At 60.7% G+C, this 53,702-nt stretch carries 62 protein-coding genes, 1 other RNA gene and 1 riboswitch (2 of these 64 cut by a window edge); of the genes, 43 read left to right on the top strand and 20 right to left on the bottom strand.

What is annotated here, in order from left to right; all coding sequences use genetic code 11:
- The 5 genes in view from ACW5W7_RS12640 to npr are tightly spaced (at most 40 nt apart) and all read left to right on the top strand, a layout consistent with a single transcriptional unit that may run on beyond the window.
- Nucleotides 1-1,431, top strand: the 3' portion of a protein-coding gene (locus ACW5W7_RS12640) for an RNA polymerase factor sigma-54 (protein ID WP_349920772.1). It extends 9 nt beyond the left edge of the window; 1,431 of the gene's 1,440 nt are visible here — the last part of the coding sequence; its start codon lies off the left edge, out of view; the stop codon is at nucleotides 1,429-1,431.
- A gap of 20 nt (nucleotides 1,432-1,451) precedes the next feature.
- Nucleotides 1,452-1,739, top strand: a complete 288-nt coding sequence (gene hpf, locus ACW5W7_RS12635) for a ribosome hibernation promoting factor (RefSeq protein ID WP_042001473.1) — start codon at nucleotides 1,452-1,454, stop codon at nucleotides 1,737-1,739.
- Nucleotides 1,740-1,741: 2 nt separating this feature from the next.
- Entirely contained in the window at nucleotides 1,742-2,188 is a 447-nt protein-coding gene (ptsN, locus tag ACW5W7_RS12630) for a PTS IIA-like nitrogen regulatory protein PtsN (RefSeq protein ID WP_349920773.1), read from the top strand.
- A 40-nt stretch (nucleotides 2,189-2,228) separates the two neighbouring features.
- Nucleotides 2,229-3,095: an RNase adapter RapZ gene (gene rapZ / locus ACW5W7_RS12625; RefSeq protein ID WP_456501934.1), complete on the top strand. Its 867-nt coding sequence runs from the start codon at nucleotides 2,229-2,231 to the stop codon at nucleotides 3,093-3,095.
- Nucleotides 3,096-3,115: 20 nt separating this feature from the next.
- A complete protein-coding gene (gene npr, locus ACW5W7_RS12620) occupies nucleotides 3,116-3,388 on the top strand; it encodes a PTS phosphocarrier protein NPr (RefSeq protein WP_349920775.1) in 273 nt (90 codons plus the stop codon).
- An 11-nt stretch (nucleotides 3,389-3,399) separates the two neighbouring features.
- On the opposite strand, the gene ACW5W7_RS12615 is transcribed toward npr, so the two are convergent.
- The 12 genes from ACW5W7_RS12615 to ACW5W7_RS12560 all read right to left on the bottom strand — a co-directional run bounded on the left by ACW5W7_RS12615 (nucleotide 3,400) and on the right by ACW5W7_RS12560 (nucleotide 14,255).
- The gene (locus ACW5W7_RS12615) at nucleotides 3,400-5,304 is read right to left on the bottom strand and encodes a BglG family transcription antiterminator (RefSeq protein ID WP_456501933.1); all 1,905 of its coding nucleotides are present in this window, start codon (nucleotides 5,302-5,304) and stop codon (nucleotides 3,400-3,402) included.
- Between the two features lie 100 nt (nucleotides 5,305-5,404).
- Nucleotides 5,405-6,142 carry a 2-dehydro-3-deoxy-phosphogluconate aldolase gene (gene dagF, locus ACW5W7_RS12610; protein ID WP_456501932.1) on the bottom strand — a complete coding sequence of 246 codons (738 nt, stop codon included), beginning with the start codon at nucleotides 6,140-6,142 and terminating at the stop codon, nucleotides 5,405-5,407.
- Nucleotides 6,142-7,257, bottom strand: a complete 1,116-nt coding sequence (locus ACW5W7_RS12605; RefSeq protein ID WP_456501931.1) for a DgaE family pyridoxal phosphate-dependent ammonia lyase — start codon at nucleotides 7,255-7,257, stop codon at nucleotides 6,142-6,144. Before ACW5W7_RS12605 ends, dagF begins: the two co-directional genes overlap by 1 nt.
- Complete coding sequence (locus tag ACW5W7_RS12600) at nucleotides 7,241-8,380, bottom strand: amidohydrolase/deacetylase family metallohydrolase (RefSeq protein WP_456501930.1); 1,140 nt, start codon at nucleotides 8,378-8,380, stop codon at nucleotides 7,241-7,243. Before ACW5W7_RS12600 ends, ACW5W7_RS12605 begins: the two co-directional genes overlap by 17 nt.
- 42 nt (nucleotides 8,381-8,422) lie before the next feature.
- Nucleotides 8,423-9,073, bottom strand: coding sequence for a DUF4310 family protein (locus ACW5W7_RS12595; RefSeq protein WP_349920780.1), 651 nt, complete (start codon nucleotides 9,071-9,073; stop codon nucleotides 8,423-8,425).
- Between the two features lie 10 nt (nucleotides 9,074-9,083).
- Entirely contained in the window at nucleotides 9,084-9,860 is a 777-nt protein-coding gene (locus ACW5W7_RS12590; protein WP_349920781.1) for a DUF4311 domain-containing protein, read from the bottom strand.
- Between the two features lie 21 nt (nucleotides 9,861-9,881).
- Nucleotides 9,882-10,178, bottom strand: coding sequence for a DUF4312 family protein (locus tag ACW5W7_RS12585; RefSeq protein ID WP_349920782.1), 297 nt, complete (start codon nucleotides 10,176-10,178; stop codon nucleotides 9,882-9,884).
- The gene (locus ACW5W7_RS12580) at nucleotides 10,178-10,543 is read right to left on the bottom strand and encodes an SFCGS family glycine-rich protein (RefSeq protein WP_349920783.1); all 366 of its coding nucleotides are present in this window, start codon (nucleotides 10,541-10,543) and stop codon (nucleotides 10,178-10,180) included. The genes ACW5W7_RS12585 and ACW5W7_RS12580 overlap by 1 nt, the downstream gene beginning before the upstream one ends.
- 16 nt (nucleotides 10,544-10,559) lie before the next feature.
- Nucleotides 10,560-10,916, bottom strand: coding sequence for a transcriptional regulator (locus tag ACW5W7_RS12575; RefSeq protein WP_349920784.1), 357 nt, complete (start codon nucleotides 10,914-10,916; stop codon nucleotides 10,560-10,562).
- 307 nt (nucleotides 10,917-11,223) lie between these two features.
- Entirely contained in the window at nucleotides 11,224-12,345 is a 1,122-nt protein-coding gene (degS, locus tag ACW5W7_RS12570; protein ID WP_349920785.1) for an outer membrane-stress sensor serine endopeptidase DegS, read from the bottom strand.
- A gap of 89 nt (nucleotides 12,346-12,434) precedes the next feature.
- On the bottom strand, nucleotides 12,435-13,793 hold the full coding sequence (locus ACW5W7_RS12565; protein WP_349920786.1) for a Do family serine endopeptidase: 1,359 nt from the start codon (nucleotides 13,791-13,793) through the stop codon (nucleotides 12,435-12,437).
- An 81-nt stretch (nucleotides 13,794-13,874) separates the two neighbouring features.
- Nucleotides 13,875-14,255, bottom strand: a complete 381-nt coding sequence (locus ACW5W7_RS12560; RefSeq protein WP_349920787.1) for a YhcB family protein — start codon at nucleotides 14,253-14,255, stop codon at nucleotides 13,875-13,877.
- A 139-nt stretch (nucleotides 14,256-14,394) separates the two neighbouring features.
- Here ACW5W7_RS12560 and zapE point away from each other — a divergent pair, with 139 nt between their 5' ends.
- The 8 genes from zapE to ACW5W7_RS12520 all read left to right on the top strand — a co-directional run bounded on the left by zapE (nucleotide 14,395) and on the right by ACW5W7_RS12520 (nucleotide 20,571).
- On the top strand, nucleotides 14,395-15,489 hold the full coding sequence (zapE, locus tag ACW5W7_RS12555) for a cell division protein ZapE (RefSeq protein WP_456501929.1): 1,095 nt from the start codon (nucleotides 14,395-14,397) through the stop codon (nucleotides 15,487-15,489).
- Nucleotides 15,490-15,755: 266 nt separating this feature from the next.
- Nucleotides 15,756-16,184, top strand: coding sequence for a 50S ribosomal protein L13 (rplM, locus tag ACW5W7_RS12550; protein ID WP_005336289.1), 429 nt, complete (start codon nucleotides 15,756-15,758; stop codon nucleotides 16,182-16,184).
- Nucleotides 16,185-16,198: 14 nt separating this feature from the next.
- Complete coding sequence (gene rpsI / locus ACW5W7_RS12545) at nucleotides 16,199-16,591, top strand: 30S ribosomal protein S9 (protein ID WP_005336286.1); 393 nt, start codon at nucleotides 16,199-16,201, stop codon at nucleotides 16,589-16,591.
- A 299-nt stretch (nucleotides 16,592-16,890) separates the two neighbouring features.
- The gene (gene petA, locus ACW5W7_RS12540) at nucleotides 16,891-17,481 is read left to right on the top strand and encodes a ubiquinol-cytochrome c reductase iron-sulfur subunit (protein WP_349920789.1); all 591 of its coding nucleotides are present in this window, start codon (nucleotides 16,891-16,893) and stop codon (nucleotides 17,479-17,481) included.
- Between the two features lie 2 nt (nucleotides 17,482-17,483).
- A complete protein-coding gene (locus ACW5W7_RS12535) occupies nucleotides 17,484-18,701 on the top strand; it encodes a cytochrome b (protein WP_456501928.1) in 1,218 nt (405 codons plus the stop codon).
- Nucleotides 18,698-19,432, top strand: a complete 735-nt coding sequence (locus ACW5W7_RS12530) for a cytochrome c1 (RefSeq protein ID WP_349920791.1) — start codon at nucleotides 18,698-18,700, stop codon at nucleotides 19,430-19,432. The genes ACW5W7_RS12535 and ACW5W7_RS12530 overlap by 4 nt, the downstream gene beginning before the upstream one ends.
- Before the next feature lie 87 nt (nucleotides 19,433-19,519).
- On the top strand, nucleotides 19,520-20,149 hold the full coding sequence (gene sspA, locus ACW5W7_RS12525) for a stringent starvation protein SspA (protein ID WP_349920792.1): 630 nt from the start codon (nucleotides 19,520-19,522) through the stop codon (nucleotides 20,147-20,149).
- Nucleotides 20,146-20,571: a ClpXP protease specificity-enhancing factor gene (locus tag ACW5W7_RS12520; protein WP_349920793.1), complete on the top strand. Its 426-nt coding sequence runs from the start codon at nucleotides 20,146-20,148 to the stop codon at nucleotides 20,569-20,571. Before sspA ends, ACW5W7_RS12520 begins: the two co-directional genes overlap by 4 nt.
- A 49-nt stretch (nucleotides 20,572-20,620) precedes the next feature.
- Here ACW5W7_RS12520 and dolP read toward each other — a convergent pair whose 3' ends face one another.
- The 4 genes from dolP to ACW5W7_RS12500 are packed head-to-tail and all read right to left on the bottom strand — an operon-like array spanning nucleotide 20,621 to nucleotide 24,024.
- The gene (gene dolP / locus ACW5W7_RS12515) at nucleotides 20,621-21,199 is read right to left on the bottom strand and encodes a division/outer membrane stress-associated lipid-binding lipoprotein (protein ID WP_456501927.1); all 579 of its coding nucleotides are present in this window, start codon (nucleotides 21,197-21,199) and stop codon (nucleotides 20,621-20,623) included.
- A 4-nt stretch (nucleotides 21,200-21,203) separates the two neighbouring features.
- On the bottom strand, nucleotides 21,204-21,794 hold the full coding sequence (locus ACW5W7_RS12510) for a D-sedoheptulose-7-phosphate isomerase (RefSeq protein ID WP_349920795.1): 591 nt from the start codon (nucleotides 21,792-21,794) through the stop codon (nucleotides 21,204-21,206).
- Between the two features lie 9 nt (nucleotides 21,795-21,803).
- Nucleotides 21,804-22,196, bottom strand: coding sequence for a YraN family protein (locus tag ACW5W7_RS12505; RefSeq protein ID WP_456501926.1), 393 nt, complete (start codon nucleotides 22,194-22,196; stop codon nucleotides 21,804-21,806).
- Complete coding sequence (locus ACW5W7_RS12500; protein ID WP_456501925.1) at nucleotides 22,117-24,024, bottom strand: penicillin-binding protein activator; 1,908 nt, start codon at nucleotides 24,022-24,024, stop codon at nucleotides 22,117-22,119. The genes ACW5W7_RS12505 and ACW5W7_RS12500 overlap by 80 nt, the downstream gene beginning before the upstream one ends.
- Nucleotides 24,025-24,103: 79 nt before the next feature.
- Here ACW5W7_RS12500 and rsmI point away from each other — a divergent pair, with 79 nt between their 5' ends.
- From rsmI to lfiJ, 16 genes are all read left to right on the top strand, one after another.
- Nucleotides 24,104-24,937 carry a 16S rRNA (cytidine(1402)-2'-O)-methyltransferase gene (gene rsmI, locus ACW5W7_RS12495; RefSeq protein WP_456501924.1) on the top strand — a complete coding sequence of 278 codons (834 nt, stop codon included), beginning with the start codon at nucleotides 24,104-24,106 and terminating at the stop codon, nucleotides 24,935-24,937.
- A gap of 165 nt (nucleotides 24,938-25,102) precedes the next feature.
- Nucleotides 25,103-25,488: RNase P RNA component class A (rnpB, locus tag ACW5W7_RS12490), an RNA gene on the top strand.
- A 244-nt stretch (nucleotides 25,489-25,732) separates the two neighbouring features.
- Nucleotides 25,733-26,590 carry a lateral flagellar motor switch protein LfiM gene (gene lfiM / locus ACW5W7_RS12485; RefSeq protein WP_456501923.1) on the top strand — a complete coding sequence of 286 codons (858 nt, stop codon included), beginning with the start codon at nucleotides 25,733-25,735 and terminating at the stop codon, nucleotides 26,588-26,590.
- Between the two features lie 7 nt (nucleotides 26,591-26,597).
- Nucleotides 26,598-26,975 (top strand): lateral flagellar motor switch protein LfiN, encoded by a 378-nt coding sequence (lfiN, locus tag ACW5W7_RS12480; RefSeq protein WP_456501922.1) that lies wholly within the window; start codon nucleotides 26,598-26,600, stop codon nucleotides 26,973-26,975.
- Nucleotides 26,975-27,709, top strand: a complete 735-nt coding sequence (gene fliP, locus ACW5W7_RS12475) for a flagellar type III secretion system pore protein FliP (RefSeq protein WP_456501921.1) — start codon at nucleotides 26,975-26,977, stop codon at nucleotides 27,707-27,709. The genes lfiN and fliP overlap by 1 nt, the downstream gene beginning before the upstream one ends.
- A 1-nt stretch (nucleotide 27,710) precedes the next feature.
- On the top strand, nucleotides 27,711-27,980 hold the full coding sequence (fliQ, locus tag ACW5W7_RS12470) for a flagellar biosynthesis protein FliQ (RefSeq protein WP_438549430.1): 270 nt from the start codon (nucleotides 27,711-27,713) through the stop codon (nucleotides 27,978-27,980).
- Complete coding sequence (gene lfiR, locus ACW5W7_RS12465) at nucleotides 27,977-28,759, top strand: lateral flagellar biosynthetic protein LfiR (protein ID WP_456501920.1); 783 nt, start codon at nucleotides 27,977-27,979, stop codon at nucleotides 28,757-28,759. Before fliQ ends, lfiR begins: the two co-directional genes overlap by 4 nt.
- A complete protein-coding gene (flhB, locus tag ACW5W7_RS12460) occupies nucleotides 28,756-29,892 on the top strand; it encodes a flagellar biosynthesis protein FlhB (protein ID WP_456501919.1) in 1,137 nt (378 codons plus the stop codon). The genes lfiR and flhB overlap by 4 nt, the downstream gene beginning before the upstream one ends.
- Nucleotides 29,893-29,895: 3 nt before the next feature.
- Complete coding sequence (gene lfhA / locus ACW5W7_RS12455; protein WP_456501918.1) at nucleotides 29,896-31,971, top strand: lateral flagellar biosynthesis protein LfhA; 2,076 nt, start codon at nucleotides 29,896-29,898, stop codon at nucleotides 31,969-31,971.
- A gap of 194 nt (nucleotides 31,972-32,165) precedes the next feature.
- Nucleotides 32,166-32,253, top strand: a riboswitch (cyclic di-GMP riboswitch).
- A gap of 253 nt (nucleotides 32,254-32,506) precedes the next feature.
- Nucleotides 32,507-33,769: a lateral flagellar response regulator transcription factor LafK gene (lafK, locus tag ACW5W7_RS12450; protein WP_456501949.1), complete on the top strand. Its 1,263-nt coding sequence runs from the start codon at nucleotides 32,507-32,509 to the stop codon at nucleotides 33,767-33,769.
- 11 nt (nucleotides 33,770-33,780) lie between these two features.
- Nucleotides 33,781-34,107 carry a lateral flagellar hook-basal body complex protein LfiE gene (gene lfiE, locus ACW5W7_RS12445; protein ID WP_438549426.1) on the top strand — a complete coding sequence of 109 codons (327 nt, stop codon included), beginning with the start codon at nucleotides 33,781-33,783 and terminating at the stop codon, nucleotides 34,105-34,107.
- Between the two features lie 17 nt (nucleotides 34,108-34,124).
- Complete coding sequence (gene fliFL / locus ACW5W7_RS12440; protein WP_456501948.1) at nucleotides 34,125-35,864, top strand: lateral flagellar M-ring protein FliFL; 1,740 nt, start codon at nucleotides 34,125-34,127, stop codon at nucleotides 35,862-35,864.
- Nucleotides 35,851-36,879 (top strand): lateral flagellar motor switch protein FliGL, encoded by a 1,029-nt coding sequence (gene fliGL / locus ACW5W7_RS12435; protein WP_456501917.1) that lies wholly within the window; start codon nucleotides 35,851-35,853, stop codon nucleotides 36,877-36,879. The genes fliFL and fliGL overlap by 14 nt, the downstream gene beginning before the upstream one ends.
- A 12-nt stretch (nucleotides 36,880-36,891) precedes the next feature.
- Complete coding sequence (gene lfiH, locus ACW5W7_RS12430; protein WP_456501916.1) at nucleotides 36,892-37,584, top strand: lateral flagellar assembly protein FliH; 693 nt, start codon at nucleotides 36,892-36,894, stop codon at nucleotides 37,582-37,584.
- A complete protein-coding gene (gene lfiI / locus ACW5W7_RS12425; protein ID WP_456501915.1) occupies nucleotides 37,577-38,908 on the top strand; it encodes a lateral flagellar FliI-like assembly ATPase LfiI in 1,332 nt (443 codons plus the stop codon). Before lfiH ends, lfiI begins: the two co-directional genes overlap by 8 nt.
- A gap of 9 nt (nucleotides 38,909-38,917) precedes the next feature.
- A complete protein-coding gene (gene lfiJ, locus ACW5W7_RS12420) occupies nucleotides 38,918-39,334 on the top strand; it encodes a lateral flagellar protein LfiJ (RefSeq protein WP_456501914.1) in 417 nt (138 codons plus the stop codon).
- Between the two features lie 5 nt (nucleotides 39,335-39,339).
- Here the strand turns inward: lfiJ and flgN are convergent, their stop codons facing one another.
- The 3 genes from flgN to flgA form a co-directional block, all read right to left on the bottom strand.
- A complete protein-coding gene (flgN, locus tag ACW5W7_RS12415; protein ID WP_456501913.1) occupies nucleotides 39,340-39,777 on the bottom strand; it encodes a flagellar export chaperone FlgN in 438 nt (145 codons plus the stop codon).
- A 2-nt stretch (nucleotides 39,778-39,779) separates the two neighbouring features.
- The gene (gene flgM / locus ACW5W7_RS12410) at nucleotides 39,780-40,058 is read right to left on the bottom strand and encodes a flagellar biosynthesis anti-sigma factor FlgM (protein WP_456501912.1); all 279 of its coding nucleotides are present in this window, start codon (nucleotides 40,056-40,058) and stop codon (nucleotides 39,780-39,782) included.
- Between the two features lie 76 nt (nucleotides 40,059-40,134).
- Nucleotides 40,135-40,758, bottom strand: a complete 624-nt coding sequence (flgA, locus tag ACW5W7_RS12405; protein ID WP_456501911.1) for a flagellar basal body P-ring formation chaperone FlgA — start codon at nucleotides 40,756-40,758, stop codon at nucleotides 40,135-40,137.
- 229 nt (nucleotides 40,759-40,987) lie between these two features.
- On the opposite strand from flgA, the gene lfgB reads away from it, so the two are divergent.
- The 12 genes from lfgB to ACW5W7_RS12345 all read left to right on the top strand — a co-directional run bounded on the left by lfgB (nucleotide 40,988) and on the right by ACW5W7_RS12345 (nucleotide 50,758).
- Nucleotides 40,988-41,377 (top strand): lateral flagellar basal body rod protein LfgB, encoded by a 390-nt coding sequence (gene lfgB / locus ACW5W7_RS12400; protein WP_456501910.1) that lies wholly within the window; start codon nucleotides 40,988-40,990, stop codon nucleotides 41,375-41,377.
- 2 nt (nucleotides 41,378-41,379) lie between these two features.
- On the top strand, nucleotides 41,380-41,805 hold the full coding sequence (gene flgCL, locus ACW5W7_RS12395; protein WP_438549417.1) for a lateral flagellar basal body rod protein FlgCL: 426 nt from the start codon (nucleotides 41,380-41,382) through the stop codon (nucleotides 41,803-41,805).
- Nucleotides 41,806-42,489: a flagellar hook capping FlgD N-terminal domain-containing protein gene (locus ACW5W7_RS12390; protein ID WP_438549416.1), complete on the top strand. Its 684-nt coding sequence runs from the start codon at nucleotides 41,806-41,808 to the stop codon at nucleotides 42,487-42,489. It abuts the gene before it with no gap.
- A gap of 18 nt (nucleotides 42,490-42,507) precedes the next feature.
- Entirely contained in the window at nucleotides 42,508-43,701 is a 1,194-nt protein-coding gene (flgEL, locus tag ACW5W7_RS12385) for a lateral flagellar hook protein FlgEL (protein ID WP_456501909.1), read from the top strand.
- Between the two features lie 10 nt (nucleotides 43,702-43,711).
- Complete coding sequence (gene lfgF / locus ACW5W7_RS12380) at nucleotides 43,712-44,446, top strand: lateral flagellar basal-body rod protein LfgF (protein WP_456501908.1); 735 nt, start codon at nucleotides 43,712-43,714, stop codon at nucleotides 44,444-44,446.
- Between the two features lie 87 nt (nucleotides 44,447-44,533).
- A complete protein-coding gene (lfgG, locus tag ACW5W7_RS12375; protein ID WP_456501907.1) occupies nucleotides 44,534-45,319 on the top strand; it encodes a lateral flagellar basal-body rod protein LfgG in 786 nt (261 codons plus the stop codon).
- 11 nt (nucleotides 45,320-45,330) lie between these two features.
- On the top strand, nucleotides 45,331-45,990 hold the full coding sequence (gene flgH / locus ACW5W7_RS12370) for a flagellar basal body L-ring protein FlgH (RefSeq protein WP_456501906.1): 660 nt from the start codon (nucleotides 45,331-45,333) through the stop codon (nucleotides 45,988-45,990).
- Between the two features lie 8 nt (nucleotides 45,991-45,998).
- The gene (fgIL, locus tag ACW5W7_RS12365; protein ID WP_456501905.1) at nucleotides 45,999-47,102 is read left to right on the top strand and encodes a lateral flagellar basal body P-ring FlgIL; all 1,104 of its coding nucleotides are present in this window, start codon (nucleotides 45,999-46,001) and stop codon (nucleotides 47,100-47,102) included.
- Nucleotides 47,103-47,110: 8 nt separating this feature from the next.
- Nucleotides 47,111-47,509: a rod-binding protein gene (locus ACW5W7_RS12360; protein WP_456501904.1), complete on the top strand. Its 399-nt coding sequence runs from the start codon at nucleotides 47,111-47,113 to the stop codon at nucleotides 47,507-47,509.
- Nucleotides 47,509-48,828, top strand: coding sequence for a lateral flagellar hook-associated protein LfgK (gene lfgK / locus ACW5W7_RS12355; RefSeq protein ID WP_456501903.1), 1,320 nt, complete (start codon nucleotides 47,509-47,511; stop codon nucleotides 48,826-48,828). Before ACW5W7_RS12360 ends, lfgK begins: the two co-directional genes overlap by 1 nt.
- A gap of 10 nt (nucleotides 48,829-48,838) precedes the next feature.
- The gene (lfgL, locus tag ACW5W7_RS12350; protein ID WP_456501902.1) at nucleotides 48,839-49,738 is read left to right on the top strand and encodes a lateral flagellar hook-associated protein LfgL; all 900 of its coding nucleotides are present in this window, start codon (nucleotides 48,839-48,841) and stop codon (nucleotides 49,736-49,738) included.
- Nucleotides 49,739-49,756: 18 nt separating this feature from the next.
- A complete protein-coding gene (locus ACW5W7_RS12345; protein ID WP_456501901.1) occupies nucleotides 49,757-50,758 on the top strand; it encodes a hypothetical protein in 1,002 nt (333 codons plus the stop codon).
- A gap of 57 nt (nucleotides 50,759-50,815) precedes the next feature.
- Here the strand turns inward: ACW5W7_RS12345 and fliB are convergent, their stop codons facing one another.
- Nucleotides 50,816-51,979, bottom strand: a complete 1,164-nt coding sequence (gene fliB / locus ACW5W7_RS12340; protein WP_456501900.1) for a flagellin lysine-N-methylase — start codon at nucleotides 51,977-51,979, stop codon at nucleotides 50,816-50,818.
- Between the two features lie 207 nt (nucleotides 51,980-52,186).
- On the opposite strand from fliB, the gene lafA (ACW5W7_RS12335) reads away from it, so the two are divergent.
- Entirely contained in the window at nucleotides 52,187-53,050 is an 864-nt protein-coding gene (lafA, locus tag ACW5W7_RS12335; protein WP_456501899.1) for a lateral flagellin LafA, read from the top strand.
- Between the two features lie 171 nt (nucleotides 53,051-53,221).
- Nucleotides 53,222-53,702, top strand: the 5' portion of a protein-coding gene (gene lafA, locus ACW5W7_RS12330) for a lateral flagellin LafA (protein ID WP_438549404.1). 383 nt of this gene lie beyond the right edge of the window; the window shows 481 of its 864 coding nt (coding positions 1-481); it begins with the start codon at nucleotides 53,222-53,224; its stop codon lies beyond the right edge, outside the window.

Here is a 53,702-nt window from a genome sequence, read left to right as displayed (position 1 = left end):
ACATTACAGTTGCGTCTCGGTCAGTCCCTGACCATGACGCCACAATTACAACAAGCGATTCGTCTGCTCCAGCTTTCCACGCTGGAACTCCAGCAGGAAATTCAGCAAGCGCTCGACAACAACCCCTTGCTGGAGCAAGAGGAGAGCGAGGCGCAGGAAACCAGTCCGGTCGAAGTGGCCGATGCCAGTCAGCTGGATTCCAGTGACGCCATGGCGCAGGACAAGATGCCGGACGAGCTGCCCGTCGATACCACCTGGGACGAGGTCTACTCCGCCGGGACGGCCCAGAGCGCTGGCCCCATCCACGATGGAGAGGAGAGCGTCTATCAGGGGGAAACCACCGAGAACCTGCAGGACTATCTGTTGTGGCAGATGCGGCTGACGCCGTTCAGCGATCTGGATGCCGCCATCGCCCTCGCCATCATCGATGCCATCGACGAATCCGGTTATCTGACGGTTTCTCTCGAGGATATTCAGGCTGCAGTCAGCAGTGACGAGGTAGAAGTGGAACTGGATGAGGTCGAGGCCGTGCTCAAGCGGGTGCAGCATTTCGATCCGCTCGGCATCGCCGCCCGCTCCGTGCAGGAGTGCCTGCTGATCCAGCTTGGCCAGTATCCCTCCGATCTGCCCTGGCTCAACGAGGCACGGGAAGTGATCAGCGAGCACATGGATCTGCTTGGCAATCGTGACTATCGCACCCTGGCGCGCAAGACCCGGCTCAAGGAGAGCGACCTCAAGGAGGTGCTGGACCTTATCCAGCAGCTGGAACCCAGACCCGGCAACGGCGTCATCCAGAGCGAATCCCAATACGTGATCCCGGACGTGTCCGTGGTCAAGAAAGGCAGCAAGTGGGTGGTGGAGCTCAACCCGGATTCGGCGCCGCGCATTCGCGTCAACGAGACCTATGCGGCCATGGCCCGCAACGCGCGCAGCAGCACGGATACCCAGTTCATCCGCTCCCACCTGCAGGAAGCGAAGTGGTTCATCAAGAGCCTGGAGAGTCGTAACGACACCCTGCTCAAGGTGGCCAGCTGTATCGTCGAGCAGCAGCAGGGATTCTTCGAATATGGGGAAGAGGCCATGAAACCCATGGTGCTCAACGACATCGCCGAGGCGGTGGAGATGCATGAATCGACCATCTCGCGGGTGACGACCCAGAAGTACATGCATACGCCCCGTGGCATCTTTGAACTGAAGTTTTTTTTCTCCAGTCACGTGAATACGGAAGGAGGAGGAGAGTGCTCATCGACCGCTATTCGCGCCTTGATCAAGAAGCTGGTGACGGCGGAAAACCCCGCCAAGCCGCTTAGTGATAGCAAGATCGCGGATTTGCTGGCCGAACAGGGTATTATGGTGGCGAGACGCACGATCGCAAAGTACCGTGAATCCTTGTTGATCCCGCCATCCAATCAGCGCAAACGCCTGGTTTAGGCAAACAAAAGGAAGACGTTATGCAAATTAACCTGACCGGACACCATGTCGAGATTACCGAAGCTCTGCGTGATTATGTGAACAACAAATTTGCCAAACTCGAGCGTCACTTTGACCATATCAACAACGTGCATGTGGTGTTGAGCGTCGAAAAACTGAACCAGATTGCCGAAGCCAAGCTGCATGTCAGCGGCGGTGAGGTGTTCGCCAACTCGGAGCATGCCGACATGTATGCTGCGATTGATACCCTGCTTGATAAACTGGACAGACAGATCATCAAGCACAAAGATAAATTAAATCAAAAATAACTATGCAACTTGAACACATACTGAGTCGGGACTGCACCAAGAGTGCGGTCCCCTGTACCAGCAAGAAACGCGCTCTCGAGATCATCAGTGAACTGGCTGCAGAGCGCCTCGGCACCTCCCGTCAGGTGTTGTTTGAAAGCCTGCTGGCGCGGGAAAAAATGGGCAGTACCGGGATCGGTGCCGGTATTGCCATTCCGCATGGCCGTATTGACGATGCCTTTGCGCCGACTGCTGTGCTGATGACCTTCTCCGAACCCATCCCTTTCGACTCGATTGACAATCAACCGGTTGACCTGCTCTTTGCATTGCTGGTGCCGGAAAGCGAGTGCAAGCAGCATCTCAAGACCCTTTCCCTGATGGCATCCAAGTTGGGTGACAAGGCCGTCTGCCGCCAGTTGCGTCAGGCGACCAGTGACGAAGAACTCTATCAGATCATGACCTCGGCCTGATGCCGGACAAGGCACAGCCAGGTTGGCGTGGGGGGACAAGATGCAATTAATCGTGGTAAGCGGTCGCTCGGGCTCCGGCAAGACGGTAGCCCTGCGGGTGCTGGAAGATCTGGGGTATTACTGCGTAGACAATCTGCCGGTCAATCTGTTGCCCCAGTTGATCGTCTCGGTGGAGAGTCAGTATGACAAGCTGGCGGTCAGCATCGACGTGCGCAACCTGCCCACCGAGCCGGATAGGCTGGAGAATCTGCTGGCCCAGGTACGCAGCGAGGGGCGGGTGGAGTTTTCCAGCTTCTTCTTCGACGCCGACAACACTACCCTGCTCAAGCGCTATGGCGAGAGTCGCCGGTTGCACCCCCTCTCTCGCAACAAGCTGTCGCTGGACGAGGCCATCCGGGAGGAGACCCACCTGCTGGCGCCCCTCTCTTCCAGTGCCGACCTGCGCATCGACACCACCAACCTCAGCATTCACGATCTCAGCGAGCTCATCAAAACCCGGGTGCTCGGCAAGAAAGAGAACGAGCTGGTGCTGGTGTTTGAATCATTCGGCTTCAAGTACGGCATCCCCAAGGATGCAGACTTCGTGTTCGATGCCCGTTTTCTGCCAAATCCCCACTGGATCCCAGAACTCAAGCCTTTCACCGGCCGGGATGAACCTGTGGCGAACTACCTCTCCAGCCAGACGGACGTCATGCTGTTCATCCAGCAGATCGAGAACATGCTGGGCACCTGGTTGCCCCATCTGGAGCGAAACAACCGCAGCTATGTGACCGTGGGGATCGGTTGCACCGGTGGCCAGCATCGCTCGGTGTTCATCGCCGAACGGTTGGCGAGCGCGTTTCGCCTGCTCGGCAAGAACGTGCAGATCCGCCACCGCACCCTGGACAAGCGCTCGGCGCAGGTCTGACAGCTCAGAAGGATGCACAGATGACCGTTTCCGCCTCGGTAGAAGTCAAAAACAAGCTGGGCATCCATGCCAGACCGGCCATGATGCTGTTCGAACTGGTACAGGGCTTCGATGCCCATGTCCTGCTGCGCAACGAAGACGGGGTCGAGGCCGACGCGGACAGCGTGATCGGCCTGCTGATGCTGGACTCTGCCCAGGGCAAACAGGTTGAAGTGCAGGTGGAAGGACCGGAGGAGACGGAAGCCCTGGCCGCGGTGGTGGCGCTGTTCACCTCGGGCTTCAACGAAGAGTAGGCGCCCTCTGACTAGGCGCCGGTACGAGCCAGTGCCTTGAAACCGGCGAAACTGCGACAGGCCAGCAAATTCTTGCTGGCTTTTTCGTTCATCAGGGTCAGGAAGAGATCGTAGAGGCCCATGGCCTCCTCATAGTCCGCCTTGGCGATGGCCAGCAGGAAGATGAGGGTGGCAGTCTCGCCATTGCCCCAGTCGATGCCCTGGGGGGCCAGCACCGTGTAGACCAGGGTGCGCCTGGCCAGCAGGCCGAGGGAGTGGGGCAGGGCTATGCCGTCTCCCAACATGGTGGAGACGATGCGCTCCCGCTCCTGCAAGGATCCCCTGAACCCCGTTTCCACCTGCTCTTCCCTCTCCAGCTGATCGCAGACCCGTTCGAACAGGGACGACTGGCTGATGGGTTCATCGATCACCATGAAATGGTCGGCGTCAAAGTACTTGTCGAGCAGGTAGGGGCGGGTGCGATCGACCAGTACCAGCTTGCCGAGCTGCTCCAGCTGGTATTGGGCCGGGAAGGGGGCCACCTGCACCACGGGCACATTCTTCTCGCTCACCTTGACCGTGCTTATCACGAAATCCTGCTCGATCCGCGAGAGCCCCTCGTAGTCCCGCACGGATTCCAAGCTGGTCAGTTGCAACTGGGGGTATTCCCGCTTGATCCGCGCCTCCAGTACCCGGAAGGTGGCATTGCCGGCATCGCACAGCAGCAACGCCTGGGGGCGGCGGCTATAGCCGATGTCATAGTGGCGCTCGAGTCCGACGCCGATATGGATCACCAGGTAGCCTATCTCGTGATGGGTCAGATGATAGGGCGTCTGCCTGATCCACTCGGAGATGGCGGCGAGGGTGATGTCATAGGCGAGGGGATAGTACTGCTTGATGTGATCCGCCAGCGGGTTGTCGCTGCCTATCTGGTATTTGATCCGCAGCAACATGGCGCTGATGTGGGTAAGCAGGTCGGCGTGCAACTGGTCGTCGTGGCGCAAGTCATAGGGATAGTGTCCGTGGATGTAATCCAGCAGGTGCGCCACCAGGTGGGCACTTTCGGCCGTCATGGTCGGGCTGAGCTGCGGGGTATCGGCGATGAGGCGAGCCTGGATCTGGATGGCGAGACACAGCAGCTCCGGCTCTCCCGGTGCGGTCAATGTGGGCAGCTCATCATAGATGTCGCGGGCCACGGCGGTGAGGGGGGCGGTCAGATCCTCGCTGCTAAAGGTCAGCAGCTCATGACCCGCCGCCTGGCGAAGCAGGGCCACGGCGCAATAGATGGTGAGCTGCTGCAGACTCTCGTCGGCCAGCCTGAGCTGATGGCGACCCAGCTGGGCGTGGATCCGGTTACCGATGATTTCCAAAGTCTTGCTGGGACAGAGGTTGGGCAGCAAGCCCTGCAAGGGACTGTTGCGGCTCTGTTCCCGATAGAGCAACTGGGTGAGGCAGGCCCGGATGGCGGTCTCTTCCCCCTGAATGCGCATGCCGAGGCGGGGCTTGCTGTCGATGGTCAGGCCGAAATGGATCAGCCTCTCCCTCACTTCCGCCATGTCTCCCTGTAGCGCCGCCCGGCTCAGATACCAGGTATCGGCCAGCTCGTCGAGCTTGATCCCCTGCTCGGCGGTGAGCAGCAGCAACTGCAGATGCAGTACTCGCTCTCGGCTGGTGCGGGGCAGGCTGGCCTCCTGCTCCTGCGCCGCCAGCAGTTCGTCAAACAACCCCTGATTGTAAATCTTGAGTTGATAGCCGCTGCCGCGCTGGTGGATGAGGTGGGCGCCATGGGTGGCGATCAGCTCGTTCAGGGTCGCCACGTCGGTGCGCACCGTGCGGGTGGAGACATTGAGGCGACGGGCCAGCTCCTCCTGCGGCAAGGCCTCGGCGTGGAGCTGGGTCAGCAACTGATGGAGTCTGGGGTGGGGCAGCTTGGTCATGGGGGAAGGAGACTCCGATCGCGGGGGAGGAAAGGATGTTAACAATTGAATCATCAACAAGCCAGGCACCGGCCAGAGGTTGGACCGGTGCACTGTCAGGTCAGGGTAGCAGGCGTTTCACCGTGTCGAGCAGGGTGCGCACGTCGGCCGGGCGGGTCTGGCCTGCCTCGTCGATGATGGAGCTGTAGACGTGGGGGATCACCTTGTCGACCCCGGCGGTCAGTGCGATGTGGACTATCTCTTCGAAGTTGTCCAGATCGATGCCGCCGGTCGGTTCCAGCCAGAAGCCGTGGCGGGCGCAAGCCTCGGCCACCGCCTGATATTCATCCCGGCTCTTGAGCCCCCCCATGGGGAAGAACTTGACCGAGCTGCCCCCCATGTCCTTGAGCATGGCGATGGCGGTATCGACGGGCACGATGGCGTCGGCCTGACCGGCGCTGAGGGGCCCGGTGGAGATCTTGACCATGCCAGGAGTGCCGGTGGGGGAGACAAGGCCGTTGACCAGGCTCTGGGACTGGTCAAGTCGCGCCCGGCTGGCACCGACCCCGGTGAAGACCTGGTTGACATGCTGGGGCTGCAGCAGGCCGGCCAGCTCGGCGACCATGGCGGACTGGCGGGGATCCCCGGCGCCCAGCCCGATGGAGAGGGCGTTGTCGATGAGCGCGGCATACTCTTTCATGTCGGCGACGGCGGCAGGCACGTCCGGGTAGTTCTTGGAGAGCACGCCAACCAGCACGTGGCCCTCGGCCGCCTCGTAGACATCGACGGCATTCTGCTTGGAGCCCGCCAGCACATTGAGGCAGACCCGGTCACGGTAGTAATTGGGAATAAGGGACATCAGTGATTCTCCTGGGTTAACTGGGCGATGGCGTGATGGATCTGATCGAGCTGGGCCGGGCTGACGCTGCGCACATCGATCTCGATGTGGCCCTCGTTGGCCTTGTAGCCCCGGCAGTAGATGGCGGGGTTGCCCTGCTGCAAACGGGCCACCACCTGGACCGTGGTCATGCCGAGGCGTTCGTGGTCGAAGGCAATGTCGGTACGGGCGATGTCGCGTCCCGCGCTGTCCCATACCACCTTGGCGGTAACGCCGGACAGCTGGTTGAGACGTTCGATGAAGGGAGCCATTTTGGCGACCATGGCGGTGCCGCTCTCCTTTTCTTTCTCCAGATAACGTTCGATGGCGTGAGTCAGGCCGAGGATCCCTTCCTTGCCAACCTTCATGGCACGGCCGATGCCGTTTGCCTGCTGTTTGACCCATGCCACATACTGGGCCTTGCCGAGCACCAGACCGCTGGTGGGCCCCTCGATGGCCTTGGCACCGCTGTAGATGACCAGATCGGCGCCCTGCTGGTAGTAGAGGCGCAGATCCTCTTCCGCCGCGGCATCGACGATCAGCGGCAGCTGGTGGGCCTTGGCGACATCCGCGGCCTCGGCCACCGACAGAATGCTCTTCTGCACGCAGTGGTGGGACTTGATGTAGAGGATGGCGGCCGTCTTCGGATTGATGGCGGCGGCCAGCTGGGCGGCCGAACATTCGTTGGCGTAGCCGGCCTCCACCACCTTGCCACCCCCCAGGTTGATCATGGTGCCGACCGGTGCGCCGAAGTTCACGTTGTGCCCCTTGGGCAGCACGATTTCGCTCGGTACATCGTGGGCATGGGCATGCAGTTGTTCAAGGCGGTAGGCATCACCGCGCACGATCACGGCGGCGACCGACTGGGCGATGCCGGCACTGGCGCAGGAGACCACGACCGCATCCTCGACCCCCAGCAGGGCGGCGAGATAGGCCCCGGTCTTGTTGACCAGATCCTTGACCTCGAAGTAGTGGCCTAGGCCAAAATTGACGGCGTCGACCACCTCCTGCTCCGGCGTGGAGACACCGAGTATGGTCATGCGTCCGGAGGCGTTGATCACCGGTTTGAGCTGATATTTCTCATAAACAGAAGGCATGGTGTGATTTCCCATAGTGAGTCAGAACCAGGTTGCCGCCGACCAGGACGGCGAGGGGAAGCAGTTGCAGGTCGCCGCTGCGCGATTGCGCCTCGGTATCCGTGAACAGCGTCTGGCCCTTGGCCAGATCAAACAGGGTCAGGTCGGCATCGGCGCCTACCTCGAGCCGCCCCTTGCCAGGCAGACGCAGGGCATCGGCGGCCTGATGGGTGACACAGGCGAGCACCTGCTCCAGGCTCATGCCGATGACGAAAAACTTCGACATCACGTGGGCCAGGCTGTAGACGGGGCCCTTGATGCGATTCTTGCAATAGATGTCCGAGCTGATGGTGTGGGGCAGGATCCCCTGACGGATGGCGTGTTCAGCCACTTCGAAGCTGAAGCTGGCGCCGCCATGGCCGATGTCGAGGCGCAGGCCTCGCTGCATGGCGTCGCGTACCGCCTGACGCAGCTCACCGGTCGGGGTCAGGATGCGATTTGGTTTGCCGTTGAAGCAGTGGGTCAGCAGATCGCCCTCACCCAGCAGGGCGACGATTTCGTCCAGATCCGGAGGCGTATTGCCCACGTGCACCATCAGCGGCAGATCGCCGTTGTCGCGCTGGATCTGCTTGGCGATGCGCAGGGGTTGCAGGCCATTTTCACCCACCACGCTGCCACTCATGCGGGCCTTGATGCCGACGATGAAGGAGGGGTGGCGGCGAATGGCGGCCTTGGCGAGCACAGGGTCGATATCGGCGGGATTGGCCAGCTCGTTCTGGCGCAGCAGGCCGATGCGGGAGATGTTGAGCAGCGCATGGACCCGGGTCTTGCGGCCGGCCGCCAACTGCTGGAAGGCATCCACATCGTCGGCCCCGGTGCTGCCCGCATCGATGACGGTGGTCACGCCGGATTCCACGCCCACCTTGTCCGGTTCATCGTGATAGATGGGGGAAGCGGGGTAGCAGTGGGTGTGGCCATCGATCCAGCCTGCACTCACATAAGTCTGACCGGCCAGGTCCAGTGTCTCTCTTGCCTCGGCCGTGGCAGGGAGAGAACCCATGGCCGCTATCTTGCCGTCCAGAATGGCGATGTCGATGAGCTCGCCGTTTCCCTGGCGTCCCGCTCTGATGATGAAGTCATACATGGTGCTGGCCTCTAGCGTGCCGCCCCGCAGGGCGGCCAGTGTTTATGCAAGGGCTACCGGGAAGAAGGTCCCGAGCAGCATGGCACCCAGGATGGCGCCGCCGGTGATGGGCTTGTTCCAGATGTAGAACAGCAGTGCACCCAGCAGGGATCCCAGGCCGATGGGGATAGAGGCGCCCATGGCGGAGAGGATGATCAAGGGACCGAGGAAGCGCCCCGAGCTGTTGCCAGCCCCCATCATCACATCCGCCCCATAGGTGGAGTTGCTCTGATTGATGGTGAACTTGCGGGCCAGGATGATCACGTAGCCGATGGCCAGGCCAATCCCCATGCCGGTGACCAGGGAGGCGGTGAAGTTCTCCACCGGGTAGACGATGCCGGCACCCAGCAGTAGGGCGGGAACTCCCAGGCCGACGCCGGTCTGGATGGCACCGCCGATGTCCAGTATCCCCACCAGGGAGCCTTCGATGATGCGGGCGAACAGGAAGCTGGCACCAAAGGCCGCGACCGCGCCGTAGGCACCCGTATCCATCCCGGCCTTCAGCATGGCGACGAAGGCCACCTCGTTGAAGGCACCGACCCCGTACAGATAGAACATGTGGGTCCCGGCAAAGACCCCGGCTGACAGCAGACCGACGAAGATGGGGAAGGACCAGTCGGCATACCAGAAGTTGTTTCTCAATTTCTCATCCATGGGATAGTCCTTATTTTCCGCTCATCAGGTTGTGGACATTGTCCAGCCACAGGGGTACCCCGAGGTGGAAGGACTCGATCAGTTTCATGTCGAAGCCACGGAAGAATCCGCTCAGCACGAACAGCAGCACGATGGCCGCCATCATCACCTTGGTGACATGGTTCCAGCCGCTCTCTTCCACCCCCTTGCCGATGAGGATACCGAGTACCAGACCCGGTACGGCGTTGCCCATGATGAGCTGGGCCAAACCGCCGAAGATGGTGGCCCAGAAGCCGGACTTCTTGCCCGCCTCGATGGCGGCCAGCCAGAAGATCACCGGCATGACGGTGTTGACCAGCAGGTTGGCGGCGGGCACCAGTACCTTGACGGCGGTGACCTGCAAGGCGGCGGGGACGGCGGCGGCGGTGCTGTTCAAGAAGGCGACGACGATGGCGCCGATGATGCCGCAGGCGATGGCCATCTTCTTGGGATCGTGCAAGGTGGTGGCGAGATCCCGGTTCTTGATCATCAGGGCCGCAGCGCCCCAGTTCGGCAGGATGCGGTGATCCACGTCCTGGGTGAAGGCGCCTGCCGCAACGGTTGAGGCCCAGGCGTTGAAGAAGAAGCCAAGACCGAAGGAGAAGTGTGACGCCGGGTCTCCCTCACAGGAGTTGAGCTCGCCCAGGGTACGGAAGGCCCCCATGCCCTGCACGGTCGGTGCATGGAACATCCGTGCCGCACCGGCCCCCACACCGACGCCCACCAGGCCGCCGATGATCAATGATTTGAAAAGAATGATTAGAAACATCCAACATGTCCTTTTTGTGGGTTAAACCAGGCTGAAATCCACCTTGTCCACGTCCAGGCTGGTGACCTTGACGGCGATCTCCAGCTGGACGCGGAACTCACGACGCTGGCGCGGCAGGAAGAAGAACAGAAACTTCTCCACCCGGACCGACTCCTCGGCCTTGAGCACCTGAACCTCGACCGGTTCGAGCCGCAGCATGACGTGCTGGCTGCCCTTGAGCAGCGTGGGTTGCACCTGGCTGAGGGCGGCGGCGAACGCCTGCTGGCGTGTCGCCCCCTTGCCATTGACGATGACCTGGGTGGTGAAGTGTTCTTTCATCAGGCGCGACCGTGCTTCTTGGCGAAGGCTTCGACCAGCTTCTGGCCCAGCTCTTCCTTGTCCATGAAGCCGAAGCCCAGCACCACGCAGCCTTCGTTGATGGCGGTGACGCCCTCTTCGATGGATCGCATGCCGTAGCGGCACTTGTAGCCGTACTTGGTCTGGGCCGTGATGGCACCGGCTCCGCCGCTGCCGCAGAAGGAGATGCCGAGATCCGCCTGCTCCTTGTTCATCACATCACCGAGCTTCATATCGGCGGCCATGCCGGGAATGACGGTGACGCTGGCACCGGCGGCTTCGGCGCCGGCCCCCACTTTCTGGCCCTTGCCGAGACGATCTCCAATCACGAGTTTGATGGCTGACATACAGGTATCTCCTTGATTAAGGGTTCAGTACTGAACTGAGTTCATTTTCTTTGGCCACTTCGAAATGGACGGACAAGAGATGGGCCTCTTCGTAGGCCAGCTTGTCCAGCCAGGCGACGACCTGCTCGGCCAGTCGCAGGGATAGGGGGGAGATCTCGTCAAACAGGCTGAGATCGACCTCCGGCAGGGATTCACCGCTGTAGGATCGCCACACCATGGCTTTGACATGGGAGGCGAGCATCTGCTTTTGCACCTCGTTGGGGAGAATGCCCTGTTCGGCCAGCAGGGGATAAATGCGGGCCAGAGTCAGGTCTGTCTTGCGTAACAAATCCGGACTATCCGGGGTCAGGGTGTGGTCGGTCTGGGTCTTCAAGGTCTGCTCTCCAAGGCTGGCAGAAGGAATGACCCTACCCTAAGGGGGCAAAGCAGTATGGAGGAGGCAGCTTTTTTCCGATTCGAACTGGAAATCCGGCTGGAAAGCAGACCCAAAATGGGCATTTCTGTGGCTCAGGGGCGCTAAAAGGGGAACTCCAGGCGCTATGAGTGTGATCCGCACCGCACTTTGGTGGCAGAAACCGGGCCGTAGGCGAGATGTGGAACTGTGAGTCGTCTCACGTAAAGGGAAGGGGGGCAGACATGAAAACAGGGCCATCGGGCCCTGTCGGTAACCAAATGGCGGCTTAACTGGTGGAAGTGGCGCTGCTGGCCGGCAGGTTCTGGTAGCGCACGTCCTCCTCGATGATGACATCCACATCCAGCGGTTTGCCATTGCGGATGACGGAGATGCGCAGCTTGGTGCCGGGGCGGCTCTCGACGATCTTGTCCATGACGGCTCTTACCCCGCTGATGGCTTCGCCATTGACCTTGAGCAGCACATCACCGCGCTTGAGACCGGCCTTGCTGGCGGGCCCCGTGGGGTCCAGGCTCTCCACCACCAGACCCTGCAGATCGCCCAGATTCATCATGCGCGCGACTATGGGGTTGATCTCGACACTGGAGATGCCGAGGTAGCCGCGGATGACCCGGCCGTTGGCGATGAGCTCATCCATGATGCGCTTGGCCAGCTTGTAGGGGATGGCGAAGCTGATGCCGTAACTCTCCTGATTGCCGTTGAGGTGATAGGCGGCGGTATTGATGCCCACCAGATCGCCGCGGCCGTTGACCAGGGCGCCACCGGAGTTGCCTTCGTTGATGGCGGCGTCGGTCTGCAGCAGATCCTGCCGGCCATTGCTGTCCGGCCCCATGCTGGAGAGGCCGATGCGGCCGGTGGCGCTGATGATGCCCTGGGTGATGGTCTGGCCGACGTTGTAGGGGTTGCCGATGGCGAGCACCACGTCCCCCACATCCGGCAGGCGGTCGGGATCTTGCGGGATCACCGGCAGGTTGTCCGATTCGATGTAGAGCACCGCCAAGTCGGTCAGCTTGTCGGAGCCGACCAGCTCGGCACTGAATACCCGGCCATCCTGCAGCGCGACAATGATCTGATCCGCGTCGGCGATGACGTGATAGTTGGTCAGCACGTGGCCGCGGGCGCTCATGATGACCCCGGAGCCCAGACCCTGTGGTCGCAGCTCCGCCTTTTCACCACGGTTGCCGGCAAAGCTGCGGGTGTAGATGTTGACGACGGCGGGGCCGGCGCGGTGAGCGGCGTAGGAGAAACTCAGCTCGCGGGCATTGGTGATGAGGCCGGGTAGCTGGGCTCCGCCACGGAAATTGGGGAACAGCAACAACAGGAGTGCTGCGACGGTGAGGCCGAAGCCGACAGACTTGCCCAAGTAGCTGATCAAAGGTGGGATTTTCATGTCATTCTCATCCGTACAGGCTGCGCGCAGAGAATAACATTATCGGTGGATAAAAATCACCCGCGGCGGTTGCCGCGGGTGTGAGGGGCTTAACGGATCACCAAATAGAGGGAGGAGTCGCCACGCTGGATGTTCAGCGCCAGTACTTCCGGCTTGTCCTTCAGCGCCTTGGTCAGTTCACCTAGGCTGTTGATGCGCAGGCGGTTGACCCCGATGATGATGTCGCCCTTCTGCAGGCCGGAGGCGGCGGCAGGGGAGCGCGGATCGATATCGGAGACGGCCACGCCGGTCACCGGCTCTGAGGTGGTGCTGAGCTTGGCTCCTTCGAGTGCCGGGTGCAGGGCACTGGCGAGGATCTCGCTGTCATCGGCCTTCTTCAGGGTGACCTTGACGGTCTGTTCCTTGCCATCACGGATGAGGCCGAGCGCCACCTGCTTGTCGGCCCCCATGGTGGCTATCTTGGCACGCAGCTCACCGAAGGAGCGGATGGCCTTGCCATCGATGCTGACGATGATGTCGCCTGCCTTGATGCCGGCCTTGGCCGCCGCGGAGTCTGGCATGACCTGGTTGACGAAGGCACCATCCTTCTTGTTGTAACCGAAGGACTTGGCGATATCAGAGGTCAGCTCGGTCCCCGTGATCCCCAGTTGGCCACGACGGACTTCACCGTACTTGACGATCTGCTCCGACAGGTCCCGCACCATGTTGGACGGGATGGCGAAGCCGATGCCGATGTTGCCGCCGTTCGGTCCCAGAATGGCGGTGTTGATGCCGATCAGCTCGCCACGCAGGTTGAGCAGGGCACCACCTGAGTTGCCGGAGTTGATGGCCGCATCGGTCTGGATGAAGTTTTCCAGGTTTTCGATGTTGAGGCCGCTGCGACCGAGGGCACTGACGATGCCGGAGGTGACGGTCTGGCCCAGGCCGAACGGGTTGCCGATGGCGAGCGCATAGTCACCGACCCGCAGGTCGTCGGAATCGGCAAACTTGATTTGTACCAGGTCATCGGCCTTGATCTGCAGCAGGGCGATGTCGGACTGCTTGTCTTCGCCTATCTTCTTGGCGGCATATTCACGGCCGTCCTTCAGATTGACCTTGATCTCGTCCGCCTCGTGAACCACGTGGGCATTGGTGATCACATAGCCTTTCTTCGCATCGATGATGACGCCGGAGCCGAGCGCCTGGAAGGGCTGCTCGCTCACCTGCTCGTCAGGCATGTTGGGGCCGAAGAAGAAGCGGAATTGTTCGGGCAGGCGCTGGCGGGTGATCTTCTTGCCAGAGACGGAGATGTTGACCACGGCAGGAGTGACCTGCTCGAGGACGGGGGCCAGGCTCGGCATCTCCTGGTTGTTCGCCAGCAGGGGCAGGGCAGCTTGCGCTGGCGCCGCAGACAGGGCGATACCGACACTGAGGGCTAATACACTGAATACAGAAAGAGATTTACGCATATGAGAAACAGCTCCCAGAAAAAGTTGCAGTGCAATCGTCAAGGTCTGACCACGATAAGGCGTAATAAGTTCCACCAGGGGCTAGCTGGATTGCTTGAGCAGACCCGAGGCGCCCGCATAGTCACGTGGCGGCAGACCCGGCTGCTCATTGGCTGATTCATCCTTCACCTCTTCGGCCTCTGACTCGCGGAACAGCGGCTCCTGTACCTTGGCCAGGAACTTGCTCTGTTCGGCCATGTGGCGATAGAGGGTCTGGTATTGGTCGGCCAGCTGTTCCATCAGGGCTGCGCTGTCGGCGAAGTGGGTGTTGATCTGACCCTGGTAGCTTTCCAGCTCCTTGTGGGCCTTTTTCAGCTCCTGCTCCAGGCGCCCGGCATCCCGGCTGCGGACAGTAAAACGACCGACCAGAACGCCGATGATCAGTGCGGCTACCGCCAGCAGGATCCCGTTTAACAGAGTCATAGATGCTCCTTTTACAGCTAAATCGATGAGTGTTGAGGCGACCGACATGGCCGCTGTGCCTCGATGGCACTATACCGTGCACCCCGAGGGCGTGATACTATTTTGTCCTTCATTCAGGGACTTGGAGACGGTTGACAGGATGACCCCGCAGCAAAAATACCAGCAGGATTTGCAGCGTCCCGGCTTTTTGGCCGACCCGGCCCAGGCGATGGCCGTGACCCGGCTGGAACGACTCTATCAGGATTTGTGCGCCAGCCCGACTCCGACCAGATCCCGTGGCCTGTTTGGCTGGCTGCAAAAAACCAAGCCACCGGCTCCCATCCTTGGACTCTATATGTGGGGTGGAGTGGGCAGAGGCAAGACCTGGTTGATGGATACTTTCTTCGAAAGCCTGCCGGGCACACGCAAGCTGCGTATTCACTTCCACCGCTTCATGCACCGCATCCATGCCGAACTCAAGGGGCTGACCGGCCAGGCCGATCCTCTCAAGATCATCGCCAGCAGGCTGGCGGGCGAGGTGGATGTCATCTGCTTCGATGAGTTTTTCGTCTCCGACATCACCGATGCCATGCTGCTGGGCACCCTGTTCCAGGAGCTGTTCGGCCACGGCGTCGTGCTGGTGGCGACGTCCAACATTCCACCCAAGGATCTCTATCGCAACGGCCTGCAGCGGGCGCGTTTCCTGCCCGCCATCGCGCTCATCGAGCGGCACTGCGAGATCCTCAATGTGGACGGAGGGGTGGATTATCGTCTGCGCACCCTGGAGCAGGCCGAGATCTATCATTTCCCCCTGGATGAAGAAGCCAAAAGCAACCTGGAACGCTACTTCAGTCAGTTGTCGGGGTTGCCTCAGGCGATCCCAGCCCCTCTTGAAGTCAATCATCGTCAGCTGAGCGCGCTGGGGAAAGGGGAAGGAGTGCTCTACATGGAGTTTGAGCAGCTCTGTTGTACTCCCCGCTCCCAGGGGGATTACATCGAGCTGGCCCGGGAATTTCACACCGTCTTGCTGGCCAATGTGCAGCCCATGGGCACGGGGACGGATGATGCCGCCCGCCGCTTCATCGCTATGGTGGACGAGTTCTACGAGCGGCACGTCAAGCTCATCTTGTCGGCAGCGGTACCCATGGTTGAACTCTACGGAGACGGCCTGCTGAATTTCGAATTCAAGCGCTGCCTTTCACGGCTCCAGGAGATGCAATCGCACGAATACCTTGCCAGAGTGCACCTTCCTTAGTCACAATACTGCGCCTGCCAGTCGGATGGGCATCTGCGGCAGGTAGGGCCGGGCGACATTTGCTAGCTTCATGGCAGTGAAATTAGCAGGTGATATTTAAGGCAACTTCACTTATAATCGCCCGGCCCACGTTACAGCTGTCGATAAGACAGCAACACTTTAAGCTTTACTTGTATTCGAAGGGGTACAGGTAGGCCATCGTTTGTTGTTTGTGGGAGAGCCCCCATAAGCAATTGGGTCTGTAACAGGTAATTGGGTTTAACTTAATGAAAACTTTCGTTGCCAAGCCAGAAACCGTAAAACGTGACTGGTACATTGTGGACGCAGAAGGTAAAACTCTGGGTCGTATCGCCACCGAGATCGCTGCTCGTCTGCGCGGTAAGCACAAAGCGGAATACACTCCGCACGTTGACACCGGTGATTACATCATCGTTGTAAACGCCGAGAAGGTACACGTAACCGGTAAGAAATTTACCGACAAAATGTACCATGCTCACTCCGGTTTCCCGGGTGGTATCAAGTCCATCAGCTTCGACAAGCTGATTCAGCGTAAGCCGGAAATGGTAATCGAAGCTGCCGTCAAGGGCATGCTGCCGAAGGGCCCGCTGGGTCGTGCCATGTTCCGTAAGCTGAAAGTTTACGCAGGCGCAGAGCACGCTCATGCTGCTCAGCAACCTCAAGTACTGGATATCTAACGGGAACTGGCAACATGGCAGAAAATCAATACTACGGTACCGGCCGTCGCAAAAGCTCCACTGCTCGCGTCTTCATCAAAGCGGGTAGCGGTAAAATCGTAATCAACCAGCGCTCCCTGGAGCAATACTTCGGTCGTCCGACTGCCCGCATGGTAGTTCGTCAGCCGCTGGAACTGGTTGAGATGACCGAGAAACTGGATCTGTACATCACCGTTAACGGTGGTGGCATCTCCGGTCAAGCTGGTGCGATCCGCCACGGTATCACTCGTGCTCTGATGCAGTACGACGAGACCCTGCGTTCCGAACTGCGTAAAGCAGGCTTTGTTACTCGCGATGCCCGTAAGGTTGAGCGTAAGAAAGTCGGTCTGCACAAAGCGCGTAAGCGTCCGCAGTACTCCAAGCGTTAATTCGCTTTTGGTACGCACTCTCACGAGTGTCAAAAAGCCTGGCAATCGCCAGGCTTTTTTTATTGGTAATATTCCGCACGTTATTGCTAACCATGCGTCACAAAAGACAAAAAAATGTGTATTTATTGTTTTTACCCATCGACTCTCTTTCTTGTCAAATTGTTATCTTTTCTTTAAAATTTCCCATGGTCTTTCTGTGTCAATTGCCACTCCGCTTCCGCCGCAGTTGTCATGGGGAAGGCGAAAGGGAAACGGGACACTAATAAGAATGAGCGGAGTCCACATGGGAGAGTTTTTGGATGAGCAATGTGCCAGTTGATACCGGCCGCCGCAGATTTCTTACCTGGTCAACGGTTGCCGTTGGCGGTGTAGGAGCTGCTTTTACCGCAGTGCCGTTTATAAAATCATGGAATCCGAGTGCCAAAGCCAAAGCGGCGGGGGCCCCGGTTGAAGTCGATATCAGCAAGTTGGAACCGGGCCAGCTCATCCGTGTGGAGTGGCGTGGCAAGCCGGTCTGGGTCGTTAAGCGTACCAAGCAGACGCTGGACGCCCTGGCGGCCCATGACGACAAGCTGCGTGACCCCGCCTCCGATGAACCACAGCAGCCGGATTACGCCCACAACGGCTATCGATCCATCAAACCCGAGATCTTCGTCGCGGTCGGCATTTGCACCCACCTCGGCTGCTCTCCTTCTTACCTGCCGGACAGCTTCGGTGAACAGGTTCAGGGGGTGACTTCCGGCTTCTTCTGCCCCTGTCATGGTTCCAAGTTTGACATGGCCGGCCGGGTATTCCAAGGCGTTCCCGCGCCATTGAATCTGGTTATTCCGCCATATCAATTCCTCAGCGATACCACCATTCTGGTGGGTGCTGATGGCAAGGAGGCCTGATCATGTTGACCAAACTCATGGGCTGGATCGACGATCGTTTCCCGCTCACCGCCATGTACAACGATCACATGGCCAAGTATCCCGCGCCCAAGAACCTGAATTTCTGGTACTTCTTCGGCTCGCTGGCCATGCTGGTGCTGGTCAACCAGATCATCACCGGTATCTGGCTGACCATGAACTACAATCCTTCCGCCGAAGGCGCCTTCGCCTCGGTGGAGTACATCATGCGGGATGTGGACTACGGCTGGTTGTTGCGTTACATGCACTCCACCGGTGCCTCCGCCTTCTTCGTGGTGGTCTATCTGCACATGTTCCGCGGCATGATCTACGGCTCTTACCAGAAGCCGCGCGAGCTGCTGTGGATCTTCGGCATGTTGATCTTCCTGGTGCTGATGGCGGAAGCCTTCATGGGCTACCTGCTGCCCTGGGGACAGATGTCGTTCTGGGGGGCCCAGGTCATCATCTCGCTGTTTGGCGCCATCCCGGTCATCGGTGACGATCTGACCCTGTGGATCCGGGGGGACTACGTCATCTCGGGTGCCACCCTGAACCGCTTCTTCGCACTGCATGTCATCGCCCTGCCGCTGGTGCTGGTGATGCTGGTGGCCATGCACATCCTGGCGCTGCACGAAGTGGGTTCCAACAACCCGGATGGCATCGACATCAAGAAGCACAAGGATGAGAAGGGCTGGCCGCTGGACGCGGTTGCGTTCCACCCGTACTTCACCGTCAAGGACATGATCGGGGTAGCGGGCTTCCTGTTCCTGTTCTGCGCCATCATCTTCTTCAAGCCGGACATGTGGGGCTACTTCCTCGAGAAGCCGAACTTCGAGGTGGCAAACGGTCTGAAGACGCCGGAGCACATTGCGCCCGTCTGGTACTTCACTCCCTTCTACGCCATCTTGCGGGCGGTGCCGGACAAGCTGCTGGGGGTCATCATGATGGGCCTCTCCATCGTCGTGTTGTTCCTGCTGCCCTGGCTGGATCGCTGCAAGGTGCGCTCGGTGCGCTATCGCAGCACCCTGCACAAGTTGAACATCGCCCAGTTCGTGGTCTGCTTCGTCATTCTGGGGGTCTTGGGGGTGCTGCCGTCGACGCCGACCCTGACGCTGGTCGCGCAGATCTGCTCGCTGGGGTATTTCGGATTCTTCGTCCTGTTGTTCTTCTACAGCAAGAATGAGAGCACCAAGCCGCTGCCGGAGAGGGTGACATTCAAATGAAAAGAATAATTTTCGCGGTACTTGCCCTGTTGCCGAGTCTGGCACTGGCGGCCGGCAGTGGTTTCCCGCTCGACAAGGCCGATTACGACCTGGGTGACAAGGCGTCCTTGCAACGGGGGGCCGCCACCTTCATGAACTACTGCGCCGGTTGCCACTCGACCCAGTATCAGCGTTACAACCGGGTGGCTGCCGATATCGGCATTCCGGAAGATCTGATGCGGGAGAACCTCATCTTCACCGGGGCCAAGATTGGCGATCTGATGAAGAGTGCCATGTCCGAGAAGGATGCGGCGCGCTGGTTCGGGGCACCACCGCCGGATCTGACCCTGGTTGCCAGGGTGCGCGGTGCGGACTGGATCTACACCTATCTGCGCTCCTTCTACGTGGATGAAACCCGTCCATTCGGGGTGAACAATGCGGTCTTCCCGTCCGTGGGTATGCCCCATGTGCTGGAACCGCTGCAAGGCACGCCCAGGGCCGAATTCGGTACCCACGAGGTGGACGGGCAGCCGGTTCAGCAAGTCGTCAGCATCAAATCTGACGGCAACGGTGAAATGAATAACGAAGAATATGATCAGACGGTACTGGATCTGGTAAACTTCTTGGTCTACTCGGCTGAGCCGGTACAGCAGGAGCGCGAACGCATGGGTTTCTGGGTACTCGGTTTCATCGCTATCTTCTTCATCTTCACTGTGCTGTTGAAGAAGGAATTCTGGCGCGACGTTCACTAAGCGACCAGATCAGGGTAATATGACGCACGGCAATGGAGATAAAACACCTTCATTGCCGTTTCTGCTTTTTAATGACGGGAGGGTTCAATGGCTGTAGCTGCCAATAAGCGTTCGGTAATGACGCTGTTTTCCGGTGCCAACGATATGTTCAGCCATCAGGTGCGCATTGTCCTGGCGGAGAAGGGGGTGAGCGTGGATATCTGCCAGGTTGACCCAAGCAACCTGCCGGACGAGCTGGCCGAGCTGAACCCGTACAACAGTGTGCCGACCCTGGTGGATCGCGAACTGGCGTTGTACACCTCGCGCATCATCATGGAGTATCTGGACGAGCGCTTCCCGCACCCGCCGCTGATGCCGGTCTACCCGGTGGCGCGTGGTAACAGCCGCCTGATGATGCACCGCATCGAACTGGACTGGTACTCCCTGGCCGACAAGATCATGGCGGGTACCGATGCCGACGCCGCGCGTGCCGAGCTGCGGGACAACCTGCTGGCCATCGCCCCCATCTTCGGTGAGATGCCCTATTTCATGAGCGAAGAGTTCGGTCTGGTCGATTGCTACATGGCTCCGCTTTTGTGGCGTCTGCCGAGCCTGGGCATCGACTTCACCGGTCGTGGTGCCAAAGAGCTGAAGGCCTACATGGTTCGCCTGTTCGAACGTGAATCTTTCCAGGCCTCCCTGACCGAGGCCGAGCGCGAGATCCGTGCCAGCATATGAGTACGGAACCTACCATGACTCCCAGTCGCCCGTACCTGCTACGGGCGTTCTTCGACTGGCTGCTGGATAACGATCTGACCCCCCATCTGGTGGTCAATGCCAATATTCCCCATGTGATGGTGCCGATGCAGTTCGTTCAGGATGGTCAAATCGTCCTGAACATAGCGCCACGGGCCGTGGGTCAGTTCCACATGGATAATGATGCCGTCAGCTTCAGCGCCCGCTTCGGCGGCGTGTCGCAGCAGGTCTACATCCCCATGGCGGCGATCCTGGCCATCCATGCCCGGGAGAACGGCGTGGGGACCTTGTTCCCGCCGGAGCCGGGTTATGATCTCTGGCTGGAACAGGCCGAAGCGCCGGCAGAACCGGAGCCGGAACCGCCGCGTCCCAGTGGTCGCCCGACCCTCAAGGTCATCAAATGAAAAAACGCAGCCAGTTGGCTGCGTTTTTTTATGGCTGTTTGCCGGGAGATCAGTTCTGGGCAAATTCGAAGGCCTTGATCACCTGCTTCACACCGCTGACGTGGCGGGCGATCTCCACCGCCTGATCTCCTTCCTGACGGGTCACCAGACCGATGAGGAAGACCTCGCTATTCTCGGTTACCACCTTGACCTTGGTGCTGTCAAAGCCCTTGGTGCCCAGCATGTCGGCTCTGACCTTGGAGGTGATCCAGGTATCGTTGCTGCGCACCCCTATGCTCACCGGCTTGCCGAGGCGCAGCTCGTTGTAGACGTGGCGAACCCCTTCGATTCGACCCACTATCTTGCCCGCTTCCTGCTTGTAGGCGTCGGAAGGGGTCTGGCCGACCAACAGTACGCGGCCATTGTTGCTGTAGACGCTGATCTTGCTGGCTGCGCTCAGTTGCTTGTTGTCCGCCAGCAGATTGGCCGCTTTCAGTTCTATGGTCTGATCGTCCCACTGAGCGCCCAGGGTACGGCGATCGCCGGACGCCTTGGTGGCCCCGGCAGCGCCTCCCACCACGACGGCGGCGCAGCCTTGCAGCAGCAGGGAGGTAGTCAGCAGGCCAAGCACCAATATCTTCTTGTTCATCGTTTCAATCCTCCTGTTGCGGGAAAAGCGTCTGGTCGATGAGATCACAGAGACAGTGCAGGGTCAACAGGTTCACCTCCAGAATGCGGGGGCGGCGGGCTGAGGGCACCCGGATTTCCACGTCGTTGGGACCGAGCAGGCCGGCGATCTCGCCGCCGTCACCACCACCGAGCACTATGATGGTCATGTCGCGGGAGAGAGCGGCTTCTGCCGCCTTGATCAGGTTGCGGCTGTTTCCCGTGGTCGTGATGACCACCAGGATATCTCCCGGCTGACCCAGGGCCCGGATCTGCTTGGAGTAAACCTCTTCGAAGCCGTGATCGGTGGCGATGGCGCTGATGGTCGCCATGTCCGGGGTCAGGGCCATGCCGGGCAGGGAGGGGCGCTCGGTCTCGTAGCAGTTGACCAGCTCGGAGATAAACAGCTGGGCCAGGGCGGCGGAAGGACCATTGCCGCATGCCATCACCTTGTGGCCATTGAGCAGACAGATGGTCAGCATCTGGGCTGCGGTATGGATAGCCTCCGGCAGCGCCTCGGCAGCGGCTATCTTGGTCTGGATGCTCTCGGTGTAATTCTCTTTGATGGGATCAGTCATGGGGTCCTCTTAAAATGCGTTCCGGATCCAGTGTGGCTGGTCGCCTTCGAACGCGATCACATCGAATCGGCAGGCCTGGCTGGCCTCGTTGATGGCATGTTGCTTGAAATAGTGGCGTGCGGCCAGCACGATCTTGTGCTGTTTGCGCCGGGTGACCGAGCTGGCGGCACCGCCATGGCTGGCGCTCTCACGGTACCTGACCTCGACAAACACCAGGGTGTCCCCCTGGTGCATGATGAGATCGATCTCGCCACCCCGACAGCGATAGTTGCGGGTCACGGGTTGCAGACCCTGGGCCTGCAACCAGCGCTCCGCTAGGTGCTCAAAGTGCTGACCCTTGCTCGTCGGTGACGGGAACAGGTTCTGCCACTGCCGGTTCATGCGTGCCAGTAGACCCTTCATGGGAGCTTTCCTCTATCTGGGGCACGGCGCTGTCGCTCACCAGCTTGCCATTCTGATAGATGGCCCAGTCCAGCATGCGCACCACGTTGCCTTGAGGATCCACGCTCAGTTGACCACTCATGCCCGGCTGCTGCATGGCGTTGACCTTGCGCATCTGTGGCAGGTTGCCTGCCAGGCTGACCGCATCGTAACCGAGGGCAAACAGGCGCAGCAGGTCGCCCTGGGTTTGTGGCCAGAGCACGGCGATCTGCTCGCGTTGTGGTTCATAACCACCCAGCAGCAGCGGCATGTCGGAGATGTGCATGCCGTTGAGCTCGGAGGCGACCTCGGTGGCGCCACTGTCATAACCGCGGGCGCTGCTGTAGATGGGCAGGCTGCCCATGGGGTCGACCGAGATGTCCACGTAGGGTTTGATCATCCGGGTTTCCAGGCTGTTGGCCACCACGTATACGGCATCGATGCTGCGCGGCGCGGCATCGGACAGCTGGACGATTTCCCCGGCACGGGCGGTAGAACGGCCGCTCAGGGCGTTCTTGACCATGCCTTGCACCTCGTTGCGCGCCCCGAAGGTGGCGACCACGGGTTTCTCCTGGCTCAGACCGGCCCAGGACTGTTCGAACGCCTTGATGCTGCTGTAACCGATACGGCCCTGGGCCGCAATCAGCAGGGGCTTGCGGTAACCCTGCGCATAGAGGTACTGGGCGGCCTGACCCGCATCGGCGGCGGCGGAGAGGGAGAAGTAGTAGGTGTTGTCATTGACGATGGGCTTGTCCAGCTCGTTCAGCGCCAACACGGGCACGGTCGGGTTGGCCTTGAGCAGCTCCTCGACCCTGTCCTTGAGCAGGGGACCGATGATCATGTTCGCCCCTTCCTGGACCGCCTGCTGGTAGAGAGCCCCCATCGCCTTGCCCTGGGTGTCGTAGAAGTTCAGGGTGAACTGACCCTGATTCTCCTTGTAAGACATCAGCATGCCGTTGCGAATGGCGGCGCCCTGGGCTTCCAGATTGCCGGACAGCGGCAGGAAGACGGCGACCTGCTGCAGCGAGCCGACATTGGTGGTGGCGAGATCGCCGAGGCCGGCGGGCATGTCGCTCTGGGCCGGATGGTTCGGGAAGCTCTGCTTCCAGCCCGCCAGCTGGCGGGAGAGCTGGCCGGGCTGAGCACCAAACTCGTTGACCAGCGCCGCCAGTCGCAGCCAGCCGGTGGTCACGTCAGGGGCTGGCGCCTCTTCCAGCGCCTGCAGGGTGGAGGGGGTCATGCTCTTGAGCAGGGACCAGATCTGCTGGTGATTGGTCGCCAGCTCATTCTTGGCGAGATAGGGCTCCAGCAGGATCAGTGACTTGGCGGCACCAAACTTGTTGTTGATGTCGAGCTGCAGCACCACCCGCTGGCGATACCAGTCCTTCTGGGTGTCGGCATCCAGCGCCACCTCGGGCTTGCCTTCCAGCAGGATCAGCGCCTGGTTGGCGTTGCCCTGGGCCAGCAGCAGGTGAGCCTGCAGCAGTTGCAGCTGGGCCTTCTGCTCATCGCTCTGGGCCTGCTTTTGCAGTTGCTGGTAGAGCGCCGAGGCGGGCTTGGCCTGGCCGAGGGCCAGATAGCTGCGCGCCGCCATCACCTGCCAGGTGAAGGCTTCGGCCGGCTTGGCAGGATCCACCTGCTCCAGATACCACTGGGCATTCTTGGTCAGATCCGAGAAGGCCGACGGCATGCCGGGCTGGCCGGTGGATGAATTGGGCTCCGACGCACAGGCGGCGAGCAAGAGCGCCGCGAGTAGGATGCCGAAGAGTCGTGATACACTTAGCTGCTTTGTAACCCGGTTCAAGTTCATTCCCCGACCAGTGTTGAAGTTCTCCATAGTGTAAACGGGCCAATATGGCGACACAATTGTCGGGACGCTCGGAGATCCCATGAGTGACATCCCAACCCTGTATATAGTCCCCACCCCGATCGGCAATCTGGCGGATATCACCCAGCGTGCATTGGACATTCTACGCAGTGTCGATCTGGTGGCAGCCGAGGATACCCGTCACACCGGCATCCTGCTCAACCACTACCAGATCTCGGTGTCGACCTTCGCCCTGCATGATCACAACGAGCAGCAAAAAGCCGATGTGCTCATCGCTCGCATCAAGGAGGGCAAGAGCGTGGCCCTGGTCTCCGATGCCGGCACCCCGCTCATCAGCGACCCTGGTTATCACTTGGTCACCCGCTGTCGCGAGGCCGGGGTCAAGGTGGTGCCGCTGCCGGGCCCCTGCGCCGCCATTACGGCCCTCTCTGCCGCCGGTCTGCCCACCGACCGCTTCGCCTTCGAGGGATTCCTGCCGGCCAAGGCCAAGGGGCGGGACGACAGACTGCAGGCCGTCATCGAAGACACCCGCTCTCTGGTGTTCTACGAATCCCCGCGCCGGGTGCAGGAGACGGTGGAGGCCATTGCCCGCATCCTGGGAGAGCGTCAGGTGGTGGTGTGCCGCGAACTGACCAAGACCTTCGAGTCCATCCATGGCCTGCCAGCCTCCGAGATGCTGGTGTGGCTCGGCGAGGACGATAACCGCTGCCGCGGCGAGATCGTGCTGGTCGTGGCCGGTGCCAGCAAGGTGGATGAGGAGCTGCCTGCGGAGGCGATCCGTACCCTGGGACTGCTGGTGGCGGAACTGCCGCTGAAAAAAGCGGCCGCGCTCACCGCCGAGATCCACGGCGTAAAGAAGAACGCGCTCTATAAATACGGTCTGGAGCACCACTAGGTAGCGCGAGCCACTGAGATTTCAATATTCATGGTATGAAACTCCGTCAATTCCTCGCTTGATAGGCGGAATCGCTGCCTTTGACGGCTTTCCAACCCCGCCTCGCGGTGGAAAGCGCAATTGCGGGTTTACCCGGGACGCGGGACAAGGCTATAATCCGCGCCCGGAGTTGGCTGGGCAATCGCTGCTTCGTCGTTGTGTCCCTCGGGACAGACGGGCGGAGGGGAGGAAAGTCCGGGCTTCATAGGGCAGGGTGCCAGGTAACGCCTGGGGGGCGTGAGCCTACGACCAGTGCAACAGAGAGCAAACCGCCGATGGCCCGCAAGGGATCAGGTAAGGGTGAAAGGGTGCGGTAAGAGCGCACCGCGCGACTGGCAACAGTTCGTGGCACGGTAAACTCCACCCGAAGCAAGACCAAATAGGCCCCTATTGGCGCGGCCCGCGTTGGGGGCGGGTAGGTTGCTTGAGCCAGCGAGCGATTGCTGGCCTAGAGGAATGATTGCTACCGGGGAAACCCGGAACAGAACCCGGCTTACAGGCCGACTCCGACCTATTTCTGGTAAGCAATTACCTTAAAATCCCGGTCCCTAACAGGGCCGGGATTTTTATTTTCGGGCTGCCGGATGGCGCATGGCGCCTTTTGGGGTTTTGTAATAAAGTTCTCGCCCGTTTCGGTCGCTCTGTGTCGGCTGGACTCTTCATATCGATCACGCGGCTGGCCTGATGAGTGTCTCTATGGCAGTAGGGCGAGATGAAAATGGCTAAGGTGGATTTGTAATGTCATCAAGCGGCGTAATGCTCACACCTTCTCGGCTGCTGTCTGCCGAGCGGGGCAGGGCCCTTCCCCATTATGATCTGCTGGGCGTCGAGCGAGCCAATCTGGCGCGCCTCAAGCAGCTCAATTCCCAACTGGGTTCCTTCTCGCTGCAAGCATCGGGCTGTATGGCTCAGCTGTTCAATGCGGCGGATTGTGAGCTGAACTATCAGGATTTCTCTTCTGCTTCGCCTCAGGATCTCGACGATCGTCTGCTCTGGGTTGAGGCCCGTACCCCGCTCGATGCGCAGCGTGTCGCCTATTTCTCTATCTCATCTTCAGTGATTTATCGCCTAGCCGTGCTGTTTTTTGGTGGCTCCTTGCAGCACAAGGGTGCCGAGGCAGCACATGGCAAGGGGCTGACCGATACCGAGCAGCGTTTGCTGCTGCGGCTGTGCCAGTACCAGATCGATATCTGGTCTGCCAGCCTGGGCCAGGGGGATCTTGCCTGGCAGTTGAACCTGGTCACCCGGGAGGCGGTGTCTGCGCCTCGGCTCTGGGTGGCGGATGCCTGCATGGTCGCGGGTGGCAGCACCCACGAGTGGCAATTCTGGCTTCTGCCCCCCGAGGAGGCGATCGGTATTACCTCAGGTCACCACGTGCAGGCGGAACAACTGGAGCTGGCGCTGATGCAGGTGCCGGTACAGTTGCGTGTGGTCATGGGAAAGATGTCCATGACGCTGGCGGATCTGGAATGCCTCAAGGTGGGGGATGTGCTCTCGCTGGACTTACCCGAGGTCGTGCCGGCATTGATCGGTAACCGCCCCTGTTTCAATGGCCGCATTGCCGAACATAAAGGCAGCCTGGTGTATCAGGTTGCAACCGTGGTAGAGGAATAATCGAATCATGAACGAACACAATCTGAATGACCCGCTGGATCTGGATGGCCTGGATCAACTGTTTGGGGACGATATCAGCATGCCGAGCGCGGCCGATTACATGGCGCCGACCAGCAGCACCAAGCAGCGTGATCTCTCCTTCTTTCACCAGATCCCGGTCAAGGTGACCCTGGAAGTGGCCAGCACCGAAGTCGCGCTGGGTGAGTTGATGCGGGTGGAGGAAGGGGCCGTCATCGAACTGGACAAGCTGGCGGGCGAGCCGCTGGATGTGCGGGTCAACGGACGTCTGCTGGCCCGCGGTGAAGTGGTGGTCGTCAATGGCAAATATGGCTTGCGTCTGGTCGATGTGGTCGATACCAACCTGCTGGGTGGCATGAGCGACTGATGCGCTGCCTGCTGGTTGCCCTGCTGCTGTTCTCGTTGCCCAGTTGGGGTGCGGACATGACGCTGTTCTCCGTGTCGCCAGGCGCGGCCGGGGGCGAGGATTACAGCATCAAGCTGCAGATCCTGTTCTTCATGACCCTGCTGGGTTTGCTGCCGACCTTGCTGCTGATGATGACCAGTTTCACCCGGATCATCATAGTGCTGGCCATCTTGCGCCAGGCCATGGGATTGCAGCAGAGCCCGCCAAACCGGGTGCTGATTGGCATCAGCCTGCTGCTGACCCTGGCCATCATGCGCCCGGTCTGGACCGAGATGTACCAGCATGCCTTCGTGCCCTATGACCAGAACGAGATCACCCTGACGGAGGGGCTGGCCCGCGCCGAGAAACCCCTGCGCCAATTTATGCTGGCTCAGACCAGGGAACCGGATCTGGAGCAGATGCTGCGGATCTCGGGGGAGTCCACCACCCTCGCCAAGAGTGAGGTGCCTTTCGGGGTGCTGCTGCCCGCCTTCGTGCTGAGCGAGCTGAATACCGCCTTCCAGATAGGTTTCATGCTGTTCATCCCCTTTCTGGTGATCGATCTGGTGGTAGCCAGCGTGCTGATGGCGATGGGGATGATGATGTTGTCGCCGCTCATTATCTCGCTGCCCTTCAAGTTGATGGTGTTCGTGCTGGTGGACGGTTGGTCCATGACGGTCGGTACGCTGGCCGCCAGTTTCGGCGGCGGAGGCTGATATGAGCCCGGAACAGAGTGTGGCCCTGGTCGGGGGCGCCGTGAACCTGGTGGTCATCATGGTCTCGGTGCTGATCGTACCCGGCCTCATCGTCGGCCTGGTGGTCAGCATCTTCCAGGCCGCGACCCAGATCCAGGAGCAGACCCTCAGCTTCCTGCCCCGCTTCATCGTCACCCTGCTGACGCTCATCTTCACGGGGAACTGGCTGCTGTCGCAGATCACCACCCTGTTTGCCGACCTGTTCCAGAAGATCCCCGGGCTCATCGGATGAACTCCCTGCTGTCGCTCAGCGCGGCCGAGCTGACCGCCTGGCTGGGCCAGTGGTGGTGGCCCTTCGTGCGCATCGCGGCGGCCTTCTGGGTGATGCCGGTGTTTGGTGATGGCCGCATTCCGGCTCAGGTTCGCCTGCTGCTGGCCTTCGTCATCAGCCTGCTCATCGCCCCCATGCTGAAAGGCATGCCGCTGCTCGACCCCTTCAGCGTCGGGGCCCTGGTGCTGACCCTGGAGCAGCTGCTGTTCGGGCTCTTGTTCGGGCTCTGCGTCCAGATGCTGTTCATGGTGATGACCATGGCCGGCCAGATCCTCTCCATGCAGATGGGCCTGGCGATGGCGGTGATGAATGACCCCTCCAACGGGGACACGGCCCCCATCGTCAGCCAGATCATGCTGATCTTCTGCTCCCTGCTGTTCCTCGGGCTCAACGGCCATCTGGTGACCCTGGATGTGCTGGTGCAGAGCATGCGCAGCTGGCCGCCGGGATCGTCCGTCTACTCCCTCGATGTGAAGGGGGTCATCGGCCTGTTCGGCTGGAGCATAGGCGCGTCCCTGATCCTGACCCTGCCCGCCGTGGTGGCCATGTTGATGGTCAACCTCACCTTCGGGGTGCTCAACCGTACGGCCCCCTCACTGAATATCTTCTCCCTGGGCTTCCCCATGACACTGTTGCTGGGGCTGCTGACCATGGCCATCTCCATCAGCGGTGTCCCGGCCCGCTATCTGGATCTGGTCGGCCATGTGCTGGCCCAGCTCAGGGCCCTGACGCCACCATGAGCCAGAACAGCGCTCAGGACAAGACCGAAGAGGCCTCCTCCCAGAAACGGCGCAAGGCGAGGGAAGAGGGGCAGATAGCGCGCTCCAAGGAGCTGAGCTCAGCCGGTTTGCTGCTGCTCGGCGGCTTGGCCATGCAGTGGATGGTGCCGAGCTTCGGCTTGTTCTTCGCCGAGCTGATGAAGCAGCCCCAGCGCTTCAACTGGCAGGGGGCGCGGGATCCCCAGATGATGGTCCAGTGGACCGCGGATGCGCTGATCGGCATGTTGTGGGTGCTGCTGCCGCTGTTCGGCCTGTTGGCTCTGCTGCTGGTGCTGCTCAGCATAGTGCCGGGGGGCATGGTGTTGACCTGGAAGAAGCTGATGCCGAGCGGGGAGAAGATCAACCCGCTCAAGGGGCTCAAGCGAATGTTCTCCTCCCACAGCCTGATGGAGCTGCTCAAGTCCCTGCTCAAGGTGCTGCTGATAGGGGGCACGCTCGCCCTGATGCTGCAGCACCAGTGGCCCCTGCTGATTATGATGAACCGCATGCCACCCCAGGCGGCCATGGAGCAGGCGCTGCGGATCCTCTCCCAGGCATTCATCTTGCTAGGCAGTGTGCAGATGCTGATCGCCGTGCTGGATGTGCCCTATCAACGCTGGTCATTGAACAAGCAGTTGAAGATGACCAAGCAGGAGGTCAAGGACGAGCACAAGAACAGCGAGGGGCGCCCCGAGATCAAGGCGAAGATCCGCCAGGTGCAGGGCATGCTGGCACGGGCCCGCATCGAACAGCGGGTGCCCCAGGCGGATGTGATCATCGTCAACCCGACCCATTATGCGGTGGCCATCAAGTATGATCCCGAGCGGGCCAACGCCCCCTTCGTGATCGCCAAGGGCATCGACAGCATGGCGGAGCGGATCCGCCAGGTGGCGAAGCAGCACGACAAGATGGTGATGAGCCTGCCCGAGCTGACCCGGGCCATCTATCACTCCACCCGGGTGGATCAGGAAGTGCCGGCGGGCCTGTATACCGCGGTCGCCTATGTATTGAATCACGTATTGCAGCTACGGGCCTATGAGGCAGGCAGGGGGAAGAAACCCAACCCCCTCGCTCCCCTGCATGTGCCGCCCGAGTTACGTCAACCTGAGAGGTAAGTTGTGAACTGGCGTGTATTGACCCAATCCTATACAGCTATCCCGCTGATGCTGTTGGCCATACTGGCGATGATGATCCTGCCTCTGCCGGGCTGGCTGCTGGATGCCCTGTTCACCTTCAACATAGTGCTGGCGGTGCTGGTGCTGCTGGTCTCCGTCTCGGCCCGCCGACCGCTGGACTTCTCCGTGTTCCCGACCGTGCTGCTGGTCGCGACCCTGATGCGACTGTCCCTCAACGTCGCCTCCACCCGGGTCGTGCTGCTGCACGGTCACGAGGGGCACGAGGCCGCGGGCAAGGTGATCCAGGCCTTCGGTGAAGTGGTCATCGGCGGCAACTATGTGGTCGGTCTGGTGGTGTTCGTGATCCTGATGATCATCAACTTCGTGGTCATCACCAAGGGGGGAGAGCGGATCTCCGAGGTCTCCGCCCGCTTCACCCTGGACGCCATGCCGGGCAAGCAGATGGCCATCGATGCCGATCTCAACGCCGGCATCCTGGACCAGCATCAGGCCAAGACCCGCCGGGAGGAGATAGCCCGGGAGGCCGACTTCTACGGCGCCATGGACGGGGCTTCCAAATTCGTGCGCGGTGACGCCATCGCCGGTCTGCTGGTGCTCATCATCAACCTGGTGGGTGGCCTGGCCATCGGTATTTTCCAGCACTCCCTGCCGGTCTCCGATGCGTTTCGCATCTATGCCCTGCTCACCATAGGTGATGGTCTGGTCGCCCAGATCCCCTCCCTGCTGATGTCCACCGCCGCGGCCATCATAGTGACCCGGGTCAGCGACGAGGGGGAGATGTCGGATCAGGTCGGCCAGCAGATCCTGGCCTCGCCCCGGGTGATCTACACGGCGGCGACCATCATGCTGATCCTGGGGCTGGTGCCGGGCATGCCCATGCTGGCCTTCCTCAGCTTCGCCGCCGTGCTGGCCTGGACCGGCTGGAGCGTCAGCAAGCGCAGGGCCCAGGATCCGGCGCTGGATGCGGCCGAGGAGCTGACCCGGCAGATGGTGCAGCACGAGCCACAGGGGCTGGACTGGCAGGATCTCGCCCCCGTGGACACGGTCGCCATCGAACTCGGCTATCGGCTAGTGCCCCTGGCGGAGGCGGACAAGGGGGCCGAGCTGCTGGCCCGGGTGCGCGGCATTCGCAAGACCCTCTCCGAGCAATATGGCTTCCTGCTGCCCGAGATCCGGGTGCGGGACAACCTGCAACTGCAGCCGGACCAGTATCGCATCAAGCTCTCCGGCATCGCCCTGGCCATGGGCAACGTGGATTGTCAGCGGCTGATGGCCATCAGTAGCGGGGAGACCTATGGCGCTCTGGATGGCGAGCTGACCCAGGATCCGGCCTACGGCATGAACGCGGTCTGGATCTCCCCGGACAACAAGGCCAAGGCGCTGAACCTGGGTTATTCAGTGGTGGATTCCGCCACCGTCATCGCCACCCATACCAGCAAGCTGCTGAGGGAGCAGCTGGATGTGCTGTTCGGCCATGACGAGGTGGGCAAGCTGGGCCAGTACCTAGCGGTCCAGTCCCCCCGGCTGGCGGAGGAGCTCAACCTGGCCCTGACCCAGATGCAGCAGTTGCGGGTGTTCCGCCAGTTGCTCAAGGAGCAGATCAGCCTCACCGACATCCGCACCATAGCCACCACTTTGCTGGATGCGAGCGAGTTGACCAAGGATCCCGTGCTGCTGGCCTCGGATGTGCGCTGTGCCCTGAGGCGGCAGATCGTCAGGCAGGCCATCGGTTCTAGGGACATCCTGGCGGCCTTCACCCTGGATGACAGGCTGGAGCAGACGTTGCTGAGCGCCATGAACCAGTCCCAGCAGCAGGGCAAGATCCAGTTGGACAGCTTCCCGGTCGATCCCCAGTTGCTCGCCCAGTTGCAGCAGAACATGCCGCTGGTGAAGGAGCAGTTGCAGCAGCAGGGCTATGCCCCCGTGCTGGTGGTCATGCCCCAGCTCAGGCCCCTGATCGCCCGCTATGCCCGCTCCTTCTCAAAAGGTCTCAAAGTGCTCTCTTATAACGAGATACCGGAAGACTTGCGGGTGGAGGTAATTGGCACCCTCGGCTGAAGTTGAATTGCCATGTCAACATCTTGATCAGGAAGTGGTTATTCCGCATATCTACTTGAATTGTCATATAAAGCCGTTATGATGTGACGGCTTTTGACGTGATGCACACTGGAATAAATAACAAAATACAAACAATCAGGTGTATCTCATGGCTTTAAGGATAACAAAGCCATGCCATCCTAATACGGGTCGTCGCATGATAAAGGCAAACTGAACTGAAAAGTCAGGACGCAAAGCCTCCGGTCTAACAGCATTGATGCTAACGATAGCGGGGTTACCAAGGCCATGATTCTCGCCTTGTTTTCATACCACTATAAGGTAAACGCTCAATTAAGAAGCGTTATTCTTGTCGTGGTGCGTTTTTATTTGTCACGGTCAGTTCTGTTGATTGATTCATGTGCAATCACAGGTTCGGGTTAATATGTTTTCTGATTTATCTATCAAGGAAAATTCAATACCCGTCGGTGTTGAATCGCACGCACATTTATTATTTGTCTCCTCATCGTTATCAAATGGAAACGATATTGGGGAGATGTTGTTGAATTCCGGCTACCGGGTTTCCTGCCAGGATTCCATCTCCCGGGCCAAGCAATTCCTCTCCTGCCATTCGGTGGATCTCATCCTGCTCGACATGGCGGTCATGACCGAAGCCGGCCCCTCCAGGGTGCATGAGCTGACGGGGGCCGACTGCGTCATCCTGGTCAATGAGGATCAGGCCTATCTGGCGGCGGAAGCCATGCGGGCCGGCGCCATCGACTACATCATCAAGCCTTTCAGCCAGCGCCAGATCCTCGATGTGGTGAGGGGGGCCTTGCGACTGCGCCAGGCCATTCCCAACCTGGTCGCGACCTCTGCCCTGAGCCTGCAGGTGCTGCAACTCGCCAGGCGCGCCGCCAAGACCTCGGCCACCATCCTCATTGGTGGCGAGTCGGGGACGGGCAAGGAGCGGCTGGCCCGCTACATCCACGACATGTCCAACCGGGCGAACAAACCCTTCGTGGCCATCAACTGCGCCGCCATCCCCGAGGCCATGCTCGAGTCCATTCTGTTCGGTCACAGCAAGGGGGCCTTCACCGGCGCCACCGCCAGCCAGCAGGGCAAGTTCGAGCTGGCCCAGGGGGGCACCCTGCTGCTGGACGAGATCTCAGAGTTGCCCCTGGCGCTGCAGGCCAAGCTGCTGCGGGTATTGCAGGAGAAAGAGGTGGAGCGACTCGGCAGCCATCAGGTGATCCCGCTGGATGTGCGGATCATCGCCGCCAGTAACCGGGATCTGAGGGCGCTGGTGGCACAGGGGGAGTTTCGCGAAGACCTGTTCTATCGGCTCGATGTGCTGCCCATGAACTGGCCCGCCCTGCGGGAGCGGCCCGACGACATCCTGCCCCTGGCCAGCCACTTCATCGAACGCTACGCCGCCCAGCAGGGTTATCGGCTGAGCGAGGGGGCCAGCAGGCAGCTGCTCTCCTACGACTGGCCCGGCAATGTCCGTGAACTGGATAACGTCATCCAGCGGGCCTTAATTATGGCTCGCGGATTGCATATTCAGGCCGTCGATTTGATGCTGCCCCATTACGCAGCGGAGGCCGACAACCCGTTATCGCAGGCCCTCGCGGCCCCCGAGGGGCTCAGCGAGACCAAGCGGCATGCGGAATTTCAATTCGTCCTGGAGACGTTGCGCCGTTTTCGTGGTCACCGCACCCGGACGGCGGAAGCCCTCGGGATGACGACCCGGGCACTTAGATACAAGCTGGCGGCCATGCGTGAGCAAGGCATCGATGTCGAGCAGCAGATTCAGAACTAAGGGATAACCGAGTGAAGATTGAGATGATGTCATCACAGGTGACACTCCTGCAGCAGATGCAGGAAATGCAGCGAGTCGCCAACCAAGCCCCTTCCATCGAACCAAACGAGGCATCGACTGTCTCGTTCAGCGATGCCATGAAAGATGTCGTCGGGCGGGTGAACGAACAGCAGAATATAGCGTCCAGGCTCATGACCGCAGTCGATGCGGGTCAGAGCGACGATCTGGTGGGGGCCATGGTGGCCAGCCAGAAGGCCGGCCTCAGCTTTTCCGCCCTGATGCAGGTGCGCAACAAGCTGATGACCGGCTTCGATGACATCATGCGCATGCCGCTCTGAGGTTGGTGATGACTGAATTGGTATCCTCCTCCCAGGGGGCATCTGTCTCCCTGATGGCACGGGTTCAGGAAGGGATGCGCAACTGGCGCACCCTCTCCCGGGACAACAAATCCATCCTGACCATAGCGCTGCTTGCCGCGATCGTGGCGGGCACCATAGTGGTCATACTGTGGACCTCCAGCAAGAACTACGTCCCCCTCTACGGCAAGCAGGAGCTCTACGACACCGCCAACATCATGGAGATGCTGGAAAAAGAGCAGGTACCGTTCCGGTTGGAAAAGAGCACAGGCCAGATCCTGGTGCCCGAGAGTCAGCTCGCCCACGTCCGTATGGCCCTGGCGGCCCGCGGCGTCAGAGCCGCCATGCCGGCCGGCCTCGAGGGGCTGGACAACGTCACCGGCCTCGGTACCAGCGAATTCATGGAAGGGGCCCGCTATCGCCATGCCCTGGAAGGGGAGCTGGCCAGGACCATCATCTCCCTGGATGCGGTGCGTAGCGCCCGCGTCCACCTCGCAATTCCCAAACGAACCCTGTTTGTCGGTCGCGACGAAGAGAAACCCAGCGCCTCCGTGATGCTGGATCTGCAGCCTGGCCAGTCCATGGAACCCGGCCAGGTCGAGGCGATCGCGAACCTGGTGGCGGGCAGCATCTCCGGCATGAAGCCCGGGGCAGTGACCGTGGTGGATCAGGCCGGCCAGCTGCTGAGCGCCGAGATGGGCGACAAGGCGGGCTTTGGCAAGCAGAGCGTCCAGCAGATGGAGTATGTGCGCAAGCTGGAGCAGTACATCCGCCAGCGGGCCAACGACATGCTCTATCCCATGCTGGGCACCGGCAACTTCCGGGTGCAGATAGCCGCGGACGTGAACTTCAACGCGGTGGAGGAGACTCAGCAGCAGCTGGATCCCAACGGCGTGGTGACCAAGGAATCCAACAAGTCTGACAAGACCATAGACGCGCTGGCTCTCGGCATTCCGGGGGCGCTCTCCAACCGGCCTCCCGAGACGGCACCCCAGGCCGATCAGGCCGCGCAGGAGGGGGCCGCGACTCCTGAGCCCCCCAAGAATGACACCCGCACCGAACGCCAGGAAGTCAGCAAGCAGTATGAGAACAGCCGCACCATAGTGCACACCCGTTATCAGCAGGGGCGCCTGGAACGGATGAACGTCTCCATTCTGCTGAACCAGCAGATTGGCCCTGAGGGTGGCTGGAGTGCCGAACAACTGGAGCAGATCCGCCAGATGGTTGAACGTTCTGTGGGGTTTGATAGCGCCCGTGGCGACCAAATCAGCTTGCAAGTGTTCGACTTTACCGGTGCGGTGCCGATCACTCCGCCGGAGTCCAGCTGGCTGGAAACACCTTATTGGCAGGATTCCCTGCGTTATCTGGTGGGTGGGCTGCTGGGGCTGACTCTGGTGTTCTTCGGCATTCGTCCGCTGGTGAAGCACCTGGTGCGCACCCAGCAATACCCTGAGGCCGAGCCGGAACAGGAGCAGGATGAGGAACTGGAACCCCAGGTCGGTCTCTCCATGCGCCGAGAAGGGGATGGCGAGATCGAGGGTTCAGCGCTTGGCAAGAGCCTGTTGCAGAACGAACACAGAGTGGATCCCCAGTTCTCTTCGCTGGATCTTGAGGCCTTGCCTGAACCCGGTTCCGAGCTGGAAGTTCAGCTCAAACACCTGCAACTGCTGGTAGACAAAGACACGGCCCGGGTGGCGGAAGTGGTCAGACAATGGGTGAGTGGCAATGAACAACGTTAATCTGAACCAGAGCGCGGTCGACATCGATATCGACAATCTCGAGAAAGCCGCCATCCTGTTGCTGAGCATGGGTACCGAGGCGGCCGCCAAGGTGATGCAGAAGCTTTCCCGCGACGAAGTGCAACGGCTTATCTCCAAGATGGCGGGTCTCTCCGGGGTCAGCTCCATCGAGGCCAAGTGGACTTTGCAGCAGTTCTTTAGCCAGTACCGCGAGCAGAGCGGCATCGGCAGCGCCTCGCGGGAGTATCTGGAGCAAACCCTGGATCTGGCACTGGGGCAGCGGCTCTCCCGCAGCCTGCTCGACAGCCTCTATGGGGATGTCATGAGTCAGGATATCCAGCGGCTGCAGTGGGTGCCCGCCGAAGTACTGGCTCGCTTCTTCCGCAACGAACACCCGCAGATGCAGGCCGTGTTGCTCGCCTTCCTCCCTCCCCAGACGGCGTCGGCCGTGCTCGATGCCCTGCCGGGGTCGGTGCACGACGACCTGCTGGTTCGGGTCGCCAGTCTCAGCTCGGTGAGCGAGCATGTGCTGGCTGAGCTGCGGCTGACGCTGGATCGTTGCCTGGCCTATGTGGCGGATCAATCCGGAGCCAAGGTCAACGGGGTGCGCCAGGTCGCCGATATCCTGAATCGCTATCAGGGCAACAAGGAACAGATGCTCTCCCTTTTGCGCGAGCATGACGGGGACATGGCCCTCGAGATAGAGAAGAATATGTTCGACTTCATGGCCCTGCGTCGTCAGAGCGACGATACCCTGCAGCGCCTGGTACAGGAGTTGCCGGCGGATCTGCTGGCCCTTGCCTTGAAGAACACCGAAGCCAGCTTCCGCAAGGTGGTGCTGGGTGCCATGCCGAAGCGGATGGCACAGGCGCTGGAGGCCCAGATCCAGGATCAGGGCAGCGTCTCTTTGCGCAAGGTTGAGCAGGCGCGGGAAGAGGTGATGCAGATGGTGCGGGAACTGGTGGAGCAGGGAGAACTCGAGTTCCAACTGTTTGAAGAGCCAACCGTCAGCTAACAGGAGGCTGCCATGAGTCAACAGGTTCGCAAACTGGCGGCTGGTGCCACACGTCTCTATCGCTTTCCAGCTCTGGGACAGAGTGGGGAGGAGGCCCGGAACCAGCAGGAAGAGTTCGAGTATGGTTATCAGCAGGGGCTGGAGCAGGGACAGGCCGAAGGCTACCAGTCCGGTTATCAGCAGGGGTTGACCAGCGGTCTCATCGAAGGGGAGGCCAAGGGGCTGCAACAGGGTCAGGTCCGCGGCCTGGCCCAGGGGCTGGCCGAGGGGCGAACCTCGTTCGATCAGGCCATGATCCCCTTTGCCAAGTTGCAGCAGCAGTGGGAGTCCCTGACCCAGACCCGCATGCTGGAGCAAAAGGAACTGATCGCCCAGCTGGTCGCCCAGGTGGCCAAGCGGGTGATCCAGGCCGAATTCACCCTCAATCCCCAGCAGGTGTTGCAACAGGTCGAGCAGGCCATGGCCACATTGCCCAATGAATCTGAGGATCTGGTTATTTACCTGAGCGAGGGAGACCGACAGAGGCTGGCGGAGCAGGGAGTGACACGCTGCGAGAAGTGGCCTCTGCAGGTAGATGGGGCCCTGGGAATCGGGGATGCCAGAATCGAGACCCGGGCGGCAGTGATCGAGATTAATACCAAAGAGCGGCTAGATAATTGCATCAATCAGCTCAATCAGACGTTGGCCTTGCCAAATAATGCATGAATCCCTGCAACGGGTGCTGAACTCGGCTCTGAATGAGCTGGACGAGATACCGGCTTTTCGCCGCTATGGGCGTCTGGTACGGGTGACAGGTTTGACGCTGGAGGTGGTGGGCTGCCAGTTGGTAATGGGGCAGCGCTGCCGGGTGGACTGTGCGACCGGTGAACCCCTGCTGGCCGAGGTGGTTGGCTTCAACCGCGATGTCTCTTATTTAATGCCACTCCAGCCCATGAGCGGTCTCTATGCCGGTGCCCGAGTACAACCCATTGATGGTGAGGAGCGGATCCGGCTTGGCTCACACCTTCTCGGCCGGGTGCTCGATGGACTGCTGCAACCCCTGGATGGATGCCCCCTGCAGGAAGAGGGGGAAAGCGTTCCACTGTTTGCTTCCCCCCCTAACCCCTTGTTACGTACCCCGGTGCGGGAGCCGCTTGATGTGGGGATCCGCGCTATCAATGGCATGCTGACGGTAGGTAAGGGCCAGCGGTTGGGGCTGTTTGCGGGATCCGGGGTAGGCAAGAGCATGTTGCTCGGCATGATGACCCGCAACACCAGCGCGCAGATAGTGGTGGTGGGCCTCATTGGTGAACGGGGCCGGGAGGTGCGGGAGTTCATCGAGCACAGCCTTGGGACCGAGGGGCTGGCTCGCTCCGTGGTGATTGCTGCTCCGGCAGATCAATCCCCCCTGATGCGGCTGCGGGCGGCCCAACTGTGTCACCGCATCGCTGAGTATTTCCGTGAGCAGGGAGAGGACGTACTGCTGCTGATGGACTCCCTGACCCGCTATGCCCAGGCCCAGCGGGAGATTGCGCTGGCGATAGGCGAACCCCCCGCTACCCGTGGCTATCCCCCCTCTGTGTTCAGCATGCTGACCCAGCTGGTGGAGCGGGCAGGGAACGGCACCCGGGCCGACGGCAGTTTGAGCGCCTTCTATACGGTGCTGGCGGAGGGGGACGATCAGCAGGATCCCGTGGTGGATTCGGCGCGTGCCATCCTCGATGGCCACATAGTGCTGACACGCCGGCTGGCGGAGGAGGGGCACTACCCCGCCATCGACATCGGCGCCTCGGTGAGCCGGGTGATGCCCCAGGTGGTGCCGCCGGAATGGCAGACCCTGGCGGTCACCCTGCGTCAGCTCTGGGGACGCTATCAGCAGGTTCGCGAGCTACTTCCGCTGGGGGGTTATCAACCCGGAGCAGATCCCCAGATGGATGAGGCCGTACAGCGTTACCCCGCCATCGCCAGCTTCCTGCAGCAGGGCATCCATGAAGAGACCCCCATTACCCAGGTGGTGGGGGACTTGAAACAAGTGCTCGGCAGAGCCTAAGGAGGCGGTGTGCTGAAATCCTATCTCGGCCTGCAACAGGATGCGCTGGACGCCATGGGCAAGGAACGGCAGCGACTGCGGGAGGTTGCCATGCGCGAAGAGCAGCGGGTGCTGAAGCTGCAGGAGGTGATCGCGACTCTGCAGCTAGGCTCGGCCAGCTTCCACCCCCTGCTCTGGCAGAACAAGCAGCAGATGCAGGGGCAGTTGCGTCACCTGCTGGATCATCAGTTGCAACAGTCATCGTTGGCCCGCCTGGATCTCTCCCGTCATGAGGGGCAACTGCTCAAGCAGTTTGGCCGGGTCAAGGGGCTGGAGCTGTTGCTGGACAGGCGAGCCCTGGAGGCGCGTCAGCGGCAGGAGTCAGGGGATCAACGCCAGCTCGACGAACTCGCCAGCCTGCGCCATCGCGCCCTGCGGGGGCGCTGAAGGGATCAATCGGGGAAGCGTTCCTGCCGGCCGTAGGCAGATTCCTGACCGAGCAGGCTGTTGATGGTCTCTATCTGACCGGCCAGCAGGCGGCCATTGTGTTCATTCTGGCGTCGGCACTGCTTCAGCAACAGCTCCAGCCGCTGCCACTCTTTCCCCACGCTCTGTTGCAGGGCATCGGGCAACTTGGCGATCAGCTTCGCCATCCCTTTCTCATCGGGCTTGAGCCCCAGCGCCAGCAGATGCTGACAGCGCTGCTGCGCCTCTTGCTGGATGTCGACCATCAGCCGGGTCTGCTGGTGGTTGTGGGTGGTCAGACCCTCGACGTCATGACTGGCCAGCAGACCGTGCTGGTTGAGCAGCAGTTGCTGCAACTGCGCATAACGTCCGCAATCCTGCTGAATGCCGATGATCAACTCTTTGACCCTCAGCTTGGGTGCCATGGTCATCGGCGGTGCATGTCCAGAATGGCCTGACCCAGGGCATCCATGTCGAGTTCGAGCTTGCCCTCGCTGATGGCCTGACGGATCTGGTTGACCTTCTCCATGTCCACGTCCGGGGTCGAGGCGAGCTCGGCCCTTGCCTGATTGATGCTGTGTGCCCTGGTGCTGATCTGGGCGTCAGCCTGGGGGCTCCTGGACTGAGGCTGGGTCAGGGGGGCGGCATCCTGCTGGCGTTGCAGCTGGGTCTGGACATAGAGCGGATCGGTACGGGTGATTTTCATAACGTCAATTCCTGATGGTCTATCTATGACAGGCGACCCTTGGGCGCCCCAACTTGAATCAAACTCGCTTTCCGCCTCAAAAACGGGTTTCCACTTCCCCCTTGTCGATGACCCAGGCCTGGATCTCCTTGCCGGACTGGTTGTTGCGTACCCGGACTCCGTCGCCGATGGCCCCGCTCTCCAGCGCCCTGCCGCGGGTGGTGGCCGAGAAGTTCCCCTGACCGGCCCGGATCAGCACCCCTTCCCCCTCCCGCACGGCCCAGCTCTTCTGCAGATCCAGCTCGCTGATGAGCTGCCCCATCCTGAGATGGCGATTGCTCTTGCTGCCTACCGGCGAATGGTTGCTGGGGATGAAGCCCCGCTGCAGCCGGCTGACATCCAGCTCCTTCTCCACCAGGTCGGCGGGCTGGATGGCCCTCCCTTTCTGGATCTCCCTGGCCGTGACCCAGACCGGCATCATCAGGCCGACCTCGACTCTGGCCCTGAGTTGCCAGGCGGGCTCGGTGCACTCGACCAGATAGGGGCGCCGCCCCCAGGGCTGACGATATTGGCCCCCCGCCTGCAGCCTGATCTCCTGCTGGCAGGGGGGGAGGTGAGCCACTGCGGGGGAGAGCCAGACCTGATATTCCGCCGGGGGGCTCGGCCAATCCTGCTGCTGCAGGTAGTCGCTCAGGGCCGCACTGGCATCAGTCTTCAACATGCTCTCCAACTGCTGCGGCAGTGGCACGGGCTCGGCCAGAAGCGGGCGCACCAGAAACGAGAGGCAGAGCAGACAGAACAGCTTCCATATGGGAAACGATGCTTCCCCTTTTGACCGGCTGGTCAACCGCCGGCGACTCCCTGATCGGCGGAAATAACGGATTTTCATGATTGGCATGAGTCTTGATAAAGGATGCACCGGTCTGACTGGTTCACAAGAAGGATGAAGCATGAGTATCTCATTTGACAGCGCGCTTGGGGTGCACCCCTATGCCCTCGATGTACGAGCGGATCGGGCACGTATTCTGGCAGGGAATCTGGCCAATGTGGATACCCCCGGTTATCTGGCGCGGGATGTGGATTACAAGAGCATACTCGGCCGGGTCGCCCAACAGGTCGTCGCCGGGGAACAGGGGGCGGCCATCAGCCAGGGCGCCATGAGCAACGACATGCAGCATCCCCTCTATCGCATTCCCTATCAGGTCTCTATGGATGGCAACACCGCCGAGCTCAGCGTGGAGCAGAGCAAGTTTGCCAGCAATGCCACCGACTTCCAGACCAGCCTCACCTTCCTGAATATGAAAATCACCGGGATCGCCAAGGCGATCGAGGGCCGTTAATCATGTCGTTCAACCGAATCTATGACATCGCCGGCAGCGCCATGCGGGCACAGACAGTCCGTCTGGACACTGTCGCCTCCAACCTGGCCAACGTCGACAGCGCCGCCGGCAGCGAAGCCGCCGCCTTCCGGGCCATCAAGCCCGTCTTCTCCACCCTCTATCAACGGGTGCAGGAGGCCGACGGGCTGGGGGCAGCCCAGGTGCAGATCGCAGGCATAGTGCAGTCGGATCGCCAGGTCGAGAAGCGCCTGGAGCCGACCAACCCGCTGGCCGATGGCGAGGGCTTTGTCTACTACTCCAACGTCAACGCGGTGGAGGAGATGGCGGACATGATGAGTGCCTCCCGGGGGTTCGAGACCTCGGTGGAGGTGATCAACCGCATCAACAGCATGCAGCAGGGCCTGCTGCGACTGGGTCAGGGAGCGTAAATGAGCCTGCCACAAGTCAGCGGTCTGGACTCCGCCCGCAGCACCAGCCAGTACTCGGCGACCCCTGAGATCGCCAGCAACAACGCAGCCGCCGGCCAGGGCGTACAACTGCGCAACGAATTCCTGCAGATGATGGTGGCCCAGATCCAGAACCAGGATCCGACCAATCCCCTTGACGGCGCCCAGTACGTCACCCAACTGGCGCAGTTCAGCATGGTGGAGGGGGTCGAAGGGCTCAAGGTGCTGCAGCAGAAGTCCATCAACATGATGGATACCCAGCAGGTGCTGCAGAGCACGGATCTCATCGACAAGGAGGTGATGGTGCCGAGCCAGACCCTGAGCCAGAAAGAGGAGAAGGCGATCCGCGGCCAGGTGGAGCTGGGCGGTGCGGCCGATGCGGTCGAGCTGAAGGTCTATGACAAGAACGGCACCCTGGTGGCCAGCAAGAGCTGGGGCGAGAGCAAGGCGGGCGGGCTGGACTACGAGCTGCCGACCCTGCCGGCCGGCGAGTACAGCTTCGAGGTGAAGGCCTCCCTCGCGGGCGTCGCCACCACCACCAAGAACTATGTGGCGAGCCAGGTGGAGCGGGTCAACCTGCCCGGCACGGGCGAGATCATGTTGCAAGTGGCGGGCGTCGGGGAAGTTCCCCTGTTCAGCGCCGTCCAGTTTGGCAAGTCGGCGTAATCAAATAGGAGCGAAACTGTGTCTTTTAGTATCGGACTGAGCGGCCTGCGCGCCGTCAACCAGGAATTGAGTGTCATCAGCAACAACGTGGCTAACGCCAGCACCGCTGGCTTCAAGTCCAGCCGTGCCGAGTTCGCCGCCATCTACGGCGGTGGCCAGGCCGGAGGGGTGGAGATGAACAACGTCTCCCAGAACTTTGATCGCAACGGGGACGTGACCCGGACCGGGCGCGGCCTGGATCTGGCGATCTCCGGCAGCGGCTTCTTCGTCCTCAAGGACAGCAACGGCCAGACCTCCTACACCCGGGCCGGCATGTTCCAGCGCGATGCCAGCAACTACCTGACCACAGCGAGTGGTACCCGCTTGCAGGGCTACACCACCAACGAAGCGGGTGAACTGCAATCCGGCGTGGTGGGGGACATTCAGGTCAAGGCTGGCAGCCTGCCCGCCAAGCCTTCAGACAGCCTGGAGTTCGTGGCCAATCTCAAGGCGGATGCCAGTATCATCGATCAGACGGCGCATCCGTTCGACCCTGCTAAATCCGACAGCTTCAGCTACTCCCAGTCCAGCAAGGTCTATGACTCGCTTGGGGTCGAGCACACTGTCACCCAGTATTTCGTGAAGACGGGGGACAACACCTGGCAGGTCAACTACGCCTTCAACGGCGCCAAGACCGGCTCCCCGGTGACCATGGAGTTCAACACCAACGGCACCCTGAAGATGCCAACCACGGCCCCGGTACTGAACCTGGCCCCTCCTGGCGCCGATCCAATTACCCTCAAGGCAGATCTGGCCAAGGTCAGCCAGTACGCCTCCGACTTCAACGCCACCCGCAACCAGTCCAACGGCTATGCGGCCGGTGATCTGACCGGGGTCCGGGTCGACGCAGACGGCGGTGTCTACGCCACTTTCACCAACGGTCAGAGTTTGTTGCAGGGCCAGGTGGTGATGGCGAACTTCACCAACCCGAACGGTCTGGTGCAGGCCAACAACACCACCTGGCAGCAGTCGTTCAGCTCGGGTCAGCCCGTGCTGGGGGCGCCGGGTACCGGCACCTTGGGTACCCTGACTGCGGGGGCCTATGAGGCATCCAACGTGGATCTGACTGGTGAGCTGGTCAGCCTGATGACCTCCCAGCGCAACTATCAGGCCAATGCCAAGACCATCAGCTCGGCCGACAAGATGACCCAGGTTCTCTTCAACTCCTTCTAAGGCGTGATGCGTGGAAAAGCTTATCTATACCGCCATGTCGGGGGCGCAACACAGCCTGATGGCCCAGCAGATCCGGGCGAACAACCTGGCCAACGTCAATACCGCCGGTTTTCGGGCCGATTTCGAGCGGGCCTCCGCCTATGCCCTGGCCGGTGACGGCTTCCAGAGCCGGGTCATGGCCCGGGAGGAACAGGCGGGTACCGACTTCAAGCCCGGTGCCCTGATGCAGACCGGCCGCAAGCTGGATGTGGCGATCCGGGGTGATGGCTTCATCGCGGTACAGACTGCCGATGGCAAGGAGGCCTACACCCGCGCCGGCAACCTGGAGGTGGATGGTGAGGGTCTGTTGACCCTCAATGGCCGTCCCGTGCTGGGGGATGGCGGTGAGATGGTGCTGCCAGCCTATCGTGACCTCAGCTTCGGCAAGGATGGATCCCTCAGCATCACCCCGCCGGGTGGCGGTGCCCGTCTGGATGTGGGTCGTCTCAAGCTGGTCAATCCGGATCCGGCCGAGCTGGTGAAGGGACAGGACGGTCTGTTCCGTCAGCGCCAGGGTGGCGATGCGGAAATAAGTGAACAGGTTGTGCTGGCATCCGGCTTCCTTGAGGGGGCGAACGTGAACGCGGTCGATGAGCTGATAGGCAGTATGTCCCTGACCCGCAACTTCGAGTTGCAGGTCAAACTGATGAAGACGGCGGATGAGCAGGCCAGGCAAGGGGCCAGACTGATCTCCGGTCAGGGCTGACAGAATGATGAAGGGCCGGTGTGACCGGCCAGGAAGAGATTGATGAGGGTGCCAGGCACCCTCCCATGAGATGGTGGAGAGACGAAGATGCACGCAGCACTTTGGGTGAGTAAAACGGGTCTGTCGGCACAGGATGCCAAGATGGCCAGCATTTCCAACAACCTGGCCAACGTCAACACGGTCGGCTTCAAGCGCGATCGGGTGGCGTTCGAGGATCTGTTCTATCAGGTCCAGCGTCAGCCGGGTGCCCAGCAGGATCAGCAGAACCTGTCCCCCATCGGCATCCAGATGGGGAATGGTGTACGGGTGGTCGGCACCCAGAAGGTGTTCACCTCGGGCCAGTTCCAGAACACCAACCAGGAGCTGGACATCGCCGTGGTCGGTGCCGGATTCTTCGGTGTCGAGCGACCGGATGGCGAGACCGCCTACACCCGCAACGGCCAGTGGCATCGCAATGCCGAGGGGCTGCTGGTCAACTCTGACGGCCTGCCCATGCTGCCGCAGATCCAGATCCCCGACAACGCCACCAAGATCGCCATCGGCACCGACGGTACCGTCAGCGCGACCCTGCCGGGCCAGCAGGAGAACGTGGAGCTGGGTCGTATCACCCTGACCAACTTCTCCAACCCGGCAGGGTTGGAAGCCCTGGGGGGCAACCTATATCGGGCGACGGGTGCCTCCGGCGAGGCCATCGAAGGGGTGCCGGGCGAAGAGGCCATGGGGGCCCTCAAGCAGTTCACTCTGGAGAGCTCCAACGTCAACGTGGTGGAGGAGATGGTGGACATGATCACCACCCAGCGTGCCTACGAGATGAACGCCAAGGTGGTCTCTTCCGCCGATCAGATGCTCAAATTTATCACCCAGGCATTGTGATGATTGGGTCGATGTTGCGTTGTGTCGGATTGGCTCTGCTGCTCGGCGGTTGTTCCACCTATGAGTTGCAGGCTCCGGAGCCCGGCGATGAGAAGTGGGCGCCCTCCCGTTCCCAGATGACCCGCACCGGTGTGGGGGAGGATGGCAGCCTCTATCGTAATGACTACATGATGACCCTGTTCCAGGATCGCCGCGCCTATCGTATCGGCGACATCCTGACCGTGATGCTGGAGGAGCGGACCCAGTCCAGCAAGAAAGCCAACACCAGCATGAACAAGAACAACAGCATCAATGTGCCCGCCCCTTCTATCGGTGGCGTATCACGCCCCGACTGGGGAGCCTCGATCAGCGCCGATCGCGACTTCGATGGTGGTGCCACCTCCAGCCAGCAGAACACCTTGGCGGGGGCCATCACGGTCACCGTGGCCGAGGTGATGCCGAACGGGGTGCTGGGGATCCGCGGGGAGAAGTGGATCCGTCTCAACCAGGGGGATGAGTACATCCGTCTGGGGGGCATGGTGCGGGTCGAGGACATCGATCAGAGCAACCGCATCTCCTCCCAGCGTATCGCCGATGCCCGCATCACCTATGCGGGACGCGGTGCCCTTGCCGACAGCAACCAGATGGGCTGGCTGGCGCGCTTCTTCAGCTCCGCCTTTGCTCCCTTGTGAGGACTCCAATGAACAGATGGTGTATCGCCTTGCTCTGCTGCCTGCTGCCGGGTATTGTCACCGCCGCGCCCGCCAAGCGGGCCCTGCTGGACATCGCCGATGTGCAGGGGATGCGAACCAACCAGCTGGTGGGGTACGGCCTGGTGGTGGGTCTCTCCGGCACAGGGGATCGCAGTCAGGTCAAGTTCACCGGCCAGTCCATGACCAACATGCTCAAGCAGTTTGGCGTGCAACTGCCCGATGACATCGACCCCAAGCTCAAGAACGTCGCCGCCGTGTCGGTGCAGGCGACCCTGCCTGCGCTCGCGGGCAAGGGACAACTGGTGGACGTGACCGTCACCTCCATCGGGGATGCCAAGAGCCTGCGGGGTGGGTCTTTGTTGCTGACTCCCATGCGCGGCATAGATGGTGAAGTCTATGCAGTCGCTCAGGGGAACCTGGTGGTGGCCGGTGTCAAGGCGGAGGGGCAGTCAGGTTCCTCCGTGACCATCAATGTGCCCACCGCAGGCATCATCCCGAATGGCGCCATCATAGAACGGGAGGCCGCCAGCAGCTTCTCTGACAAGCCCGAAGTCACCCTCAACCTGCATCAGCCGAACTTCAAGACGGCGCGTAATGTGGAGCGGGAGATCAACCGCCAGCTTGGCCCAGTGGCCAAGGCGATCAGTGCCGGGCGGATCCAGATTACGGCCCCTCGCGACGAGAGCCAGCGCATCTCTTTCATGGCCCTGCTGCAGGATATCGAGATCGACATGGGCAAGGAACGGCCCAGGGTGGTCTTCAACAGCCGCACCGGCACCGTCGTCATGGGGCAGGGGGTCAAGGTGCACAAGGCGGCGGTCAGTCACGGCAGCCTGACGGTTACAATCGGCGAGAGCCAGACCGTGAGTCAGCCCAACGCCTTCTCCAACGGCCGGACCACCACTACACCGAACTCCCAGATCCAGGTTGACCGGGAGCGCAACAACATGTTTGTCTGGCCGGATGGCACTTCCCTTGAAGTGATCGTCAAGGCAGTGAATTCCCTGGGGGCGACCCCGGATGATGTCATGGCCATTCTGCAAGCCCTCGACGAGGCGGGAGCCCTCGAAGGCGAGCTGGTGGTCATCTAAGGATTGTTATGACCCGAATTACGTCCGAGCCTGGTTTCTATCAGGATCTCAATGAGCTGCAGCAGATAAAGAGCAACCCGGATCAACGGGCGGCCCTGGAGGCGGCAGCCGGTCAGTTTGAGGTGAGTTTCTTGCAGACTGTGCTCAAACACATGCGTTCGGCCTCTGACGCCATGCAGGATGAGGATGACAAGCTTATCAAGGGGCAAGAGCTCTATCGCGACATGTACGACAGCCAGCTGGCCATGAGCCTGGTGAAGCGCGGCGGACTGGGCCTCAAGGAGCAGATGGTCAATCAACTGGCCCCCACATTAAAGAATGCCGAGCCTGTGGTCGCTTCAGAATCCCAGACCCTGGCTGCCTTCAGTCAGCCTCTGAATTCGGCAAAAATGAGGAAAGTTGACTGATGTCGCTGCTCAATATCGGTTTTAGCGGACTCAACGCGGCACAGATCGCGCTGAACGTCACCGCCCAGAATATCGCCAACGTCAATACCGTCGGTTACAGCCGCCAGGAGGCCATGATGGGCAGCCTGTCCGGTTTTGGCCGGCTGGACAACGGCATGGGGGTGGAGGTGACCGGGGTGCGCAGGATCACCGATGACTATCTGGTGTCCCAGCACTGGCGCAGCCGCTCTTCGACCGGTTCCTCCTACGCGTTCCATCAGTACATCAATACCACAGAGCAACTGCTCGGCAGCGAGTCGATGAACATCACCAAGGGGCTGGACAGCTTCTTCGCTTCCCTGAACGCTGCCCTAGACAGCCCGGAAACACCGGCCCAGCGCAGCCAGATCGTCAGCTCGGCGGGTGCCCTGGCCAACCGCTTCAATCAGCTCAACGAGAGCCTGGTGACTCAGGAGAAGCAGATCGATGATCAGCTCAACAGCACTGTCACTCAGGTCAACAGCTACCTGAAGCAGGTGGCGGAGCTCAACACCCAGATCGGCGAACAGGCCTCCAAGGGGATCAACACCTCGGCACTGGAAGACAGCCGCGAGCAGATAGTGCGCGAGCTGTCGACCTTCATGGAAGTGCGGGTCAATCGCCAGAGCGACGGCTCGTTCTCCCTCAGCCTGCCTCAAGGCCAGCCCCTGGTGCTGGCGGGCAGCAGCAGTACCCTCTCCCTTGCCGGTGATACCCTGAGTCTGAACTTCGGGCCTCAATCCTTCGAGGTACCCAAGCTGCAAGGGGGAACCCTGGCCGGGGTGCTGGAGTATCGCACCACGGTACTTCGCCCTCTGCGCGACGAGCTCAACCAGATAGCGAAGAAGCTGGCGGATGACTTCAACGCCAAGCAGGGGGGCGGGATCGATCTGAACGGCGATCCGGGCAAACCGCTATTCAGTTACGACCCCCTCAATCCGTCCGGTACCCTCAAGGTGGCAGACGGCTTCACCGGGGAGCACCTGGCCTTCGCCAAGGCGGGGGGGGGGGCGGGTGACAACCGTAACCTGCAGGAGCTGCTGACCATCAAGGATGACCAATATGACGCCTACAGTGCCCTATTGGGCCGCATGGCGGTGCAGAGTGGTCAGGCCAAGGCAACCATGGAGGCGGATGCCAACATGGAGAAGCAGCTGGCCACCAAGCTCAGCAGTGTCAGCGGCGTCAACACCGACGAGGAGGGGGTCAAGATCATGGCCTACACCAAGGCCTATCAGGCCAACGCCAAGGTGATCAGCACCTCGGATCAACTCTTCAACTCCATCCTGAACATGTTCTGACGAGGCCAGCATGCGCATCAGCACCAACCAAATCCAGCTCAGCATGCTCGATAACCTGCAGCAGGGCTTCGGTGAATACGCCAGGCTCGATCGCCAGATCTCGTCCAACAAGCGGATCCTGCAGCCCTCCGATGACCCCGTCGGCAGCGTGCAACTGCTCGGCCTGAAGAAAGAGCAGGCGGCGATGGCGCAGTACCAGAAGAACATTGCCAATGCCAAGAGCCAGCTTTCCCAGGGGGAGATCCAGCTCGATACCATGACCAACATGCTGAGCCGTCTGCGGGATCTGACCCAGACAGCGGCCAACGGCTCCCTCTCCGAGGATGATCGTCGGGCTGTCTCCAGCGAGCTGGCCATCATCAAGGATGGTCTTCTGGATCTCGCCAATGCCCGCAATGAAAGTGGATCCAGTCTGTTTAGCGGCAGTCAGGTAGATAAAACCACCATAGTGAAAGACCCAAGCGGTAATTATATCTATCAGGGTGATAGCCTGGTGCGCGAGGTCGGCATCGCCAAGGGGGTGACGGTTGAGCTCAATCACACCGCCGACAAGCTGTTTATCCAGAACGGGGACTTCTTCAAGCAACTCGATGACATGGTGGCCGCCTTCGACAGCGGTGCCGCAGACTCCACCAATCAGGCAAGGACCATGCTGGATCGCAGCCTGACCCTGCAAGATGACATCAGCCAGATGGTCAGCTCCATTGGTGCGCGTATCAACCTGCTGGATCAGGTCGACGAAGGACATGCGGAGAAGAGCGTCTATAGCAAGGAAGTGAGCAATCAGATAGAGTCCCTCGATTATGCCAGTGCGGTGACCCAGCAAGCCCATGTACTGATGGCGCTGCAGGTGCAGCAGCAGGCTTTCGCCAAGGTGAACGGCCTCAGCCTGTTCAACTACATGCCTTAAGCCTTTCAAGGAGCCAGGATGCAGATTCAACAAACCCGTCCGGGCGGTGTGGCCGAGACCCCGGCCCAGCCCAAGCTGCACGGACGTCAGACTGCCCAGGCTACTTCTCCCCAGGTCACCCGTCAGGAACGCCAGCCCAATGTCATCCGGCTCGACCGCTGGGCCCTGATCGGCACGGCGCAGCAACGTATCGCCCACGCCCAGGGCAGTGAACAGGCACTGAGCCAGGTCTGGGGCGAGCTGAAGCGCCTGGAGCAACAACTCGGCCAGAATCGGGCGGCGAGCGGCGAGTTGGTTTCTCGTCTCAAGCTGCTGGAGGATAAGCTGACCCAGCCCCAGGCGCCGTTGACCTCCGAACTAAAGCCCCGCCTGCTGACATCGGCCAGCGACAGCCGGGTGCACTACAGTGCGGATCGCCTCGACTTGCTGAGCCCCAAGTCGAGCGCCGAGCGGCTGGTGTTCTCCTTCCCGCAGACCAGCAGCGCCGTCGAGGTGTTGCTGCCAGCCGGCGCCAATGAAGCGGAAGCTGCTACCAGACTGGATCGGGCCCTGCGCAAAGAGCATATCCAGGCTCGCCTGAACGAGCTGGGCAAGCTGGAGCTGAGCGTGCCGGATCAGCACAGGCGCAAGCTGGACGAACCCGTGCTGCTGAGTGGGGAAGGGATCCGCATCCCCGCTGGTAACCCGGTCCCCGTGCAGTTCAAACCCAGGGCCGGTCAGCTGACCCAGCTAGGGGAAGGGCTCGACAAGGGGGAGCTCAGGCAGGAGCAGCAGCGCCTGAAGCGGTTGCTCGGCGAGATCGAGCAATCGGTGCGGGAGCTGAAGCAGTTTCGCCAGAAGATGGTCAAGCAGCTCGATCGCGTGAAGGCCCGCAGTCAGAACCTGCAGCAGGAGGAGCTGGAGCAGTTGCAAGGCAAGCTCAGCAATCAGCTTAAAGAAGGTGGCTTTATGGGGACCATGTCCGGCCTGCTGGCCCAGGCCAATGTGTCGCGCCAGAACGTGGTGGCCTTGCTGACCTGAGGCCGGCAGAGAGAGTCGAGCTAAAAAAACCGCCAGCACTTGCTGGCGGTTTTTGTTTCATGGCTTGAGCAGGGCGTAGAGGCTCAGATCCGATGCAAAACCAGACTCGCTCAATCCCTGTTCTATGGTCTTGATAAAGCCTGCATTGTGCTGGCGTATGGTGTGATAGCTATAGAACAGGTTGATGACATCCTGCTCTTCCAGCTCCTTCTCCATGGCCATCAGACACAGATAGCTGCGCAGCAGGAAGCAGTCGATGACCAGCAACTGATAGGCCTGGGCCGGGGTGTTCTGCTGCTGCGGGAAGTTGTGGTGGTAGACGTAGTAGAGCAGGTAGTTGTCCATGATCTGGGGACGGGCCGCCAGGAAGGGCGAGACCTTGTCGTACCAGGCTTGCTGCAGCCGTGCGAGTTTAGCCTCATCATAGATCCCCTCCAACAGCCGGTTGATCTTGTCGAGACAGCCTTGCATGGTCTGCCGCCCACGCCTTCCCTGCGAGTAGGCCAGCAGTTGATGGGTGATGGTTCGCAGCCCCCACCACTGCAACCGCGGCAAGACCGGCAGCTGGTCGAACATGGTGAGGAGCTCTCCCCGCTCGGCCAGCACGGCCACCTGATCCAGGAAGGCTTCGTGTGACAGCTGTGAGGGATCCCGGTGGACCAGCATGCCGATGAGCCACAGCCGTATTTCGACGGGCACCTCAGTGGCGGCCAGCACATGGATGCTCAGGCTGTGCAGGGTCGCCATGGCGGTAGAGGGGGGGGAGACGAACGGCAGGCGTTGATCCAGCTCGGTGACTTCGGTCTGCATCGCCATGGGATCGAGCAGCAACTGCCGGCTGACCTCGGGGCAGGAGAGCATCAGGGATTTCCTGACCTGGTTGCCGATGCGTGATTGGGATCTGGGGTAGGTCTTGCAGGTATGGCTCAGTGCCTCGGCCCCAGCCTTGCTGTGGATCTGACACAGACGGTTCTCATCGAGGAAGGGGCAGGCCCCCTGCTCATCGAGCTGGATCTCCCCCCAATGCTCATTGCTCTGTTTGACCTTGCGGATATGCAATTTGCTGAGGGACTGGACTGTGGGGTCCGGGTGCTTCTCATAGTTCCGGAAGGTCAGCTTGTCGATGCTGATGGTCCAGCTATGACAGCAGTTGTCCTCGCAGCGATCTCCTATGCATTGGAAATGTTTAACGAAGTGAGGGGTATAGAGAGAGGCTGCCATGTCGCTGTCCGGTGAGGGGAGGTGTCGCGATAAAAGCAATAACCATGCCGAATACCCTGACTCTCTGGCAGTTTCATGGATTGTGACGGACGCAGGAAGCACAAAAAAATATGCGTCAAGCCGCCTACATTTCTGCAGGAAAGGGGTCGCCTATATCTGATGTCAACCTAACAGGCTGCAGTGCAGCGTCATATCGAGGAATACATCATGGGCTTGTCCATTCACACCAACTTCGCTTCTCTGACCACCCAGAGCCAGCTCAATACCACCAACAAGATGCTGGGCACCGCCATGCAGCGTCTGGGTACCGGTCTGCGCATCAACTCCGCCGCCGATGACGCCGCCGGCCTGCAGATGGCCACCCGTCTGCAATCCCAGTCCAGCGGCCAGAAAGTGGGCATGCGCAACTCCCAGGATGCCATCTCCATGATGCAGACCGGTGAAGGCGCCATGGACGAGATGAGCAACATCGTTCAGCGCATGAAGGATCTGGCTACCCAGTCTGCGAACGGCACCAGCACCACCGAAGACCGCAAGGCCATGGACGCCGAGTTCACCGAACTGCGTGCCGAGCTGGACAACATCACCAACAACACCACCTTCGGTGGCCAAGAGCTGCTGAAGACCGGCAAGGGTTTCCAGGAAGATGTGACCTTCCAGATCGGTGGCACTGGTGCCGAGAAGCTGGAACTGAAAAAGACCGGCACCCTGGCCAAGGCGCTGGCAGAAGTTGTGGGTACCGGCAAGGGTACCGATGGTGCAGCCGTCAAGGTCGGTATCAGTGATCAGGCCAAGGCAACCGCCTCCATGGCCGAGCTGGATACCTTCTCCCAGAAGATCGGTGAGTCCCGTTCTGCCTTCGGTGCCAACATCAACCGTCTGGAACACACCGTCAACAACCTCTCCAACATGAAAGAGAACACCGATCTGGCGAACGGCCGCATCATGGATGCCGACTTCGCCCAGGAGAGCACCAACATGACCAAGAACCAGATGCTGATGCAGGCTGGCATGTCCGTGCTGTCCAACTCCAACCAGATGACTGGCATGGTGACTTCCCTGCTGCGTTAATCCCTGTGGCACTCATCCCCGTGATGAGTGCCCTCTTCCTCCCGTTCTTCTCCCCCTTTTTCCGCTTTTCCGCATCTTTTTCCGATCTCCATTCAAGTCTTGGCCGATACCTGTCGCTTCTCACTCCCATAGGGTTACCCGCTGCATCGCAGCTTTTTTGAGGAGTAAATCATGGGTTTGTCCATTCACACCAATTTCGCTTCCCTGACCACTCAGAGCCAGCTGAACACCACCAACAAGATGCTGGGCACCGCCATGCAACGCCTGGGCACCGGTCTGCGCATCAACTCCGCCGCCGATGACGCCGCCGGCCTGCAGATGGCCACCCGTCTGCAATCCCAGTCCAGCGGCCAGAAAGTGGGCATGCGCAACGCCCAGGACGCCATCTCCATGATGCAAACCGGTGAAGGCGCCATGGACGAGATGAGCAACATCGTTCAGCGCATGAAAGATCTGGCTACCCAGTCTGCGAACGGCACCAGTACCGCCGACGATCGCAAGGCGATGAACGCCGAGTTCAGCGAGCTGCGCGCCGAGCTGGACAATATCACCACCAACACCACCTTTGGTGGTCAGACGCTGCTGGCCAAGGACCAAGGTTTCCAGAAGGCCGTGACCTTCCAGATCGGTGGTACCGCCGCCGAGAAGCTGG

The organism is Aeromonas intestinalis, from assembly GCF_054052485.1.
Note: the sequence above shows the minus strand (reverse complement) of the source record. Positions and strands in the feature narration are given on the sequence as shown.

Bases quoted from the DNA above. Each gene is read 5' to 3' on its own strand.
- hpf (WP_042001473.1), top strand. From the start codon at position 1,452: ATGCAAATTAACCTGACCGGACACCATGTCGAGATTACCGAAGCTCTG.
- ptsN (WP_349920773.1), top strand. From the start codon at position 1,742: ATGCAACTTGAACACATACTGAGTCGGGACTGCACCAAGAGTGCGGTC.
- rapZ (WP_456501934.1), top strand. From the start codon at position 2,229: ATGCAATTAATCGTGGTAAGCGGTCGCTCGGGCTCCGGCAAGACGGTA.
- npr (WP_349920775.1), top strand. From the start codon at position 3,116: ATGACCGTTTCCGCCTCGGTAGAAGTCAAAAACAAGCTGGGCATCCAT.
- ACW5W7_RS12615 (WP_456501933.1), bottom strand. From the start codon at position 5,304: ATGACCAAGCTGCCCCACCCCAGACTCCATCAGTTGCTGACCCAGCTC.
- dagF (WP_456501932.1), bottom strand. From the start codon at position 6,142: ATGTCCCTTATTCCCAATTACTACCGTGACCGGGTCTGCCTCAATGTG.
- ACW5W7_RS12605 (WP_456501931.1), bottom strand. From the start codon at position 7,257: ATGCCTTCTGTTTATGAGAAATATCAGCTCAAACCGGTGATCAACGCC.
- ACW5W7_RS12600 (WP_456501930.1), bottom strand. From the start codon at position 8,380: ATGTATGACTTCATCATCAGAGCGGGACGCCAGGGAAACGGCGAGCTC.
- ACW5W7_RS12595 (WP_349920780.1), bottom strand. From the start codon at position 9,073: ATGGATGAGAAATTGAGAAACAACTTCTGGTATGCCGACTGGTCCTTC.
- ACW5W7_RS12590 (WP_349920781.1), bottom strand. From the start codon at position 9,860: ATGTTTCTAATCATTCTTTTCAAATCATTGATCATCGGCGGCCTGGTG.
- ACW5W7_RS12585 (WP_349920782.1), bottom strand. From the start codon at position 10,178: ATGAAAGAACACTTCACCACCCAGGTCATCGTCAATGGCAAGGGGGCG.
- ACW5W7_RS12580 (WP_349920783.1), bottom strand. From the start codon at position 10,543: ATGTCAGCCATCAAACTCGTGATTGGAGATCGTCTCGGCAAGGGCCAG.
- degS (WP_349920785.1), bottom strand. From the start codon at position 12,345: ATGAAAATCCCACCTTTGATCAGCTACTTGGGCAAGTCTGTCGGCTTC.
- ACW5W7_RS12565 (WP_349920786.1), bottom strand. From the start codon at position 13,793: ATGCGTAAATCTCTTTCTGTATTCAGTGTATTAGCCCTCAGTGTCGGT.
- ACW5W7_RS12560 (WP_349920787.1), bottom strand. From the start codon at position 14,255: ATGACTCTGTTAAACGGGATCCTGCTGGCGGTAGCCGCACTGATCATC.
- zapE (WP_456501929.1), top strand. From the start codon at position 14,395: ATGACCCCGCAGCAAAAATACCAGCAGGATTTGCAGCGTCCCGGCTTT.
- rplM (WP_005336289.1), top strand. From the start codon at position 15,756: ATGAAAACTTTCGTTGCCAAGCCAGAAACCGTAAAACGTGACTGGTAC.
- rpsI (WP_005336286.1), top strand. From the start codon at position 16,199: ATGGCAGAAAATCAATACTACGGTACCGGCCGTCGCAAAAGCTCCACT.
- petA (WP_349920789.1), top strand. From the start codon at position 16,891: ATGAGCAATGTGCCAGTTGATACCGGCCGCCGCAGATTTCTTACCTGG.
- ACW5W7_RS12535 (WP_456501928.1), top strand. From the start codon at position 17,484: ATGTTGACCAAACTCATGGGCTGGATCGACGATCGTTTCCCGCTCACC.
- ACW5W7_RS12530 (WP_349920791.1), top strand. From the start codon at position 18,698: ATGAAAAGAATAATTTTCGCGGTACTTGCCCTGTTGCCGAGTCTGGCA.
- sspA (WP_349920792.1), top strand. From the start codon at position 19,520: ATGGCTGTAGCTGCCAATAAGCGTTCGGTAATGACGCTGTTTTCCGGT.
- ACW5W7_RS12520 (WP_349920793.1), top strand. From the start codon at position 20,146: ATGAGTACGGAACCTACCATGACTCCCAGTCGCCCGTACCTGCTACGG.
- dolP (WP_456501927.1), bottom strand. From the start codon at position 21,199: ATGAACAAGAAGATATTGGTGCTTGGCCTGCTGACTACCTCCCTGCTG.
- ACW5W7_RS12510 (WP_349920795.1), bottom strand. From the start codon at position 21,794: ATGACTGATCCCATCAAAGAGAATTACACCGAGAGCATCCAGACCAAG.
- ACW5W7_RS12505 (WP_456501926.1), bottom strand. From the start codon at position 22,196: ATGAAGGGTCTACTGGCACGCATGAACCGGCAGTGGCAGAACCTGTTC.
- ACW5W7_RS12500 (WP_456501925.1), bottom strand. From the start codon at position 24,024: ATGAACTTGAACCGGGTTACAAAGCAGCTAAGTGTATCACGACTCTTC.
- rsmI (WP_456501924.1), top strand. From the start codon at position 24,104: ATGAGTGACATCCCAACCCTGTATATAGTCCCCACCCCGATCGGCAAT.
- lfiM (WP_456501923.1), top strand. From the start codon at position 25,733: ATGCTCACACCTTCTCGGCTGCTGTCTGCCGAGCGGGGCAGGGCCCTT.
- lfiN (WP_456501922.1), top strand. From the start codon at position 26,598: ATGAACGAACACAATCTGAATGACCCGCTGGATCTGGATGGCCTGGAT.
- fliP (WP_456501921.1), top strand. From the start codon at position 26,975: ATGCGCTGCCTGCTGGTTGCCCTGCTGCTGTTCTCGTTGCCCAGTTGG.
- fliQ (WP_438549430.1), top strand. From the start codon at position 27,711: ATGAGCCCGGAACAGAGTGTGGCCCTGGTCGGGGGCGCCGTGAACCTG.
- lfiR (WP_456501920.1), top strand. From the start codon at position 27,977: ATGAACTCCCTGCTGTCGCTCAGCGCGGCCGAGCTGACCGCCTGGCTG.
- flhB (WP_456501919.1), top strand. From the start codon at position 28,756: ATGAGCCAGAACAGCGCTCAGGACAAGACCGAAGAGGCCTCCTCCCAG.
- fliGL (WP_456501917.1), top strand. From the start codon at position 35,851: ATGAACAACGTTAATCTGAACCAGAGCGCGGTCGACATCGATATCGAC.
- lfiH (WP_456501916.1), top strand. From the start codon at position 36,892: ATGAGTCAACAGGTTCGCAAACTGGCGGCTGGTGCCACACGTCTCTAT.
- lfiI (WP_456501915.1), top strand. From the start codon at position 37,577: ATGCATGAATCCCTGCAACGGGTGCTGAACTCGGCTCTGAATGAGCTG.
- flgN (WP_456501913.1), bottom strand. From the start codon at position 39,777: ATGGCACCCAAGCTGAGGGTCAAAGAGTTGATCATCGGCATTCAGCAG.
- flgM (WP_456501912.1), bottom strand. From the start codon at position 40,058: ATGAAAATCACCCGTACCGATCCGCTCTATGTCCAGACCCAGCTGCAA.
- flgA (WP_456501911.1), bottom strand. From the start codon at position 40,758: ATGTTGAAGACTGATGCCAGTGCGGCCCTGAGCGACTACCTGCAGCAG.
- lfgB (WP_456501910.1), top strand. From the start codon at position 40,988: ATGAGTATCTCATTTGACAGCGCGCTTGGGGTGCACCCCTATGCCCTC.
- flgCL (WP_438549417.1), top strand. From the start codon at position 41,380: ATGTCGTTCAACCGAATCTATGACATCGCCGGCAGCGCCATGCGGGCA.
- ACW5W7_RS12390 (WP_438549416.1), top strand. From the start codon at position 41,806: ATGAGCCTGCCACAAGTCAGCGGTCTGGACTCCGCCCGCAGCACCAGC.
- lfgG (WP_456501907.1), top strand. From the start codon at position 44,534: ATGCACGCAGCACTTTGGGTGAGTAAAACGGGTCTGTCGGCACAGGAT.
- flgH (WP_456501906.1), top strand. From the start codon at position 45,331: ATGTTGCGTTGTGTCGGATTGGCTCTGCTGCTCGGCGGTTGTTCCACC.
- fgIL (WP_456501905.1), top strand. From the start codon at position 45,999: ATGAACAGATGGTGTATCGCCTTGCTCTGCTGCCTGCTGCCGGGTATT.
- ACW5W7_RS12360 (WP_456501904.1), top strand. From the start codon at position 47,111: ATGACCCGAATTACGTCCGAGCCTGGTTTCTATCAGGATCTCAATGAG.
- lfgK (WP_456501903.1), top strand. From the start codon at position 47,509: ATGTCGCTGCTCAATATCGGTTTTAGCGGACTCAACGCGGCACAGATC.
- lfgL (WP_456501902.1), top strand. From the start codon at position 48,839: ATGCGCATCAGCACCAACCAAATCCAGCTCAGCATGCTCGATAACCTG.
- ACW5W7_RS12345 (WP_456501901.1), top strand. From the start codon at position 49,757: ATGCAGATTCAACAAACCCGTCCGGGCGGTGTGGCCGAGACCCCGGCC.
- fliB (WP_456501900.1), bottom strand. From the start codon at position 51,979: ATGGCAGCCTCTCTCTATACCCCTCACTTCGTTAAACATTTCCAATGC.
- lafA (WP_456501899.1), top strand. From the start codon at position 52,187: ATGGGCTTGTCCATTCACACCAACTTCGCTTCTCTGACCACCCAGAGC.